The following is a 57,671-nucleotide window of genomic DNA, read 5'->3' as shown; positions in this document are numbered from 1 at the left end:
AATTTATCTGAGATGACAATATCCTCTTTTGAAAGAATACTTGAAAGTACACCTTGGTTTGTTGTAAAGCCTGATTGGAATACAAGTGCCGCCTCCGTTTTTTTAAAGGCTGCCAGCTTTTTCTCAAGCTCTTGATGCATTGTAAATGTACCGGCAATCGTTCTCACTGATCCGGTGCCTGCTCCAAATTGCTGAACGGCCTCCTGCGCGGCTTTGATGAGTCTTGGGTGTGAAGTAAATCCGAGGTAATTATTAGAAGAAAGCTGAATGACGTTTTTGTGATTCACTGTGACAGATGGGCCCTGCATTGATTCAAGCTGTTTTATCTCTTGCCATGTATGATTTTCTTTCATTTTATCAAGCTCTGTTTTTAAAAACTCAAATTCCTTCGTCATGTTTATCCCCCTTTTATGGTATTAAAATCACTTTACCGCACTGGCCGCTTCTCATCAGTTCGAATCCTTTCTCAAACTCCTCTAACGGAAACTGATGGGTAATAACAGGTGAAAGATCGAGCACGTTTGAGTTGAGCAATTGAGAAACCTGCCGCCATGTGGAAAACATTTTTCTTCCTGTAATTCCTTGAATCGTAAGTCCTTTAAATACTACTTTATTCGTCAAATCAATTGTTACCGGATGTTCCGGCAAGCTGAGAATATGGAACCTTCCGCCATTCGCAGCCATCGCAAGACCCTGGGCAATCGCTGAGGGATGGCCCGACATCTCACAAACGAGATCCACTCCTTCTCCATCCGTTAAAGCGCTTACAATTTTAAGCGGGTCTTCTTTTTCAATAGAAACAGTACGTGTAGCTCCCATTTGTTTGGCAAGCGCCAACCTGTATTCATTTTTATCAATTGCTATCACCTGAGAAGCACCTGCTGCTTTTGCAACCGCAACAGCCATAAGACCAATCGGTCCGCATCCGATGACTGCAGTCGTTCCTCCTGCAGGCTGGCTTTCGAGCACTGTATGAACCGCATTTCCTAAAGGCTCTTGAATGGAAGCAATCGCCGGGTCCATATCGGCGGGATTCTTCCAAACGTTATCAGCTGGAACTTTTACATACTCCGCAAAACAGCCTGCCGTGTCCACCCCGATAATAGCTGTATTGGTGCAAACATGAGATTTTCCGGTTACGCAAGGGACACATTCACCGCAGACAATATGCGTTTCCGCAGACACATAGTCCCCCACTTTTACATTGCCGGCATTCTCTCCTACAGCTTCAACAATGCCGCTGAACTCATGACCGAAAACATAGGGAGTTTTGATTCTCTGGCGTGCCCATTGATCCCAATTATAAATGTGCACATCTGTGCCGCATATGGATGCAGCTTTCACTTTTATGAGGACTTCATGTTTATCGATCTCAGGAATGGGAACTTCAGTCAGTACAGCACCGAACGTCCCGTCCTTTTTCATTAGAGCTTTCATCTTTCCACTCTGCATGTACAATCCTCCTTGAAAAATTCTTGTTATATTCGGATTGTACCATGATATGGAATAAGCGTAAATAGCACTGTCTTTCTGAGAAAGACAAAAGTATCCGTCTTGAAAAATGGGCGGAATTTTTTTCTGAAACGTTCCAAATCATTTTTGACTTTTGTATATCTGTCATTTATATGCTGAAAATACTATTGGAAGAAAATATCACAACAAATGAAAAACAACCTGTTTGCATGACGCAAACAGGTTGAGAATGCTTTATTTGTTTTTAGCGAGGCTCCACGATTAATTTAATCGCCGTTCTTTCTTCCCCATCGATCTGAATATCTGTAAAAGCCGGAATACAAATCAAATCAACGCCGCTTGGCGCCACAAATCCCCTGGCAATCGCCACGGCTTTTACAGCCTGGTTTAATGCACCCGCTCCAATCGCTTGAATCTCGGCGGCCCCTCGCTCTCTTAACACGCCAGCGAGCGCACCTGCCACTGAATTTGGACTCGATTTTGCTGAAACTTTTAAGATTTCCATTTCTGCTCCCCCTTAGTTTTACAATGGATAAGTGAGTGTTCATTAGAACAATCATTATTAGATGTTGCTATCCAAAAAGCCATCCCCACAATGCTTTTCAAAAATAGCGGGCTACCTTCCATTTTTACTATATTCACTAAGAAGTTGCTATATTCCTGCTTTTCTTTTTAATATTTTTATAAAATAACCCTAAGTTCAATTATTCAAAGAACATGTGATCATCATTGATTACAATACGTTCGATTTTAACGGCTTTTTTCGTTTGATCGTCGATGTCGATGACGACACCGCTCAGCGTTGTTTTCCCTTCAGCGACAGTAAAACGGACTGGAAGATTCGTTTTGAATCGCTTAATAATCGTCTCTCTGTCCATCCCCAGTATACCGTCATATGGGCCAGTCATTCCTACATCAGTAATATATGCCGTCCCCTTCGGCAAAATGCGGTTATCCGCTGTTTGCACGTGTGTATGAGTTCCGACGACAGCTGATGCCCGACCGTCCGTGTACCAGCCGAGTGCAAGCTTTTCACTTGTCGCTTCGGCATGGAAGTCAATAAAAATGTACGGTGTTCTTTTCGAAGCTTCGGCAATCAGTTCATCCGCTTTTAAAAACGGATCATCAAGCGGCGGTAAAAACGTACGTCCTTGCAAATTAATGACGGCAAGCTCTTTTCCGTTTGCCTTCACATACGTGATCCCTTTTCCCGGTGTTCCTTCAGGAAAGTTTGCGGGGCGAACCAAGTTCGGAACGTCATCTATAAAATCGAAAATTTCTTTTTTATCCCATGTGTGGTTCCCCATCGTGATAGCATCTGCGCCGGACTGGATTAAGCTGTGATAAATTTTTTCCGTCAGGCCTTTTCCATGTGCGGCATTTTCACCATTAATAATAGTAAAGTGAGGCTTATATTTTGTTTTTAGCTTTGGTACATATTCTTTTACCATGTCACGGCCCGGTGAACCGACAACATCTCCGATAAATAAAATTCTCATTTTGTAAATCCCTTCTTCTTAAAAATTCCTTGACCGTCAAAAAAATAAAGTGATGCTTAGCGCATCACTTTATTTTGCATACTCTACGGCTCGAGTTTCTCTGATTACTGTCACTTTAATATGACCTGGATAATCGAGCTCGTCCTCAATTCGCTTACGGATATCTCGCGCCAGTCGATGAGCTTCAAGATCATTAATTGAATCCGGCTTCACCATAATACGCACTTCGCGTCCAGCCTGAATAGCAAATGACTTTTCAACACCTTCGTAGGACTCAGAAATTTCCTCGAGCTTTTCAAGTCTTCGAATATAATTCTCGAGCGTCTCACTTCGCGCGCCAGGTCTTGCAGCGGAAAGTGCATCTGCTGCAGCTACCAGCACAGCGATAATGGAAGTCGGCTCTTCATCCCCGTGGTGTGATGCAATACTGTTAATCACGACTGGGTGCTCTTTATATTTGGTCGCAAGCTCTACCCCGATTTCAACGTGGCTTCCTTCTACTTCATGGTCAATTGCTTTCCCGATGTCGTGAAGAAGACCCGCACGTTTAGCAAGCTTTGCGTCTTCTCCAAGCTCCGATGCCATTAGACCGGCCAAAAATGCGACTTCCATGGAATGCTTAAGCACATTTTGACCGTAGCTTGTACGGAACTTTAAGCGGCCGAGGATCTTGATGAGATCTGGGTGGAGGCCGTGAACGCCAACCTCAAATGTCGTTTGCTCACCCATCTCACGAATATAGTCATCGACCTCGCGGCGAGATTTTTCAACCATTTCTTCAATCCGTGCCGGATGAATACGGCCATCCTGAACGAGTTTATCAAGAGCAATCCTTGCTGTCTCACGTCTGATCGGATCAAATCCGGAAAGAATGACAGCTTCAGGCGTATCATCAATAATCAGGTCAATTCCTGTCAGCGTTTCAAGCGTACGAATGTTACGCCCTTCCCGTCCGATGATACGTCCTTTCATCTCATCATTTGGAAGATTGACAACTGATACCGTTGTTTCGGCAACGTGGTCCGCTGCGCAGCGCTGTAAGGCGAGTGAAAGAATGTTTTTCGCTTTCTTATCCGCCTCTTCTTTCGCGCGGTTTTCAGTTTCTTTTGTCATGATGGCGATGTCATGTGAAAGCTCGTTTTCAACCCGCTCAAGAATGATTTGTTTTGCTTCATCACGAGTCAGACTCGAAATTCGTTCCAACTCTGACTGCTGCATACGAATCATCTCATCCACTTTGCTTTCCATCTCTTCAATATGTTGTTGTCGTTCATTCAGAGAATGATCTTTCTTCTCCAACATCGCTTCCCGTTTATCAATTCCCTCATGTTTGCGATCAAGGTTTTCCTCCTTTTGGAGTAAACGGTTTTCTTGTTTTTGAAGCTCATTTCGTCTTTCACGAACTTCCTGTTCAGCATCTATTCGAAGTTTGTGGATTTCATCCTTTGCTTCAAGCAGAGCTTCTTTTTTCAGTGCTTCAGCATCACGCTTTGCATCTTCAAGAATTTGCTCGGCTGCACCGCGTGCGCCCGCAATTTTCGCTTCGGCAATGGTTTTACGAACAAAGTAGCCAACAACTAAACCGAGTAGAATCAGCAAAATGGAGATGAGAACCATCATAATTGGGGTCATACTTTCACCTCCTCTTGCTATGAACTTGGTTGTTGCTTAAATAAGTGTCGGCATGTACATTGTCTAGTTTTCTCAACATACAGAACCTTCACAGGGAATGAGTATTTTCATCGCCCTTGTCAAGTTTAAAATGGTTTAACAATCATGTTAAAAAAACAAATGTTACAACTTCATTGTAAATGTGTCGGAAATACTTGTCAAGCTTGCCATCTTAACGTTTGCCGACCTGCCGTCTTTTAACGTGCCGAACGCAATCCTTCTAAAGAAGATCATCAATCATTCTTGATTCAGAAGCTGGTATATTTTATTGTTCACTTGGCCCAGTTTAGCGTTATTTTGAATGTTTGATAACAAAACAACAATGGTTTGGCCAGATTTGCTAAAGCTATTCAAGATGTTGAAGCCAGGCATGACACCATGGTTTGAATAGCTTCCGGGGGCAACATAAAATCCCATACCGTATGTGGAGCTGCTCCCTGGCGTAAACATCTTTTCGTAGCTTTTTTGCGAATACAGTTTGCCGTCTATCAGCGCTTGGTCAAATTTGTACATATCTATAGCGCTCATGTAAATATCACCGGCTCCATACAGCTGGGATAAATCAGGCATATAAGGTGTAATCGCTCTGCTGCCCTTCAGCTTATACCCGACAGCAGGATAAGGTTCTTTATTATAGGTTTTATAAAAGCCCGCATGCGTCATTCCCGCCGGTTTAAAAATATGATTCGTTATGTATTGTTCATAGGATTCACCGCTTACTTCAGCAACAATATAAGCGAGAACAGAATAATTAGAATCTTTATAGTCCCATACGCCCGGCTGACGTTTGATCCCCTGACGTTCTATGTCTTTTATTAAATCGTCCGGAGTGATTGCTCCGTTTCCTTCAATATGTCCGTTTATTCCCGATGTATGTGTAAGCAGATTCTTTAAAGTAATCGTTTGACCGTTAGGGAAATGAGGTAAATATGTACTTACCGGATCACTTGTCTGAAGTTTGCCCTTTTCCTCAAGCTGTAAAATAGCAGTTGCAATCAACGCTTTTTGTGAGGAACCGACATAAAAAGATGTCAATGGATTATTTTGAATGTGATGTTTACGGTCTGCATAACCAAAACCTTTACTTGTTACGATTTCTCCATTTCTGACAATCATGGCTGTTCCGCTGAAACCGATCTCTTTTAAATAATTGCTGATTTTTTGATTACGATCGACTGTTTTGATTTGTTCCTCTGTTTTTTTGGCGGTTTTCTTTTTGACTTCTTTTTTCTTGCTGGTGTCTGAAACTGCGGCTTCTTGAGATGGCTCGTTCTCTTCACTATTTTGTTGAAGCGCATTCCACATCGTAAAGCAAATCATCACTGCTAATAGACCAAGCAAAAGTTTGCCTCTTTTATTTAGTTTTCTCCGTCTGCGTTTCGCAGTTCTTCTGCGGGTTGGGCTTGTCATTCATTTTTTCCTCCCAAAATAAATTCCATTTTGCACACGTTTTGTTAGACGAATAAAGCACTGAAAAAGTTGTCAAAAAAAGCAATATTTTTATCATTTTTTACGAAAATACAAAAGGGCTGAGTTGTTCACTCAGCCTTTTGTATCATTTCATACTTATTTTATTTTTATTCTTCAAATTCGAGTTCTTCTTGTGCCTCTCCAGCTTGCTGCTGAACTGCTCCGTGATTATCCAAGCCGTAATGTTCACGAATTTGCTCCTGGATCATCAGCATGATATCTTTATTTTCTTTTAAGAATTGTTTTGCATTTTCACGGCCTTGGCCAAGACGCTCTTCTTCATAAGAGTACCATGAACCGCTTTTTTGCACGATATCAAGTTCAGTTCCAAGGTCAATGATTTCGCCTTCTTTTGAGATGCCTTCTCCGTACATAATGTCAACCTCGGCTGTACGGAACGGCGGAGCCACCTTGTTTTTCACGACTTTGATTTTCGTTTTGTTCCCCATTACGTCGTTGCCTTGTTTCAGCTGTTCAGCACGACGCACTTCGAGACGCACGGAAGAGTAGAATTTCAGCGCACGGCCGCCAGGAGTTGTTTCCGGGTTTCCGAACATAACGCCGACTTTTTCACGAATTTGGTTAATGAAAATCGCGATTGTCTTCGATTTGTTAATGGCCCCTGAAAGCTTACGAAGCGCTTGAGACATTAAGCGTGCTTGTAAACCGACATGCGAATCTCCCATGTCTCCTTCAATTTCTGCTTTCGGAACGAGAGCTGCCACAGAATCGACAACAACAATGTCAACTGCACCGCTTCGAACCAGCGCTTCCGCAATTTCAAGCGCCTGCTCGCCTGTGTCAGGCTGAGACAGTAAAAGCTCTTCGATATTGACTCCGAGCTTTTGCGCGTATACCGGATCTAGCGCATGCTCCGCATCGATAAACGCGGCTTGTCCGCCCTGCTGCTGAACCTCAGCAATCGCATGAAGCGCCACAGTTGTTTTACCTGAGCTTTCAGGGCCATATACTTCAATAATCCGTCCGCGCGGATATCCGCCAATTCCTAGTGCTGTATCAAGAGCGAGGGAGCCGCTTGGGACAGTAGAAATTCTTGTATCTGTCTTTTCTCCCAGTTTCATAATGGAACCTTTACCGAACTGTTTTTCTATTTGTTTAAGAGCCATATCTAAGGCTGCCTGACGATCACTCATTCTATTTTTTCCTCCTTTATGTTACCACTACATATACTATACCCTGTTTGAAGGGATTTGCCAAGAAAAAAGCGAACGCATATTCGGATTTTTTCTTGGCGTGATTTCTATCAAAATATCATAATGTATCAGAGAAATCATGTTTTCTAAGGAGGATAATGTGCTGAAAATATTATTTTTGCTCTAAAAGCTTCAAGATTAAATGGCAGCCGTATTTAGCACCGCGTTTTCTGATTCCCGTTCTGGAGCCCGCAAAGTGAAACTCGTGAACCTCTTCTTTTCCATTTGCTGAAATGCCGATAAACACATGTCCAGGCTCATGCCCTTCTTGAGTATCAGGCCCTGCTACACCGGTAAAGCTGATGCCGATGTCGCTGCCAGTGAGCTTTTGAACACCCTTTGCCAGCTCTGATGCGCACTCCTTGCTGACCGCGCCAAATTGATCTAATGTTTCCTTCTTGACATCAAGCACATTCTGCTTTACGTCGTTTGTATAGCAAACGATGCCGCCGGCAAATAGTTTTGAAGCACCGCTAAGATCCGTCAGCCATTCAGAAAACAGCCCGCCGGTAAAGCTTTCCGCCGCGGAAATCGTAATGCCTTTTTCCCTACATGCTTTAGAAAGCTCCTTTACAAGGGAAGTATCATCGTAGCCATAGAAAAATTCACCGACACGTTCTAAGATAACAGCCTCTGTTTCTTTTAACAGACGCTCAGTTTCCTTTTCGTCAGCATGCTTGGCTGTCAGACGCAGCGTCACCTCTCCATCAGCCGCCAAAGGAGCGATTGTCGGGTTTGTTTGTGCATCAATAATATCTTCCAAATCGGCTTCAAGCTGAGACTCTCCGATACCGAAAAAGCGAAGAACGGTTGACACAATTTTTTCATTTGAACCCATCTTTTTCAGCAGAAGAGGCTTTGCCTCGTTTTCAAACATGGGACGCAATTCGCTTGGCGGCCCAGGAAGAAGCATATAAAAGCGCGATTCATGCTCTGTAAGCATTCCCGGTGCCATTCCAAAGTGATTTGCCAGTACGTCGGATCCTTCAATCACAAGCGCCTGTTTTCGGTTATTAGGTGACATCGTGCGTTTTGTTCGTTTGAAATAGTCCTCAATGGATTGGAACGCCTCATCATTTAACACAAGCGGACGTCCTAGCGCATTTGCAATCGTTTCTTTCGTCAGATCATCTTTTGTCGGTCCGAGACCTCCTGAAAAAATAATGAAGTCGGAGCGTTCTTCGGCAATGCGGATGACCTGCTTCAGCCGCTCCGGGTTATCTCCGACTGCTGTATGATAAAATACGTTCACTCCGATTTCAGCGAGCTGTTTGCTGATAAATTGAGCATTTGTATTGGCGATCTGGCCAAGCAACAACTCTGAACCGACTGCAATAATTTCTGCTTTTTTTGGAAATTCCATGACGAAGTCCTTCTTTCTTAGTTAGATGTTTTTAACGCTTCCCAGTTTTTAGCGAAATATTCCCAGCCTGAGACGACAGTAAAGAAGACAGCTACCCACAGCGCTAAGTCAGCGAACGGGAATGACACAAGTTCAAACGGAAGATTATGAAGAAGCAATGCGGAAACCGCAATGATTTGTGCCCAGGTTTTAATTTTACCAAGCATGTTAGCCGCTACGACTTCTCCAGTTCCGGCAAGGACAAGCCTTAAACCTGTCACGGCAAACTCCCGGCTGATAATCACAATGACCATCCAGGCTGGAGCAAGATCAAATTGAACAAGGATAATTAACGCTGCGGATACAAGCAGTTTGTCAGCAAGCGGATCAAGAAATTTTCCGAAGTTTGTTACGAGATTCAGTTTTCGGGCATAATATCCGTCTACCCAGTCTGTTGTGGATGCAATAATAAATAGGATAGCTCCCGCCAAGTGTGCGACCGGGATCGATTCGTCTCCAAATTCGAGCCTGCCCCAGTCAAACGGCGCCAGCATGATAATCATGAAGATCGGGATTAATGCGATTCTAGCTAGTGTGATTTTATTTGGTAAGTTAAACATAAAGCCCCTCCAATTTCATACTCGGACGTGAAGAAAAGTCATCTGGTAATTAAGATGACTTTTCTTCCTTTTTATTTACAATCTTTATGGTTTGTGCCATCACTTTTTTCGGATCAAGTTCATATGAAAGAACCTTACCGTTGATTTTTATTTTCAGATTAGGTGCATATCCGGTGCGGATTTCAACTTGTTTCTGCTCAGTTATGTCTTTTTTATAGGTTTCGTCTTTTTTCAGCGTTCCCTCTTTTAACGAGCTGCTGTTTTCATCGCGCACTCGAATCCAAGAGCTGTCTGATGCTTTTAGTTCAAGCTCGATTTTATCAGCGCCGGACACTTCATAAGTCGTTAATGATCCCTCAGTGCCAGTTGCTTTAATCTCCAGTTTATCACTGTCGCTTTCTTCTTTTTTATCTTCTTTTTCTTTCGTTTCTTTTTTAGTGTCCGTCTCTTTTTGAGAGCTGTTATTTTGATTCTCTTTTAGCGTTGAATCTTTAGGGATTTCGTACTTGCTTTCACTTTGCGTAATTGATTTTTCAGATGCGGCATTGTTATCATCGCTGTTTTTATGATTCGCAAATTGAATGATCGCGTACACAATCGCAATCACGACAATCACGCCGAGTATGACAAGTATCGTTGGCAGCAGCTCCAGCGCCTTAGATGCTGTCTTTGGCATTTCCTTTTGAAGATTCATGCCGGAGATCTTTTCAGACACATCGTCATGATACGTATTCGGGATATCTTTTTTATGTTCCTCAAACAGCTGATCCGCATCAAGCCCGACAGCTTCCGCGTATTGCTTAATGAATGCCCGGACATAAAACTTTCCCGGAATAATGTCATAGTTCCCTTCCTCCAAGGCGGTTAAGTACCTTTTTTGAATCTTTGTTGCCGCTTGGAGATCATCCAATGACATTGCTTTTTCCTCTCTGGCTTCTTTGAGCCGGATTCCTAGTTCAGTCACAACAAACACCTTCCAATTTTAAAAATCAAAGCTTGAAAACCCGGATTGATCAAACATTTGGGGTTCCTCGGCATGTTCATATGTAATAACCTCATCAGGGTCATTTCTCAGTTCAATAATATAATCAAAGTCATCTAGTGTATACTCTGTATTTTGAACGAATATGTCCGGATGCTCCACCACTTTTGTTGCAGGCAGCCTCATGATTTCTCTGACCAGCTGGAGATGGCGTTCCGACCCTCTTCGTGTTGACACAATTCCGTCAACGATAAAGACATTTTCAGTACTGTATTCATCGGCAATCAGCTGGCTTCGTATCGTCTGCTTCAGCAAAGTTGATGACACAAAAAGCCACCTTTTGCTTGCACACACGCTGGAGGCTACAATTGATTCTGTTTTCCCGACACGAGGCATACCACGAATTCCGATTAATTTATGGCCTTCTTTTTTGAACAGTTCGGCCATAAAATCGACTAATAAGCCTAGCTCGTCCCGTTCAAAGCGGAACGTTTTCTTGTCATCGGCATCCCTTTGAATATACCGGCCGTGACGTACGGCAAGACGGTCGCGAAGCCTCGGTTCTCTCAGCTTCGTTACTTTAATTGTTTCCATTGTTTTTAAGATTGATTCTAATCGTTTAATTTGATCTATATGGCGGCACCTGAGGAGCATTCCCCTTCTGGAAAGATCGACGCCGTTTATCGTTACGATGTTAATAGAAAGCATCCCAAGAAGAGATGAAATATCCCCGAGCAGTCCGGGGCGGTTCACTTGAATTTCATATTCAAAATACCATTCGAGCTTTGCCAAATGATATACCCCCTTCATTGTGGCAAAATTTTACCTTCCTTTATCATAAAGCATTTTTCTCTAATTAGAAAGAAGAATGTTGCTGTGATGAGGAAAACATAAAAAAAGAGAGGAAAAATCTCCTCTCTTCCTAGTGAGTGCTGTTATTTTCAACAAGCTTAACCATCATATTGGCAATAGCATGCTGTTCATCTTTTGATGCTACGCTCCAAAGATCTGCCAGCACTTTTTCCTGCTCGTTCTTAGATTCCACTTCATTAGCCAAGTAACTGCCGATTTCTGTCGCAAGATCTGTAATAGTATCCTGGCTCATACCTTTATCTTGCGCATAGTTCAGACGGTCGCCAAGGAAGTTTTTCCAGCTATCCCAGTTTTCTAATACTGACATATTTGTTTCCTCCATTTCATGTGAAGTTACAAGATTATTGTGTCCTTCGCATAAGAAACTATACACAGAATATTTTCTGATCAGCAGTGCCAGCCGCCATTCACCGACAGAATTTGGCCGGTGATATATGAAGCTTTTTCAGACAGAAGAAAAGCTGTTGCATCGGCAATTTCTTGCGGCCGGGCCAGCCGGCCGATCGGGATCTCATCAGCGATCTCTTCTTTTTCAGACGGTGTGAATTGATTCATCATATTTGTATCAACAGCGCCCGGCGCTACAGCGTTTACTCTGATTCCGCTTGGCGCAAGCTCCTTAGCCAGTCCTTTTACAAACGAGTGCTGAGCTCCCTTCGCCATGCTGTACAGCACTTCACAAGATGCCCCAGTCTCTCCCCAAATAGAGCTGACAGCTACAATCACTCCTGATTTATTCCGAATCATGCCTGGAAGAAGGTTTCTCGTCAGCATATACGGACTCGCCACATGGAGCTGAACCATTTCCTGAACAGTTGTATTATCCACATCCGTAATCAGCCCAAAATGGCTTCTTCCGCTGTTTAAAACAATTGCATCAATCGGCTGAACAATTGAACTTGTCAGCTTATCTGCTCCTTCCGGCGTGGATAGATCAGCTTGCAATATCTCAGCGTGAATACCAAACGTCTCTCTTAACTTTTCAGCCAGCTCCGCTGCCGCTTTTTGATTTGTATGATAATGCAGCAGCAGATTGTAACCCTCTCCCGCAAGGGTTTCGCTTATGCTTTTGCCAATGCCGCCGCTTGCTCCGGTGATTAGTGCTGTTTTGATCATCCTCTTTCCTTCTTTCCGCAGAAAAACACCCCTCACACTGGAGGGATGTTTTGTTTATGATTTAGGAACAATCTTGCAGACAGTTAGTCTGTCTGCAGCAATTTCCTCCTGTATAACTTTCTGGACATCCTCGAGAGTAATTTGCTCAAGTACAGATACGACGTCAAATAGGCTCATATCCAAGAAAGCATAACGGGTAAATTGATTGGCAATGTATTCGGGTGAATTCAGCGCTTTTAAGAATGTACCGATCTTTTTCTTTCTGGCAAGTTCAATCTTTTCAGCAGTAATCAGTTCACCGGCGCGCAGAAGCATGCTTGAAATGTCTTCAGCCAATTGATCAGGCTCCGGCGTATCACCGCCGATCGCCGCAAAACCAAACCCATATTCAGCAGTAAAATCAAAGCTGAACGTTTCGTCAATATACCCTTTTTCATAAAGTGACTCGTACTGGGCAGAGCTTTTGCCGAAAAGAGATTCAAGCAATAAGTTCATTGAAAGTTCATGCTTTAACAGCTCTTTGCCTAATTTAAACGGATTCTTTGATTTCAGCCCGACAAGGCATTTCGGTCCCTGTACATTCATTTTAATCTCTTTTTCTTTGCGGAAAACCGCTTCTTGCTCTTTTACTTCTTCCCGTTTGATCTCCGGCTGGTCTGTATACGGCTTTCTCTCCTGATTTTCTCTTACCTGAGAAATGATCGCTTCAGGATCTACAGGACCGACAATAAAGAGGAGCATGTTGCTCGGGTGATAAAACGTTTCATAGCATTCATAAAGATTGTCTTTTGTAATATGTGAGATGCTTTCCACTGTTCCCGCTATGTCAATTTTGACAGGATGTTCTTTGTACATGTTTTCAATGACCCCGAAGTAAAGCCTCCAATCGGGGTTGTCATCATACATGTTAATCTCCTGCCCGATAATCCCTTTTTCTTTTTCAACCGTTTTTTCAGTAAAATACGGGTCCTGTACGAAATCGATGAGCGTCTCTAAATTGCGTTCAACATTTGATGTGCTTGAGAAAAGATAAGCCGTTCTTGTAAATGACGTAAACGCATTGGCAGAAGCACCCTGTTTGCTGAAATCTTGAAAAACGTCTCCGTCCGCTTTTTCAAACAGCTTGTGCTCAAGAAAATGGGCGATGCCATCCGGCACGTGAACCATCTCATTTTCACCTAAAGGGACAAAACGGTTATCTATAGAGCCGTACTTTGTTGTAAAGACCGCATATGTCTTGTTGAAGCCTTTTTTCGGCAAAACGTAAACGTCAAGGCCGTTTGACATTTTTTCATGGTACAGCGTCTCCTGGAGCTGTTCGTATTCGATTGGTTTGATCAAGATGCACCCTCCGTCCCTTTTAAGAAATAAGTCGTATCAAGCTGAATCTTTTCGCCGGCTTTCACGATATCCTCTTTTGTGACCTGCTCAATATTCGCGAGAAAGTCTTCGATAGGAATATCGACTTGGGCAGCGGCCTGCTGATATAAAAATTCAGATAAACCATACGCAGTATCAATGGTTTCCAGCACTTGATTTCGAATAACAGCCTTTGTCTGAGCAATGTCCTGCTCACTAAAGTCGCCGTTTTTCATTGCCTGAAATTGCTCAGCAATAATGGAAACAGCCTGTTCGTAATTTTTCACTTCAATGCCCGACATCACCATTAACAAGCCTTTAAAACTTTCTATACGCGAAGCGGCGTAGTATGCAAGACTGGCTTTTTCCCGAACATTGATGAAAAGTTTGGAATGAGAGAATCCACCGAAAAGCCCGTTAAACACTTGCAAAGCAGGATAATCCTGATCCGTATAAGTGATGCTGGTGCGGTAGCCGATATTCAGCTTTCCTTGTTTGACATCTTCTTCATCAATTACTTCTTTTGGCTGGGCTTTGTGCTCATCGTGATTGTTTTCAATCGTGCCGAGGGTACGCTCTTTTGTTTGGAAATACTTATCAATTGCCGCTTGCACTTGGTTACTGTCCACATCGCCAACAACATAAAGATCGAGCTGGTCTTTTTGGATAGCGCTTTGATATGTTTCATATAACTGATCGGCCGTAATGGCATCGACATCGTCGATTTCTCCATTGACATGGAGAGCATAAGGCTCATTTTTGCACATTTCCTGTATCAGCCTTAAATTCGAGTAGCGCATTTTATCGTCATAGACGGCTTGGATTCTTTGCTTGAGCGTCCGTTTTTCCTGAGCCACATATTGTGATTGAAAAGCGCCTCCCTCTAAAGCAGGTGAAAAGACGATTTCTGCGAGAAGCTGCAATCCTTTTTCAAGAAGCGGTGTTTGATCTTTTAAATATTTTTCATTCGGGATTTCAAGCCTGAACGTAATGACATGCCGCTCTCCCTTTTTCGAAAGATCCGCCGAAACGGACGTGCCGTACAGTTCATCCAAATAAGAACGCAATTCCGAGGTTTTCGGATGGCTTTTTGTTCCGCGAAGAAGCACATGCGGAAGCAGAGCTCTTTTCGTGACTTGGTCCTTTGTCAAAGGCGCAAGCATTTTAAAAATAAGCGAGACGGTTTTAAATTTTTCTGTTTTTACAATGTGTGCGGTTAAACCGCCGTGCTTTGTTTTGATTTCATTTACATATGACATATGGAACCTCCTTCGTTCATTTCTTATTAGTATGTATTATGACCAATTTTCAGCATCCGCAGAAACACTCTTTCATGTAATTATAGCAACTGTAGGATTTATAAGGAAACAATAACCTCCACCCAACACAACGGAGGCTATATAGTAATCCATTTTTAATCTGAAAGACCGCTGTTTGTGCCTGTCAGAACGACAGTTATAAACTGGCTAAATTACAGCAAAAAAGACGGTTGGCTAGACCGTCCCTAGGTTTTTTTCTTCCTCTTCACTTTTTTTAGCATCGACAGTAAAGATCACTAGGAATAAAGAAACGATGCTGCAAAACGCCGACAGAATGAAAATCAGCCAGTTTGCATTAGACATTAATGCCGCAAACACAGGTGGACCGAGAGCTACTCCTATAAAGCGCATGCTATTGTAAAAGGAGGAAATGGTTCCGCATTGCTCACTTTCAATTCCTTCGGTTATCAGTGCATCTAAAGCCGGAAGCGCCATTCCAATCCCAATTCCGCCAAAGCTTAAAAAGATAAATAAAAAATAAAAACTGTGGTTCCACCACAAGGCAATATAAGACAGGGTTAACAGGATCATTCCCGTAACAACGCAAAATTTCATTCGAACTTTATCTTTGCCGATCTTTTTGCCAGCTATAAATGAACTGGTTGACAAAAATAAAAGTGGGATTGCAAGTAACCCGCCTTTAGCCACTCCATCAATGGCATACTTGTTCTCCAGCGTATCTGACAAATAAAATAATACGCCAAATAACAAAAACATAATCACACACCCGATAATAAAGACCGTATAAAGCCAGCGTCCATCCTGTTTAAAGATTTTCCGCACACTCTTGATAAATTCAGATACAGCTGGCGCATCCTCATCTTCTTCAGGCTTAGCCACCAGAAACAATACGAGCAAAAAGCTGATCAAACAGAAAAACGGAATAAACCAAAACGGGACAAACCAGTACCAGGTAGCCAATAAGGCGCCAAGTATGGGACTCAGTACCTTCCCTGACGTGTTGGCGGTTTCAATATCACCAAGGCCGGCGCTGACCTTTTCATCGTCTCCTTGAAACAAATCGCCGATAAACGGCATAACGATGGGAGCCGCCCCTGCAGAGCCGACACCTTGAAGGACCCGACCCGCCAAAATCATAGCATAAGGATTTTTCATATAGGTTGAGGCAAAAGCAGCCACCAACCCACCTAATCCTGCAATGAGGAGGCATGGAAGCAATATTTTTTTTCTCCCGAATCGATCCGACAAATATCCGGCAATCGGAATGCAAATAATCGCTACTACTGAATATACAGTAATGATTAAAGACACTTGAAATGAAGTCACTGACAGCTTTTTCTCCATCATCGGAAGAACAGGAATCAGCATGGAGTTCCCTAGTGTCATCACAAGCGGTACGGAAGACAATGCAATAATATTTTTCATTCCATTTTTCTTTCTCAACATCTTCACCCATTCACTTTCTTGTCATCCCTTATATGTTGCGTTAACCGAAGTGAAAGTATGTACAAAGAAACATGAATCAGTGCAAATAAAAAAACAGACACATCACAGCGCCCGTTTTAGAATCGTTTACGCAAAACATGAAATCTGAATTTGTCCGCTCTAAAATAATTTAATGAGTAAAGCACTGGTTTCTCGTGCTGATCGTAATGGGTTTGTTTTAACAGCAAAAGAGCTGTTTCCGGATCGCATTCCAGCACTGGAGAAATGGTATCATGATAGCCGATCGGTTCAATATCAGTCACGGCATAGCTGATCACGGAGCCTGAATTTTTCTCAAGCAGGTCAAACATTGATTCCTGCTGATGAGAGAAAGAATTCGGCAAAATATCCATTGGAATTTTGTCTATACAATACACAATCGGCTGTCCATTAGCTGTCCTGACTCGTTCGAGGTAAAAAAGTTCTTGCCCATCTGCCAAATGAAATCTCTTAATATCATCTTCAGACGGCATAAGCACTTGGGATGATAGAAAAATCGTGCCAGGCGCCATATTTGCCTGTTCTATCATCTTCGTTACACTGTTCAGCTGTTCAATGCCCGAAAGAAATAACGGCTTAGAATGGACAAAAGTGCCTACACCATGCCTTCTGATAATGACATGCTCTTCTTCCAGTATCCGCAAGGCTTCTCTAAGCGTCGCTCTGCTGACACCAAGCTTTTTGGAAAGCTCAAATTCAGAAGGCAGCTTTTCCTTCTCAGTGTAGATGCCATTTTTAATATCCTCTTTAATTCGTTCAATTACTTTCAAATACAAGTGCCGATTATCAGCTTTTGTAGACATGTTTCCCCTCCGTAAACCACTTTCGATAAAAATTATTGAACAATTGGGACAACTATATCATGTTTTGTCGAAAAAATAAATAGAAAGGTTATTAGTTTACATAATGTTATTATTGATAACTGGAGAAAACTGAACTCCCTTCTTTAAGAAGAGAGTTCATCATATTTCTCTTTTGATAATAAGACTTCCCTAGGTTTGCTTCCTTCATACGGCCCGACAACGCCTCGTTCCTCCATGGCGTCAATCAGGCGCGCAGCTCTCGTATAACCGATTCTGAATCTTCTTTGCAGCATTGAAACAGATGCCGTTTGCATGCCGACGATTAATTCAACAGCTTCATCATAAAGATCATCGGTAATCTCAGAATGAGATTCCGTTATCTCCTCAGGAATCATTTCTTCCTGATATTGCGCTTTCTGCTGCGTAATTACATGGTCGACGACCTTCTCCACTTCGTCATCCGACAAAAATGCTCCCTGCACACGGACAGGTTTATTAGCCCCGACAGGCAAAAACAGCATATCGCCGCGGCCAAGCAGCTTCTCAGCGCCACCCATGTCAAGAATCGTCCTTGAATCCGTCTGTGAAGATACACTGAACGCGATCCGAGACGGTATATTCGCTTTGATGACCCCTGTGATAACGTCAACCGACGGCCGCTGTGTCGCAATAATGAGATGGATGCCGGCAGCCCGCGCCATTTGGGACAATCTCGTAATCGAGTCTTCCACATCAGATGAAGCGACCATCATGAGGTCAGCAAGCTCGTCCACAATCACAACGATATATGGCAGCTCCGGCTGTTTCGCTCCTTCTTCATTGTTGGCGCGTTTTATATAATCATTGTATCCTTCAATATTTCTTGTACCCGTATGAGAAAATAATTCGTACCGCCGCTCCATTTCATTGACAACCTTTTTCAAAGCCTGTGACGCTTTTTTCGGATCAGTTACGACCGGAGCAAGTAAATGCGGAATCCCGTTGTAGACATTCAGCTCTACCATTTTAGGGTCGATCATCATCATTTTCACTTCATGCGGTTTCGCACGCATCAAAATACTTGTAATAATGCCGTTGACACAGACACTTTTCCCGCTTCCGGTTGCGCCTGCGACCAAAAGATGGGGCATCTTGTTTAACTCAGCCAACACAGCTTCACCTGAAATATTACGGCCGAGCCCAATTAGCAGCTTTGCGTCCGGTCTGTCATTTAATTTAGACTCGAGCACTTCCTTCAATGATACCATCGCCACTTCTGCGTTCGGAACCTCAATTCCGATTGCCGATTTTCCTGGTATTGGCGCTTCGATCCTGATATCCTTTGCAGCAAGCGCAAGCGCTAAATCATCGCTTAAATTGACAATTTTGCTAACCTTTACTCCGACATCAGGATACACTTCATATTTTGTTACGGCCGGCCCGAGATGAACCTGTGTGACTTTCGCCTTTACGCCAAAGCTTTGGAAGGTGCGTTCGAGCTTTCTCGCATTTTCATAAATATTCTTTTTATCTGCCTGCTGGCCTGTATGCTTCGGATCTGCCAGTAAATCCAGTGACGGCATCTCGTAATCCTTATTTTCAAGCTCCGTAAAGGTCATAGGTGGAGCAGAAACAGTTTCCTGATCACCTGTCTCAGTCTGTATGTCCTGAATCGGCTCTGATACAGGTTCAGCGCGCTTTTCTATCACTGGAGACTCTTCATCTTCATTACGATCTGAAAAGCTTGAGATAATCGGCTCTGAATGAATAAGAGGCGATACCGTTTCCAAATCCCCCTCTTCTTCATCAGGAGGCTCAGGTTCTATTTGCTGTTTTTTGCGGGCCGGTTTTTGCTTTTTGCTCGGCGCCTTCGTTTTTTTCGATGACTTCATATTGGTTTTGACGGATTTCATATCATCAATAAATGCAAACCATTGTTCTTTTATAAAGCGGCCAATCGGGCTCATCCACTTTTTCAGCGTTTCTTGAAGAGAACGCCCTGTGACTAAAATCATTCCGATCAAAATCATGACAATCGCCATAATCTGAGAACCAGTTGACGCAAATAAAAAGTGTGAAGCCGCAAACAGCAGCGCACCGATCATCCCTCCGCCTAAATCAGGTGAGGCGGAACTGCCATTCATGTCCATCAAAAACAATTCCCACGTGTTTCGCACCACGCTTGCGGACTCAATAGAACCTTTGCGCGTCAAATTTTTAAACAGCTGCACGTGAGAAAGCAGCAATATGCTTGCGATAATACAGTACACGCCGGCCTTTCGTCTTGTTAAAAGGCTTGGTGTTTTCTTCTTCCAAAACAGCGAGACTCCTAACACCAATAAACCGAACAAGCATAAAATAAACCACTCTCCAGCAAAAAAGCGGAACAAGTAGATAAAGGTTTGTCCGACTACCCCTAGCTGAAGAATCGCGATAATTGAAATGGCGATACACAGCAATCCGTTGAGTTCGTATTTTATATTGAGCTGCTTCGCCTGTTTTTTTCTTGATTTTCGTTTTTTCTTTGCCACACTCATCACCTTACTGCGTTAAAAAATGTCAGTTCATACATAATGAAGAAAGCAGCCGTTTACAGGCTGCGTTTTTTCTGTAGGATTCCCCTATTATAGCATATTTTGCCCTTTAAAAAGGGGTGGATCTTATACGTTTAATTTCAGCTTTTGTCCCGGAGAAATGTCCGGGTGGAGAAAATGCATTGGATTTGTGCTCATGATTTGAATGACTTCCGCTTCATTGCCTTTCATCTCGACAAGAAGCGGCACACCTCTATATTCAATTTGCTCATGTGCACTTGTCTGTTGGTTCTGTTCCGCAAAAACAATTTCCTGCGGCATCATGGTATACAGAATCATTGAATCATCCGTCCTTCTTCTGCTCTTGCTTCCTCAATCAGCTCATTCAGTTTACTGATCGCTTGTCCGACTCCTCCGACGTGATCGATTAATCCGTACTCGACAGCATCCTTACCGACGACATTTGTTCCGATATCGCGTGTTAAGTTTCCTTTTGAAAACATCAGCTCTTTGAACTTATCCTCGTTTACATTTGAGTGGCTTGTTACAAAGTTAACAACTCTTTCTTGCATCTTATCCAGGTATTCAAACGTTTGCGGCACACCAATTACCAGTCCCGTCAGCCGAACGGGATGAATCGTCATCGTTGCTGTTTCAGCAATATAGCTGTAATCACAAGATACCGCAATTGGAACGCCGATGGAATGCCCTCCACCAAGCACGATGGAAACTGTCGGTTTTGACAATGATGCCAGCATTTCCGCTATTGCGAGTCCCGCTTCAACATCTCCTCCGACAGTGTTTAATATAATCAGCAGGCCTTCAATTTTGGGATTCTGTTCAATTGCCACAATCTGCGGGATGACATGCTCATATTTTGTTGTTTTGTTTTGCGGAGGAAGCTGAACATGGCCTTCTATTTGTCCGATAATGGTCAAACAATGAATATTTGTATCTTGGGGCAGCTGCGGAAGCGTCGTTTCACCAAGCTGCTGTATTTTATTCATAATGCTGTCTTTCGCGTCATTTTTTTCAGGACGCTCTTCTTCTGTGTTTTCCATACGATGATCCATCTCGCTTTCACCCTTTCCGAATTTCTCTTTGTATTATGAACAAAGATACTCAATTCAATCCCGGCTTAAAAGGCAAAAAAATAAAGACCGGAGCAGCTCCGGTCTTTAGTCAGACATCATACTTCCATAATAATTGGGATGATCATCGGTTTACGTTTCGTTTTTTCATATAGGAATTGGTTCAACGCATCTCTCATCGCCTGCTTCAGCGTTGACCATTCAACATTCGATGTTTCAGTCGCTTCTGTCACGATGGAACGGACAAGCTCAGTAGCCTGTACGATAAGTCCCTCAGACTCTCTTACATAAACAAAACCGCGAGTGATAATTTCTGGTCCTGATACAAGATGTTTCTTTTGTTTATCAAGTGTAATCACAACGATTAAAATTCCGTCCTGTGAAAGCAAGCGGCGGTCTCTCAATACGATATTGCCGATATCACCAACACCCAAACCATCAATTAAAATATTGCCGTACGGAACTTTATCCCCGATTTTTACGTTTTGGCCACGGAATTCAACGACGTCTCCTTTTTCAATTAAGAAGATGTCACTGCGCTTCATGCCGGTTTCTTCAGCGATTTTCGAATGAGCTTTTTGCATTCTGTATTCGCCGTTTACAGGAATTAAATATTTTGGTTTAAGCAGATTAATCATAAGCTTTAACTCTTCTTGTGAGCCATGTCCAGATACATGGACACGCTTTTGGGCAAAGATGACTTGGGCACCGGCTCTCGCAAGAAGGTCTACTGTTTTAGAATAAATGAGTTCCTGCCCAGGAATTGGAGTTGACGCAATGACAACCGTATCCCCTTCTTCAATGTTCAGCTGTTTGTGGGCTTTGTTTGCCATTCTTGTCAGTGCAGCTAACGGTTCACCTTGGCTGCCGGCTGTAATAATAGCCACTTCGCGCTTCGGATATTTCTTGACATCCTGTACAGAAATAAATAATTCATCATCTGCTTCAATATATCCAAGCTTTCTTGCAAGCTGCAGCACAGATTGAAGATTTTTTCCGGCAACAGCAATCTTTCTGCCATTTTGAGCCGCTGCATGAATGACTTGCTGAATCCGGTTAATATTGGATGCGAAAACAGCAATAATCACCCGGTTCACTGAATTATATAGCGCGTCCGAAATTTCTCCGCTGACAGCAGCTTCCGAAGGTGTATAGCCCGGGCGCTCCGCATTTGCACTGTCGGAAAGCAGGGCGAGTACGCCGCTATTGCCGATCTTGGCAATCTCGCCAATGTCGCACGTTTGGTTAAGCGCAGGTGTTTGGTCAAATTTGAAGTCTCCCGTGCATACAATAGATCCAAGTGATGTTTTAAGACTCACACCTACAGAATCAGGGATGCTATGAATCGTTCTAAAGAACGATACTTTTGTCGATTCAAATGTAATGACAGATTTGGAGTGAATTTCTCTTAAATCAGTTTTTCGGTTATGTCCGTATTGTTTTAATTTTTCTCTTAATAGCGCAAGCGTCAGCTTTGTTCCGTATACTGGAACGGACAGCTTGTTTAATAAGTAAAAAACGCCGCCGATATTTTCATCGTGCCCATGCGTTAAAAAGATTGCCTTGACGCGGTCAGCCCGCTCAATCAAATATGATATGTCAGGAATTACCACATCAATACCGAGCATTTCGTTTTCAGGATGCATAAGGCCGGCATCAACAACAAATATGTCTGAGTCAATTTCGATGACATAAAGGTTCTTCCCAATTTCTCCGACACCGCCAAGGGCGATAATTCTAACGTTTTCTGTATTTTTCTTTTTCAAAATCTATATCCTCCTAGTCTCATACCCGTCCATCATCACTTGTTCCTATTATAACTGAAAGTAAATTTAGAAAACAAGATAAAGCAGAAGGTTTAGGGAAAACCAATATGTATAAGAAACGGCCAAACTCAGCTGAATGTGAGAATGACCGCGTTTGTTTCACTGTATGAAATTTTTCTTACAGTCCGCTGATCGTGCTGCTTAAGCTCAGACGTTCATCCTCGGTTAATGGGATAAGAGGAAGACGCACTGAACCGACATCAAGGCCTCTCAGCTGAAGCGCTGTTTTGACAGGAGCAGGATTAGGCGCTTTAAACAGTTCCTTCATAATCGGCAGCAATTTCTGATGAATCAGTGCAGCATTAGCTGTTTGCCCATTCGTATAATTTTTGATCATTTGCTGCATATCAGAGCCTGCAATATGGCTCGCCACTGACACAACTCCTCGTCCCCCGACTGAGAGAATAGGAAGCGTCAAGGCGTCATCCCCTGAATAGACAGAGAAGTCTTCTGGCGTTTCCGCAACAATTTTTGTAATCGCTTCGAGGTCTCCGCTCGCTTCTTTAATCGCAACAACATTCGGAATGTCTGCCGCCAAACGGATCGTCGTTTCAGGAGCTAGAGAAGCAACCGTGCGGCCCGGCACATTATAAAGCATAACTGGAAGAGATGTTTCTGCCGCAATTGCTTTAAAATGCTGGTACATGCCTTCTTGAGAAGGTTTATTGTAATACGGCGTAACGAGCATGACCGCGTCTACGCCCGCTTCTTCAGCTTTTTTTGTCAGCTTGATGGAATCTTTCGTGTTGTTGCTTCCAGTACCCGCAATAACGGGTACCCGACCGTTTACTTCTTTTACCGTATATTCAAAAAGCGCAATTTTTTCTTCAGTTGAAAGGGTCGGAGATTCTCCAGTTGTTCCCGCCACTACTAAAGAATCCGTTCCGTTTTTCAACAAGTAATCAATCAGTGTAGACAGTTTTTGAAAGTCTACGTTCCCTTTATTATCAAAGGGTGTAATCATCGCTGTAGACACATTTCCGAAATTCATTTTATTCACCTCATCATGATTCAATCACATTTACTTGGAAAGTTCAAACACTTCATGCAAAGCGTTTACAGCAGGAACCATATCCGCTTCATGGACGAGCACCCATATCGTCGTGTGGCTGTCAGCCGACTGAAGGATCGGAATTTCTTTTTCTGAAAGAGCCGAAACAATTTTGGACGTGACACCAGGAACACCCATAATGCCCGCTCCGACCGCCGATACCTTTGCGCAATTTCTCGTTACCATCGGATCATAGCCCATATCCATTAAAATACGCTGAGCTGTTTCTGTTTTATTTCCGGCCACCGTATATACGATTTCACTAGGTGTAATGTTAAAGAAATCGACACTGATTCCCGCATTCGCCATCGCCTTGAACACTTCAGTCTGAACGTTATACTGGCCAATTTTGGACGGCACTTTGAACTGCGTGACATCTTTGACATGAGCAATTCCCGTAATCAGCCTTTCAAAAACATCGCTTCCGACTTTGGAAGAATGATGCGATGTCACTAATGTGCCTTTATCTTTCGAATAAGTCGAACGGACACGGATCGGAACCTTGGCCTGCATTGCGATTTCCACAGCCCGCGGATGAATGACTTTCGCCCCTTGATACGCTAAGTTGCAAATTTCTGTATATGTCACGACAGGAAGCGGTTTCGCATTTTCCACCACTCTCGGGTCAGCAGTCATTACACCTTCTACATCGGTGAAAATATCGATGTAGTCCGCATCAACAGCTGCTCCGAGTGCGGCTGCGGACGTGTCGCTGCCCCCTCTGCCGATCGTTGTTATATCACCCTTTTCGGTTGCGCCCTGGAATCCTGCGACGACTACAGCGTCATGGTTCGCGAGCACACCGAATAAACGCTCCGGTCTCATTTCAATGATTTTCGCATTTGTATGCTGATCATTTGTTAAAAAGCCAGCCTGAGCCCCCGTCAGCGCAGCTGCTTTCACACCATTATCAAGCAGCATGCTTGTAAAGACGACAGAGGAAATGGTCTCTCCGCAAGATAAAAGCAAATCCTGCTCCCGCGGAGAAATCGCTGACTGATCGCCGTAAAGCAGCCCCAGCAAAGAATCTGTAGCGTACGGGTCTCCTTTCCGGCCCATCGCTGAAACGACAACGACAACCTTATATCCTTCACTGATTGCTTCTTTAATATGCCCTAAAGCCAGTTTGCGGCCATTATCATCTTTTACAGATGTTCCGCCGAACTTTTGAACAATTATCTTCACTGTTTTCACTCCAAATTATTCGGACGTAACAGAAGAGAGCAGGCTGATAGCGCCTTACTCTCTTCTATTCGTCTTTAGGAAATTCTCTCTATTATACGAGGTTTAGTTTTTTCAGGCTTTCTGCAATTTGAACAGAGTTCCATGCCGCGCCTTTTAATAGGTTATCAGAAACAACCCATAAATGAAAACCGTTTGCTCTGTCCAAGTCTTTGCGGATGCGTCCTACAAACACATCGTTTTTGCCGACGGCATCAGCAGGCATCGGATAAAGCTGCTGGCTTGGGTCATCCTGAAGTGTCACGCCCGGAGCTTCTTTTAATAGATTTTTAATATCTTCAACTGTAGCGTCATCACGGTCTACTTCGATGTAGACGGACTCTGAGTGCCCAGTTTGAATTGGCAGTCTCACACATGTAGCCGCTACTTGAAGGTCTGGCATGTGCATGATTTTTTTCGTTTCATTTATCATTTTCATTTCCTCAAACGTATAGCCGTTATCTTGGAATTTATCAATTTGCGGAATCGCGTTGAAGGCGATTTGATAGTGTTTTTTGTCGCCTTTTACAGGCATGATCGCAGGCTCAATTTCTTCTTGATTTAAAATCGCCTGTGTTTGGCTGTAAAGCTCTTTAACAGCTTCATTTCCCGCTCCTGATACCGCCTGGTACGTTGATACGATGACTTTATTTAAGCCGTATGCCTTGCGGATCGGTTCAAGAGCCGCAACCATTTGGATTGTAGAGCAGTTAGGATTGGCAATGATGCCGTTGTGTTCATGCAAGTCTGCCTCATTCACTTCAGGCACAACAAGCGGTGTATTTTCGTCCATACGGAATGCACTCGTATTATCTATAACAATAGCGCCGCGTTTTACAGCTTCTGGTGCCAATGCTTGTGATACGCTTCCGCCGGCGCTGAATAAAGCAATATTTACCCCTTCAAAGCTTTCAGGAGAAGCTTCCTGAACAGTCAGCTCTTCGCCTTTAAACGTGACTTTTGTTCCCGCAGAGCGTTTTGAAGATAGCAATGTAAGTGTGTCCATTTCAAAATTTCTGTCTTCAAGTGTTTTAAGCATTTGTTGTCCTACAGCTCCTGTCGCTCCGACAACAGCTACGTGTAAACCTCTTCCCATCTGTAAAACTCCTTCCGCCAATCAGCATCATTGAATTGATTTGACTATGATTTTACGTTTTATTTTACCATAGAATATGCGGGTGATGGCCGAATTTTTTAGTTTGGGAAAGATTTTCTGTAAATTTAGTCATTTCCCTGATAATTCTCAACCAGAACCGGCTGAAGCTGCTGATGCATTAGTGCCTTTTCAATGGTTTGCGGAAGCAGATCCATTTTGGCTACCATTGAATTCGGTTTTTTAAATGGATCGTCTTGGCCGAATGGAATAAAAAAGATATTTTTTGTTGACATGAGCCTCATTAAATTTGTTCCGTTCAAGCCGAGAGCATCGTTTGTCGAAATACCAAGCACGACCGGCCGGTTGTTTCGGATTGTCGCTTTTGCCGCCATCAGCACCGGACTGTCCGTCATGGCATTTGCCAGCTTGCTCATCGAATTGCCAGTTAAAGGAGCGATGACCATACAGTCAAGGGGCAGCTTCGGCCCAAGGGGCTCTGCCTTCACAATTGAATCTATGGCCTCATATCCAGTCAAGTCTTCAATTTTTTTAACCCATTCTGCTCCCTCTCCAAATCGAGTATTTGTGGATTTTACGTTAAACGTGACAACCGGACGCACTTCAGCTCCTTCGTTGACCAATGCCTCAATTTGCGGAAAGACCGCTTCATATGTGCAATGCGATCCGGTCAGTCCAAACCCGATTCTTTTTCCTTTTAATGACGACATCCTTATTTTCCCTCCTCAGCTTGTATTTCGGCCAAAAGCTTACTCAAGACGTTTGCGAGGATTTGCCCGGCTGTTTTAGGAGCGACGATCCCTGGAAGGCCTGGGGCAAGAAGTGCTTTAATCCCCTGTTTTTCGGCATATTTAAAATCCGTTCCCCCGGGACGTGAGGCCAGATCCAATATTAAGGTTTTTGGTGTCATGCTAGAAAGAACCGTTTGATTTAAAATCATACTCGGTATGGTATTAATACAAATATCTATATCTTTTACATGCTCTTTCAGCTCATCGGTGTGAAAAGGAACGAGCCCCATTTCAGTGATACGTGCCAGATGCGCTGAACTTCTTGCCCCCACTTTTACATTAGCCCCGAGCGCGGCAAATGTACGGGCAATCGTCATCCCGGTGCGTCCCAAACCGAGAACGGCCACCTGAGATCCGTGTATCGTATAATCCGTGTGCTGAATAGCCAGCATGATCGTTCCTTCTACTGTCGGAATAGAATTGTATATCGCAATGTCATCCCGCTCAAACAGCTTAACAAGTTTTCTGTTTGCTTGAGCTGCAATGTTTTCTAAATAGGCGTTAGAAATCCCTGAGAAAATGACACAGTGTGCAGGCGTTTTGTCGAGATGGTCTTGTTTTAACACAACCTCTTCATTCGAAAATACCGTCGATACGACACCTTCTCCTGTTGTCGCAGAGACAGGAAGAATGATGCTGTCTACTTGCTGAAAAGGAATTTCATCAATATTACATTTTACTGCTCCTGTAAAACCGTGATCCAATTGATCAAAACCGACAAGATAGATGTCAGCCTGCTGTTCAGTGAGCTTTCTTATAATTTCGAGCTGTCTTGCGTCACCGCCGATAACTGCAATTTTCAATCCGGTTAACATTCTAAACGTTCACCTTCTTTGTATATACTGGATCTCTAGTTGTTAAGCTCCCCTTCATCTTATGATCAAAAGGAAATACCGGTGAATTAAAACATGCGCTTTTTTCATATAAAAAAACATCGGCTTCGGCAGCCGATGTTCAGATGATTACTTTAGAGCCTTTATCACAGTCATTTTAGCCTTTTTTCATTTACTCTTGTCGAGGAGACATTTCCTCAGGTACGTCTAATATGATCATATCTGATCCGATCTTTTGAATATGATGCCAGGGGACCCGAATGTCATGACCTTGTTTTCTCAAACCAAACCACTTCACTGTTGGAATGAGGAGTGCTGTAATCTGGCCATCCTGTTCATTGATTTCTAAATCGGTCTGCCCAAGCACTCCCAGCCGTTCAGCTCTTTTGATGTCTACAATTTCCTTTCCTGATAATTCACTGAGCCGCATGTCTGTCACCCCCTTGTACTATGTATGATCAAAGGGATAAAAAAATGCCTGCTCCGTTATGGGGCAGGCTTTTCCTTTTTAAGACGGCATATTGCCGGAAGGGCTGATGAGTGCCAGTGCATAGTCATCAGTAAACAATTGTCTGGCAAGACCGTTGACACGCTCTAAGTTCACTGCGTTTAATTCATTGATGATCTCATCTAATGTTTTATGTTTGCCGAGCAGCAGTTCATTTTTCCCGTTTCGGCTCATTTTGCTGTTTGTGCTTTCTAAGCTTAGCATCAAGCTTCCCTTCATTTGCTCTTTGCTGTTTTCCAGCTCTTTCGAGGTAATGCCGTCGCGTTTTAATGTGGCAAGGGTTTCTTGAATTGTTTCTGACAGCTGCTGAAGCTGATTTGCACCCGTTCCTCCGTAAATGGTAAGCATTCCGCTGTCCTCATAAGAGCTGTGATAGCTGTAAACAGAATAAGCGAGGCCTTTATCTTCGCGGACATCTTGGAACAATCGGCTGCTCATGCTGCCTCCGAGCACATTGTTCAGGACAATTAAATCATAAATGCGTTCATGGCCAACCTGAAGGCCTTTAAATCCAAGGCACAAATGAGCCTGTTCTGTTTCTTTTTTTCTCGTCAGTTTTTCCGTGTAGAACTCCGGCTTCTCAAGGCCTGTCGCTTTGCCTTTCGCCTCGTATGACCCGAACCATTTTTCTACATCTTTAATAAAACTGTCAGATATATTGCCCGCTACCGAAATCACCACTCGGTCCGGCGTATAATAATCATGCATGTATTGTCTTAGAGAGTCACCGTTGAAGGAAGCTAGCGTTTCTTCCGTGCCTAGAATTGGGTAGCCTAAAGAATGATTGCCGTAAGTGGCTTTACTCAGTAAATCATGCACAATGTCGTCTGGCGCATCTTCGTACATTTTAATTTCTTCATATACTACATTTTTTTCTTTTTTCAGCTCGTTTTCATCAAAAGTTGAATGAAAGAACATATCTGCTAATACGTCCAGCGCGTAATTCGCATGCTCGTCAAGCACCTTTGCATAGTAGCAGGTATATTCCTTTGAAGTAAACGCATTGACCTGACCGCCAATACGATCAAAAGATTCTGCTATCTCGCGTGCAGATCTTGTGCTCGTCCCTTTAAAGAACATGTGCTCTAAAAAGTGAGAAATCCCGTTTATCTCCGGCAACTCGTGCCGCGAACCTGTGCCGATCCATACGCCGATCGCAACAGAGCGGACTGTCGGGTTATTTTCCAGCACAACTCTTACACCATTTTGACACGTATATCGTTTAATCAAATTTGTTCCTCCTATTCAAAGACAAGCTGCCTGCATCTGTTACTTCAACAGTCTTGTTTCATCCATTAGTTCAGTGACTGTTCCAAGCGCGTATCCTTTGTCTTTTATCTTTGTAATCAGCGCTTCAAGACTTTCCGCCGTAGGGTCAGTCGGATGCATTAAAATCATGGCACCATTATGTATCTTGCTTAACACTCTCGTTTGAAGTACAGACGGAGCCGGTTTTTGCCAATCGATCGTATCAACTGTCCACATTACTGTTCCCATCTGCTTCTCAGCTGCAATGTCGATAACCGCTTTTCGAAAACTTCCGCTCGGCGGAGCGAACCACTTTGGCTTAACGCCAATCGTTTGTTCTATTTGCTCATTCGTCTTGTCAAGCTGCTCGGAAATTCTTCCTGTAGTCAGTTTGCTCATATCCGGATGATTGTATGAATGATTTCCGATTTCATGTCCGTCTTCCGCAATCTTTTTAGCGAGCTGTTCATTGTTTCTCACCCAATTGCCTTCTAAAAAGAACGTAGCCTTCACTTGATGCTTTTGCAGAATAGGAAGCATTTTTTCCAAATACTCATTTCCCCATGCCACATTGATTAAAAGAGCCACCATCGGTTTATCAGGATTCCCTTTATAAATAGGCTCAGGCTGAAGAGACTTGAGATGAACTTTTGGTTTTACTTGGCTGTACACCAGATCGTTTTCTCGAAACTCGCCGTGTTTTTTCATTTTTTTATATGATTGTTCAATATTGACCTTCAGTCCATTGTAGCCGGGAATGCTTTTCCACACTTTATCGATTCTGGCATCCTGGGGCTTAACTTCGTACTCCGGCGCTTTTTGAAGCAATTCTTCATATAACGGGTCTTTGGACGCCGTGACAGTCACCGTATCTTTTTTCATTGCCCCTATATAATCAAGTGCGTGCGGATTTTTCATCATCTCAAATGAGACAAAAAAAAGAAATAGAAAAACGGCAAACGGTACAAATTTTTTGTACATGTTCTGTCCCCCCTCACCTCACATTATGAAGGAGAAGGACAAGGTAGAACCCGCCTGCTTTTTAAAAGCTTCAAAATAAAGAAGCCGGGTCTCCCAGGCTCCTTTTTATGTTTTCATTTAAGATTGTTGTTCTTCTTTTTCTTTCTCTTCACGGAGCACCGCTTTACGGGACAAATTGACTCGTCCTTGTTTATCAATTTCAGTGACCTTGACAAGAATCTCGTCTCCGATTTTCACAACATCTTCAACTTTCCCTACGCGTTCAAGCGCAAGCTCTGAAATGTGCACCAAACCGTCTTTTCCGCTGAAAATTTCAACGAAAGCCCCGAATTTTTCGATTCGTTTCACTTTACCTAGGTAAAGCTGGCCGACTTCAACCTCTCTGACAAGGTCTTCGATGATTTTTTTCGCTTTTTGGTTGCTGCTTTCAACTGTTGAAGAAATAAAGATTGTGCCGTCCTGCTCAATATCAATTTTAACACCGGTTTCTTCGATGATCTTATTGATTTGTTTTCCGCTTGGCCCGATGACATCGCGGATTTTATCAGGATTAATGGCCATTGTTAAAATCTTAGGCGCATATTGAGAAAGCTCTTTTCTTGATTCGCTCAATGTCGCAAGCATACTGTTGAGAATTTCCATTCTTCCTTTTTTCGCCTGCTGAAGCGCTTCTTCTAGAATCTCTCTGGAAAGGCCTTCGATTTTAATGTCCATTTGCAGCGCTGTTACGCCTTTTTCCGTTCCAGCTACTTTAAAGTCCATGTCTCCAAGCGCGTCTTCCATGCCTTGAATGTCAGTCAGAACAGTGTAATGTTCGCCTGATTTGACAAGACCCATCGCAATACCCGCAACCGGGGCTTTGATTGGTACACCGGCATCCATCATTGCAAGTGTGCTTGCGCAAATACTTGCTTGAGACGTTGAACCGTTTGATTCAAGCACTTCTGATACAAGACGGACAGTGTAAGGAAAGTCTTTTTCAGACGGAATAACTGGCTCAAGCGCACGCTCACCCAGTGCTCCGTGTCCGATTTCACGGCGTCCCGGCCCACGCATTGGTCCTGTTTCCCCAACGCTGAATTGCGGGAAGTTGTAGTGATGCATAAACCGTTTTGACTCTTCAACACCTAAGCCGTCAAGGATTTGCACATCTCCTAGAGCACCTAACGTACATACACTGAGGGCCTGTGTTTGTCCCCTTGTAAACAGGCCTGATCCGTGCGTTCTTGGCAGAAGGCCGACCTCAGAAGAAAGTGGGCGGATTTGATCGACACCGCGGCCGTCCGGTCTTACTTTCTCTTCGGTAATCAGGCGGCGCACTTCATTTTTCACCAGTTTGGATAAAATCTGCTTTACTTGCTTGATTGTGTCTTCATCATGCTCTTCATCCTCGAATTTTGCCACAACGCTGTTTTTCACTTCATTAATGGCATCTTCGCGGGCATGCTTTTCATGAACCTGGATGGCTTTCAGCAGATCTTCTTCTGCTAAAGCTTTTACTTTTTGACTAAGCTCTTCATCAATTTCATAGAGCGCAATTTCTGATTTCTCTTTGCCGACTGCTGCTACAATTTCTTCTTGGAATGCAATCAGGCGTTTAATCTCTTCATGGCCAAACATAATGGCTTCAAGCATGGTTTCCTCAGGAACCTCGTCCGCTCCCGCTTCTACCATGTTAATGGCATCTTTCGTGCCGGCAACCACAAGATTGATGTCGCTTTTCTCAAGCTGATCGACTGTCGGGTTAATGATAAATTGATCATCAATGCGTCCGACGGTAACCCCTGCAATCGGTCCTTCAAACGGAATATCCGATACAGAAAGAGCAAGAGATGAACCGAACATGGCAGCCATTTCAGAAGAGCAGTTTTGGTCAACACTCATGACAATGCTGATGACTTGAACTTCATTACGGAATCCATCTGCAAACAAAGGACGGATCGGACGGTCGATTAAACGGCTGGCAAGAACCGCTTTTTCACTTGGACGTCCTTCTCTTTTAATAAATCCGCCCGGAATTTTTCCTACCGCATATAATCTTTCCTCATAATTTACAGTAAGCGGGAAGAAATCAAGCGGTTTTGGTTCTTTTGAAGCGGTTGCTGTACTAAGTACTGCTGTATCACCGTAGCGGATCATCACAGCACCATTTGCTTGTTTGGCAAGCTGGCCGGTTTCGACGGTAAGCGTTCTTCCGGCCCAATCTATGGTAAAGACATGTTTTTCTTGTCCCATACGATTACGAACTCCTCTCTTCGTTGTGTGAAATAATCAATTACTCCTATTATGAACGAAATGAATTGAACATATCAATGTCAAAGTAGTATGTAAAAGGATTTCAATGATTTGTTATATGAAATTTCGCTTTAATACGATAAAAAAGCGGGAATCCTCCCGCTTTTTACGATTATCGACGTAAGCCTAGTTTGTTAATTAACTCACGGTAACGAGTTACGTCTTTATTACGTAGATACGTAAGAAGATTACGACGCTTACCTACCATTTTAAGAAGACCGCGACGTGAGTGGTGATCTTTCTTATGAGTACGTAAATGCTCGTTCAAGTTGTTAATTGAGTCAGTTAGGATAGCGATCTGAACTTCTGGAGATCCAGTATCAGATTCGTGTGTTTTGAACTCACTGATGAGTTGGTTTTTACGCTCTTGAGTAATTGCCATCCTGTTTCACCTCCAAATCATATTTAGCCCCAGTTACCTAGCAACCGTCGGTGACTTCGGATTGCCAAGCAATGGTTTTAAGACTACGAAAACTATCATACTAAAAATCGGGCCTATATGCAAATATTTTAGAATAAAATTTGTGTGCGTTGCATGTTATTTCCGCAGATTGCTGAAATAACGGATGGCTTCCTGCTTATCCCTCTCAATTTGTTCTGTTAATTCTTTGATGCCATTGAATTTCCGCTCGCTCCGAATCCGTTTGTACCATTCGATTTTTATAGCGGCTCCGTATACCTCCTGATCGAAATCAAACAAATTAACTTCAATTGAAGGCTGCTCCGGACGTTTTTCATAAAACGTCGGCTTATAGCCGATATTGCAAACGCCATTGTAGACTTCGCCGTTCACTTCCGCTTTTACGGCATATACACCCGTCGGCGGAACGATATAACTGTTATTTAAACCGACATTTGCTGTCGGAAACCCGATGGTCCGCCCTCTTTTATCACCGTGAATGACAATTCCTTTTATAAAATAAGGCTGTCCGAGCAAGGTATTCGCCAATTCAACGTCTCCGTTTTGAAGCGCGGTACGGATATACGAGGAGCTGATTTTTTTATCCTGCTCCGTTAATTTTTCTACCATTGTGCACTCTGCTTTTCCGTCTAAATCATGCGGCATGGTCTCCATTGTCCCCTTGCCGTATTTGCCATACGTAAAGTCAAAGCCCGCCACTGCGTGCTGTACATTAAGGCCGATAATATACTGATCTGCAAACTGCTTAGGAGAAAGAGAAGCAAATACTTCATTAAATTTAACGACATACAGAATCTCTGTTCCTAATTGTTCAATTTGGTTTATTTTATCTTCCAGAGGCGTAATCAGATCCTTTGGCTCCTGGTCCCTGCCCAATACATGAGAAGGATGAGGATGAAAGGTCATCACAGCTAATGCCAGGCCCTTTTCTTCAGCTATTTGCTTCGCTGTGCCGATTACCTTTTGATGTCCAAGATGAACGCCGTCAAAATACCCTAACGCCATCACAGACTTTGCCTGCTCCTCTTTGATTAAATGATGAGGATGTGTAATATGTATCGTCTTCACAGAACGGTCACCTTTTTTCTATTGTTCGCTTTTTTGCATCAATACTTTTGCCGGCTTTAACAGCCCTTTTTTTGCAGGATGGGGGAAATAAATCGCCAAACAGCTTCCAGCTTCAGTAAAGACAGCAATGCGGTCTTCGCTCGTCATTTCAGAAAACTGCTCGGGCGTCTCAAGCAAAGCCCCATTTTCTACTTTCTTAGCTAATGTATCACTTATGATCCATTTCGGCAAATGATTGAGCGCACGTTCAATAGGAACTGTATGCTCTCCCACGGTTCCGGACTGGACCTGTGCTTCCAGTTCTTCAAAGGTAAAGCATTCGTCTAGAGAAAAGTCTCCGGATGCCGTACGGATTAAATGAGACATATGAGCCGGATATCCGAGCTTTTCGCCGATCATGACCGCCAGCGTCCTTACATAAGTCCCTTTGGAGCATGTCACTGTAAACCTGAAACTTGCAGTTTCTCCGTTATGTTTAACCTCTGTCGTCAGGGCAATGTCTTCAATGGTAATCATTCGTTTCGGACGTTCTACTTCAATCCCTGCTCTTGCATATTCGTACAGTTTTTTGCCGTTCACTTTTACCGCGGAATACATGGGAGGAATTTGTTCTTGTTTACCCTTTAAACTGTTTAATACCTTTTCTACTTCCGCTTTATCAATGTCTTGGTTGACAGGCTTTGTTTCAACCGTTTCGCCCGTTTGATCCTCTGTTGTCGTTGAAAAACCCAGCGTTATTTCCGCATCATACGTTTTAGACTTTTCAGTTAAGTATTCGACAATTTTTGTCGCCCTTCCCACACAAATCGGAAGTACGCCTGACACTTCTGGATCGAGCGTTCCCGTATGTCCTACTTTTTTTGTTTTTAACAGTTTTCGGATCTTCATGACACAGTCGTGCGATGTCATACCAACTGGTTTATGTAAAAGGAGAACTCCGTTAACCATTTGTCTTTCACTCCTTCTTTTGAGCTTTTCTCTTTAAAACGCAGAAAAGAGGACAGACGATATACGCCTATCCTCTCCATTTTTATTCAGATGGTTTCTCTGAATGTATTTCGTGAATCAGTGTTTCGATACGATTTCCGTAGTCGATTGATTCATCGAACTCAAATTCAATTTCAGGCGTTTTTCGAAGTCTGATGCGGCTGCCGATTTCGGATCGGATAAATCCTTTTGCCTTTTCCAGCCCTTTCAGCGCTTCCTCCCGTTTTTTCTTGTCACCGAGAACCGAGATATACACCTTTGCAATTTGCAAATCACCTGATACACGTACATCCGTTACGGTCAGAAAACCAATTCTCGGATCTTTCAGCTTGCGGCTGATAATATCACCGAGTTCTTTTTTCATTTGCTCGCCGACACGGTTTGCTCTCATACTCAATTCAATCACCTCTAAGTTAAAACCATTCTGTCCTAGTGATCGTCCGTTCAATTTCAGGAAAAGAATCGATAAACGCTAGGACGCGCTGCAGCTCTTTTTCTGTTTGAACGCGAGAGGAAGAAACAGCGGCGATACCAAAGCTGGTTCTTTGCCATGTGTCCTGATAGCCAATCTCCGAAATCGAAACATTGAATTTGTTTTGAACCCTGGTTAAAATCCGCTTCAGAACCGCACGCTTTTCTTTTAGCGATCCTGCATCATAAATGATGCATTCACACTCCGCAAATCCGATCACGTTCTTTCAATTTCTTGCATGACAAACGCTTCAAGAATGTCACCTTCGCGAATGTCATTGTATTTCTTAATTGTAATACCACATTCATAGCCTTGTGAAACTTCTTTCACATCATCTTTAAAGCGTTTCAGAACGTCTACTTCGCCTTCGAAGATTACGACGCCGTCACGAATTAAACGGAGGCCGCTGTCGCGCGTAATGGTTCCCTCAGTAACATATCCGCCGGCAATTGTACCGATTTTAGATACTTTGAATGTTTGGCGTACTTCTACTTGACCAATGACTTTTTCTTCATATTCAGGATCAAGCATACCTTTCATGGCAGCTTCAATCTCGTCGATTACTTTGTAAATGATACGGTGAAGGCGAATATCTACATTTTCAGCCTCAGCCGTACTCTTAGCATTTCCGTCCGGTCTCACATTAAACCCGATAACAATTGCATTGGAAGCAGATGCCAAGATAATGTCAGATTCAGTAATCGCACCAACGCCTGTATGGATGATTTTTACTTTAACGCCTTCTACTTCAATTTTTTGAAGTGCGGCCGTTAAAGCTTCAGCAGATCCTTGAACGTCAGCTTTTACGATGATGTTGATGTCTTTTACATCACCTTGTTTAATTTGCTCGAATAAGTCATCAAGACTAAGCTTCGCTTTATCGCTGCGCTGCTCTTCAAGCTGTTTCGAAGCACGGGCTTCCCCGACAGAACGAGCTGTTTTTTCATCTTTAAAGACAAGGAATTGGTCTCCCGCTTGAGGGACATCATTTAAACCGGTAATCTCAACCGGAGTTGACGGGCCGGCAGTTTTTACACGGCGTCCAATGTCGTTAACCATTGCACGGACACGGCCAAATGTGTTGCCGACTACGATCGGATCACCGACATGCAGTGTTCCAGTCTGTACAAGCAATGTCGCAACTGATCCTCTGCCTTTATCAAGTTCTGCTTCAATAACCGTTCCTTTTGCCTGGCGGTTCGGATTCGCTTTCAGTTCCTCTACTTCACTGACAAGCAAAATCATTTCAACGAGTTCATCAATGCCTTTTCCAGTTAAAGCGGAAAGCGGAACAAAAATTGTTTCTCCGCCCCAAGCTTCAGGGACAAGTCCGTATTCCGTCAATTCTTGCATCACACGGTCAGGATTTGCAGATTCTTTATCAATTTTATTCACAGCAACGATAATTGGAACTTCAGCTGCTTTTGCATGGTTAATCGCTTCTACTGTTTGCGGCATTACACCGTCATCAGCAGCAACAACGAGAATTGTAATATCAGTTACTTCTGCACCGCGTGCACGCATCGTTGTAAATGCGGCGTGGCCCGGAGTATCCAAGAACGTAATTTTCTTGCCGTTCTCTTCAATTTGGTAAGCACCGATATGCTGAGTGATTCCGCCTGCTTCTCCTTCAACAACCTTCGTTTTACGGATGCTGTCAAGAAGCGTCGTTTTCCCGTGGTCAACGTGACCCATGATCGTAACGACAGGAGGACGAATTTCAAGATCCTCTTCATTATCGGGCTCTTCGTATTTTTCCAGCTCTGTTTCTTCAAGCACAATAACTTCTTCTGTTTCAACACCATATTCTGATGCAATGAGTTCAATTGTGTCTTTATCAAGCTCTTGGTTAATGGTTGCCATTACACCAAGAAGCATCAGCTTTTTAATGATTTCTGAAGGCTCTTTGCCAAGCTCTTCAGCCAGTGCGCCGACTGTTAAAGTGCCAGAGAATGTAATTTTCTCAGGAAGCTCTTTTTTCGGCTTTACAGGCTTTTGCTGATGTTGGTTTTTATTGTTGTGGTTGCGTTTGTTTTTTTTGTTGTTGTTGTTATTCTTCTTGTTTTTGTTAAATTGATTATTCTGCACGTCATTCTTCTTTCCGTCTCGAATTTTATTTGGTTGATTTCCAGCTGATTGCTGATTGACCCCTTGCGGCTGTTTGTTTTTGTTCGTTTCTGCTGGCTTTTGAGATTTAGCGGCTGAGCCGCCTTTTTTATATTTGGCATCAAGCTGTTTAATGGCCTTTTCTTCAAGCATGGCCATATGATTATTCACTTCTAAATCCATGTTTTTCAGTGCGGTCAAAATTTCCTTACTTGAAACATTTAACGCTTTTGCATATTCGTATACTCTCATTTTAGCCATTCGTTCACCCCCAAAAATATTAATCGAGCAAGCTGATCAGCTTATTCGCAAAACCTTGGTCAGTGACGGCGACAACGACACGGGCTTCTTTACCGATAGAACGTCCAAGAACCGCGCGACTCTCGACTTTTTTATAAGGGACTTTATAATAATTGCACTTGTCGGTTACTTTTTTCGCTGTGTTAGATGATGCATCCTCTGTAAGCAGGACAAGCTTTGCACGCGCATTCCTGATTTCTTTTATTACCAAGTCTTCGCCTGACACGACCTTACGAGCTCGATTGGCCAGACCTAGCAAGGGAAACCATTCCATTCCAGACATTTTATTTTTTCACCTTTTCTGCCAGTTCCAGCAATTCTTCGAAAATCTGGTCATCGATTTGTGATTGAAATTGATTTTGCAAAGTGTTTTTCTTTTTTGCTGCTAAGATGCACTCTTTATCCAGCGTTAAATAAGCACCCCGCCCGTTCTTTTTTCCAGTCGGGTCTACTGAGACCTCGCCTTCTTTCGAACGTACAACTCGGATCAGTTCCTTTTTAGGCTTCATTTCACCAGTCACTACACATTTGCGTAATGGGATCTTTTTGTGTTTATTCACCTAAGGTCACCTCTTATTCATCCGATTCAGAAGTTTCAGGCTCCGTAAAGAGCGGCTCATCGTCTTCTTCTTCAAGTTCTCTCGGATAGATTCCAAGTTCTCTTGCGTCCGTTTCGCTCTTAATATCAATCTTCCAGCCTGTCAGTTTAGCAGCTAAGCGTGCGTTTTGTCCTCTTTTGCCAATCGCCAGAGACAGCTGGTAATCAGGAACAATAACAGTTGTCGCTTTTTCTTCTTCATTAACGATGACATCCAGCACTTTCGAAGGGCTGAGCGCATTCGCGACAAATTCTACAGGATCACTGGACCAGTTGACAATGTCAATTTTTTCACCTTTTAATTCATTGACGATCGCCTGAACACGCTGGCCTTTAGGGCCTACGCATGAGCCGACAGGATCCACGTCAGGATCGTCTGTGCGAACAGAAATCTTTGAACGGTCGCCGGCTTCTCTGGCAACAGATTTCAGCTCGACAGTTCCATCATAAATTTCAGGCACTTCGATTTCAAACAAACGCTTTAACAGGCCTGGATGTGTTCTTGACACATAAATCTGCGGGCCCTTCGTCGTTTTTTCTACTTTTGTGATATATACCTTAATGCGGTCATGAGGCTTGTAGCTTTCATTCGGCATTTGCTCATTAACCGGCAGCAAGGCTTCAATTTTGCCTAAAGACACGTAAATAAACTTATTGTCCAGACGCTGGACAATACCTGTCATGATGTCTTCTTCACGGTCGATAAATTCAGAATAAATCACACCGCGCTCAGCTTCGCGTACACGCTGTGTGACGACCTGCTTCGCTGTTTGAGCAGCTATGCGCCCAAAATCCTTAGGCGTTACTTCGATTTCGACGACATCGCCGACCATATATTCCGGATGAATGCCCTGTGCCTCTTCAATAGAGATCTCCAGTCTTTGGTCGTATACTTCGTCAACGACATCTTTTCTTGCAAATACACGTATGGAGCCTGTTTCACGGTTTAAATCCACCCGTACATTTTGCGCTTGATTAAAATTCCGCTTATAAGCAGAAATTAAGGCAGCTTCGATTGCTTCAATGATAATTTCTTTACTGATGCCTTTTTCCTTTTCAAGAATCGTGAGAGCATCTAATAATTCACTGCTCATTTAACGGTCTCCCCCCTTAAAACATTTGTATTCATTAGAATGTAACAGCTAATCTTGCATTAGCTATCTTTTCATACGGAATATTGATTCGTTTCTTTCTTGTTTTGATCGTGATCTCAACTGTCACTGTTTGTCCATCAAATTCAGCCAGTTCACCTTCAAACACTTTTACGCCCTCAATAGGCTCATACGTCTTAATGTACACATTTTTTCCAAGTGATTTTTCGAAATCGGCTTTTTTCTTTAGCGGACGCTCAGCTCCTGGAGATGAGACTTCAAGAAAGTAATTTTGGCTAATTGGGTCTGCCTCATCAAGCTTTTCGCTTAAAGCTTCGCTTACTTTGGCACATTCCTCAATATCCACACCGTCATCGGAATCAATAAACACGCGAAGGAACCAGCTTTGGCCCTCTTTGACAAATTCAATGTCAACGAGTTCCAGCTGAAGGCTGTCTACGATTGGCTGAGCCATTTCTTGAACGGTGTCAGTCACTTTTTTGCTCATGTTCTTCCTCCTTGTGCTGTCGATATCATATTCGTCTCGTCACTCTGCATAAAAACCCTGCTTCAAAAGAGCAGGGGCTAAAAAGTAAACGATGAACATGTCGAGACAAAATTCTCTTGTTCAATACAAAAGAGCGGGTTTCCCCACTCTTTGCCTCGGTAATCGTTAGCATTTCCAATAAAACTATACCATAACCATATTTTTATTGCAAATGGATATACGCTTACCCTCATGCCTAAGCAAAGACTCTAATGTTACGATGGCATTTTTTGCGCTTATGTATGCATAGAAGCAGAATTTCCAGAGAAATTCTGCTTTCCATGTTAGAACAATGACAATTGGTTTTGATCAGGCAGTGATTCGAGACAGCCATGACGATCTAAATACTCTAGAATTGTTTTTGACACTTTTCCTCTCTTTTGCAAATCTTCTTTTGAGAGGAATTCGCCTTCTTCACGAGCCTTTACAATGTTCAGAGCGGCGTTCGTCCCTAATCCAGGAATGGAGTTAAACGGCGGGATAAGACTGTTGCCGTCAATAATAAACTCTGTAGCGCTTGAGCGGTATAAATCGACTTTTTGGAACGAATAGCCTCTCTCACACATTTCAAGGGCTAATTCCAAAACAGTGAGAAGGTTTTTTTCCTTCGGTGAAGCATCAAGTCCCTTAGAGTTAATATCCTCCATTACCGCCTTGATCGCTGTAGAGCCCTTGATCATTGTATCGATATCAAAGTCGTCTGCACGAACGGTAAAATAAGCCGCATAGTACAGAAGCGCGTGATGCACTTTAAAGTAAGCAATGCGGACTGCCATTAAAACGTAAGCTGCGGCGTGGGCTTTCGGGAACATGTATTTAATCTTTTTACAAGAATCAATATACCAGTCTGGGACATTGTTATTTTTCATTTCTTCTTCCCATTCAGGTGTTAATCCTTTTCCTTTACGCACAAATTCCATGATTTTAAAGGCAAGAGACGGCTCAAGGCCTTGATAGATTAAATAAACCATAATGTCGTCACGGCAGCCGATAACCTCACTCAGCTCACAAATATTATTGTGGATGAGCTCTTGCGCATTGCCGAGCCATACATCAGTTCCGTGAGACAAGCCTGATATCTGAACGAGCTCGGAAAAAGTTGTCGGCTTTGTATCTTCAAGCATCTGCCGGACAAATCTTGTTCCGAATTCAGGGATTCCAAGAGTTCCCGTTTTACAGCCGATCTGTTCTTGTGTAACACCGAGTGATTCGGTTCCCTGGAAGATCTTCATCACTTCAGGATCATCCGTTGGAATTGTTTTCGGATCAATTCCGCTTAAATCTTGTAGCATCCGAATGACGGTCGGGTCATCGTGTCCGAGAATATCCAGTTTTAACAGGTTGTCATGGATGGAGTGGAAATCAAAATGAGTGGTTTTCCACTCTGAACCTGTAGCATCTGCCGGAAACTGAATCGGTGAAAAATCATAAATATCCATATAATCCGGAACAACGATAATACCCCCAGGGTGCTGCCCAGTTGTACGTTTTACCCCTGTACATCCCTGTACGAGCCGGTCTATTTCGGCCCCGCGCATGTGGAGGTTATTGTCTCCGGCATAGCCTTTTACATAGCCGTAGGCTGTTTTTTCTGCAACTGTGCCTATTGTTCCCGCTCGATACACATTGTCTTCTCCGAACAATACTTTTGTGTAATTATGTGCTTGCGGCTGATATTCCCCTGAGAAGTTCAAATCGATATCAGGTACTTTGTCCCCTTTAAATCCTAAGAACGTTTCAAACGGAATATCATGGCCGTCTTTTTTCAAAGGCGTTCCGCAATGAGGACATATCTTGTCAGGCAGGTCAAAGCCGGAACCGACAGAACCGTCATTAAAGAACTCAGAATGCTGGCACTCAGAGCATACATAGTGCGGTGGCAGCGGATTGACCTCAGTAATCTCAGTAAGCGTCGCAACTAATGAAGATCCAACGGAACCACGGGAACCTACGAGATATCCGTCATCTAGTGAACGTTTTACAAGTTTGTGAGAGATCAAATAAATAACAGCGAAGCCGTGGCCAATGATGCTCTTTAATTCTTTTTCAATCCGCGCTTCCACAATTTCAGGCAGCTGTTCGCCGTAAATGCTTCTTGCACGCTGATAGCTCATTTCTCTGATCTCTTCATCGGCGCCTTCGATTTTCGGTGTATACAAATCATCTTTAATTGGCTTGATGTCATCAATTAAAGAAGCAACCTTTTGGGTATTGGTGACAACGATTTCCTTCGCTTTTTCTTCGCCTAAGAAAGAAAATGCTTCAAGCATTTCGTCTGTCGTTCTGAAATGCACTTTAGGCAGTTCATGCCTGTTAAGCGGATTGGCCCCGCCTTGAGAGGATATTAAAATCTTTCTATAAATTTTATCCTCATCATTCAAGTAATGAACATTTCCCGTAGCAACAACCGGTTTATTAAGCTTTTCACCCAGTTTCGTGATATTCGCAATAATTTCTTTCAGCGACTTTTCATCACGGACCAGCTCAAGCTCTAGCAAGTGACGGTACACTTCAGGCGGCTGAACCTCAAGATAATCATAGAATGACGCAACATCTTCAACCTCTTCAGGCGATTTTTGCATCATCCCTTCAAAAACCTCTCCCCTGTCACAGGCCGAACCGATCAGAAGCCCTTCCCTGTATTTCTCAAGCTGAGATCTCGGGATACGAGGCACTCTGTAAAAATAATGAATATGAGAAAGTGACACAAGCTTAAATAAATTTTTAAGCCCCGTGCTGTTCACAGCAAGTAATGTTGCATGATAAGGTCTAGATCTTTGATAAGCGTTGGACTGACCCATATTTTCATTCAGCTCATCATGGTACTGAATGCCTTTTTCAGCTGCGTCCTTCAGCATTTTCAGGAGCAAATAAGCAGTCGCCTCAGTATCGTAAATCGCACGGTGATGCTGTGTGAGTTCGATATCAAACTTTTTACAAAGTGTGTTCAAACGGTGGTTCTTAAATTCCGGATAAAGAAAACGGCCAAGCTCCAGCGTATCAATGACTGGGTTTTTAGCTTTTTCAACTTCAAGAAGCTTTTTATAAGCTACGTTTAAGAATCCCATATCAAAGCTCGCATTATGAGCGACTAGGATATCATCGCCGATCCATTCTCTGAAATCTCTTATCACATCTACGACATCCGGAGCGTCGCGAAGCATATCATCGGTGATGCCAGTCAGCTCTATGATTGTGGCTGAAAGCGGACGATGCGGGTTCGCAAACGCCTCAAATTTATCAATAATTTCTCCGCCTTTTACTTTTACTGCAGCCAGCTCAATAATGGTATCGTAAACAGCAGACAGTCCCGTCGTCTCGACGTCAAAAACAACATATGTTTCTTCCTCAAGCAGACGGTGTGCAGCGTTATAAGCAATCGGCACGCCATCATCAACGAGATTCGCTTCCATCCCGTAAATCATTTTAATTCCATGCTTCTTGGCCGCAGAATATGCATCAGGGAAGGATTGAACAACAGCATGGTCAGTCAATGCGATGGCCTCATGCCCCCATTTTTTCGCCTGTTCGACAAGCTTTCCAATACCCGTAACAGCATCCATTTGGCTCATTGGGGAATGCAGATGCAATTCCACTCTTTTTTCTCCTTCAGGAGCCGAATCTTCCCGGGTTTTTGCTTTTATTTCGTTTACGTCATTTGCGATCATGACGAGATCTCTGACAAAAGTGTCATTTTGAATGCTTCCGCGTGCTTTTACCCACATTCCTTTTTTCAGAGACTTCATCAGTGCCGCATCTTCTTTTTCACGTGCAAACATTTTGATTAAAATACTATTTGTGTAGTCTGTAATTTTGAAGATACACAGCGTGCGCCCGCTTTTCAGCTCGCGGGTTTCCACATCAAACACGTAACCCTGGACCGTAATTCTCCGCTCTTCGTCCATGATGCTGTCAAGCGTCCGGATTTCTTCGTTATCTTTAATTTGATAACCGATGACAAGAGGACCGGATGGCACTTGATCTTCATCACTTTCTTTATCTTTCTTCTCCATTTCAATCAGCGCCTGCATGGCCCGTTCTTGGTCTTCTGCAAGCTTTTGCTCCCGAAACTTTTGAACTTCTTGCTCGGATACAAATATTTCGGCATCAAGCTGAAGATCCGGAAAACCAAATTGACGGTAACCGGCTTGAATCATTGAACTGTACTTGTTCTTAAGAGCAGCCGCTTCTGTGTCTGTTTTTGTTTTGACAATCAGTTTATTGCCCTTCAGTTTCGGTTTTTGCTGGTTTAAGAGACTGATAATCGGTGGCGAAATGCCTTGCAATTCTTCAATGCAGCGTGACCAGTAGTCTTGCACAAGACTTTCGCTGATCTCGGTATCCTGCACTTCAATTGAAGATGTAACTTTCGCTATGTGGGCAAACGATTGCGTCAGCCTCATTGTTAATGTGTCATATATTTGAAAAGGCAGCAAAGATTTAAATTGAAAATGAAAATGCCAAGATTTTGACGCTTTGTGGATTGTCAGCTTTTTAATCTCACCATCTTCAAAATATGTCATGAAGGTATCATCTGTCATATTAATCTGCTGCAGAAGAATTTGAAACTGCCTTCTGTTTACTGATAACTGTTCCATTCAGACAGTATCCCTCCCTAAAAACATCATAAGTGAAGGTACCTCAGGCAATGAGGTACCTTCTATTATTTCTATTTTAACATGTTTTTTGATAAATCGTTATGGTGATTACTGCTTGCTGATAAATGCAGATAATTCGTCTACTGAAATCTCCGTTGACTCACCCGTTTGACGGATTTTCACTTCGACAATTCCTTCGTCAGCACGTTTTCCGACAGTAATGCGGATTGGAAGGCCGATTAGATCTGAATCAGCGAATTTTACGCCGGCGCGCTCAGCACGATCGTCATAGAGCACTTCATAGCCTTCCGCTTTTAAATCGGCATACAGCTTTTCAGCAAGCTCTCTTTGCGAATCGTTTTTCATGTTCAAAGCAAGAATATGAAGATCGTACGGCGCAACGCTTTTTGGCCATATTAACCCTTTTTCGTCGTGATGCTGTTCAGCAATAGCAGAAAGCGTTCTTGACACACCGACTCCGTAACAGCCCATCAGCATCGGCTGCGCGCGTCCGTTTTCGTCTAAGTAGGTCGCATTCATTGCTTCTGAATAACGTGTCCCAAGCTTAAAGACTTGTCCGACTTCGATTCCTTCTGCAAAACGGATCGTGCCTTTACCATCTGGTGAGGGATCACCTTCTTTAATAAAACGAAGATCAGCAAATTCTTTAATTTGCGCGTCACGGTTTACGTTGACATTTTTATAATGATGATCTCCTTCATTCGCACCGGCAACAGCATTGACTATTGCTTTCACAGCATGATCAGCATATACTTCAACATCTTGATTGACACCGACAGGGCCGACAAAACCCGGCTCTGTTCCGAGCTGCTGAATGACCTCTTCTTGTGTAGCAAGCTCCACAACTTCTGCATGAAGCAAATTTTTCACTTTAATATCGTTGACTTCATGGTCGCCTCTTACAAGCACTAAGACAAAACGGTCATCTGCTTTAAACAAAACCGACTTAATGCAGGCTTCAGCGGAAATCTGTAAAAACGCAGTCAGTTCTTCAATTGTTTTCACGTTAGGTGTGTGGACTTTCTCTAAAGCTTTAGGCTCTTCATTAGAAGGGACTTCTTGATAAAGAACTTCAGCCATTTCGATATTAGCCGCATACTGTGATTCATCAGAATACGCAATTGTATCCTCTCCGATTGCAGAAAGTGCCATAAACTCGTGCGTATCCTTTCCTCCCATTGCGCCTGAATCAGCGATGACAGGTCTTACATTAATGCCGCAGCGGGCAAAAATATTAGAATAGGCCTCGTACATTTTTTGATACGTTTCATCCAGGCTCTCTTCAGATGCATGGAAAGAATACGCATCCTTCATAATAAATTCGCGGCCTCTTAACAAACCGAAGCGAGGACGTTTTTCATCTCTGAACTTAGACTGAATTTGATACAGAGTCAGAGGGAGACGCTTATAAGATTTAACCTCATCGCGAACAAGTGAAGTGATAACTTCTTCATGCGTTGCCCCTAAAGCAAATTCACGGCCATGACGGTCTTTTAGTCTCATCAGTTCAGGACCATACGTATACCATCTGCCTGATTCCTGCCATGTCTCAGCCTGCTGCAGTGCGGGCATAAGCATTTCTACGGCATCAATTTTCTCCATTTCTTCACGAACAATCTGCTGAATGTTTTGAATCACCTTATACGCAAGAGGCATATAGCTGTATACCCCGCTCGTATTCTGTCTGATAAATCCTGCTCTCAGAAGAAGCTGATGACTTTTTGCTTCGGCATCAGCTGGAACTTCACGGAGCGTAGGAATAAGCGTCAAACTTTGTCTCATTTCTTCGCACCTCTGATTGATTTACTTTTCATTTACAAGAACAGCCGCTGGATATCGTTCCATGTGACGACCAGCATAAGAAGCATTAAGAAAGCTACCCCGATAAATACAACAAATGCTTCTTTTTCCCTGTTAATCGGTTTGCCCCGAATCGCTTCAATAAATAGAAATAACAGTCTTCCTCCGTCAAGTGCAGGAATCGGAAGCAAGTTGACAATCCCAAGGTTAATACTTAAAAACGCAGCAAACTGGAATAAGTTCACTAACCCTGTTTTCGCCACTTGGTCTGTCATGTCATATATGCCGACAGGACCTGACAGCATATCAAGTTTAAATTGGCCTGTTACTAACTTGCTTAAGTTGGTTAAAATGGCTTTGGTGACGTCAACTGTTGATGTCGCACCGTAAGCAACTGCTGAGAGAACACCTTTTTCAGTCGGCGCATAGGAACCGAAACGTCCGATTGTTTTTTTGTTCTCATCTTTAACAGCTTCCGGAGTCACTGAAATATGAAGCGTTTTGTTATCTCTTTTTACGGCAACATCTATTTCTTTATCCGGGTTTTCTTTTACAGCGGAGACAATGTCAGTCCAAGATCTCATTTTCTCTCCGTTAATGCTTTGGATGTAATCTCCTTCTTTTAGCCCTGCTTCCGCCGCCCGTCCATTGTCAGTCAGCTGCCCGAGCATAGGCTCATTTGACGGCACGCCTTGAACCAACCCAAGCATCACTAAAATCACGTAAGCTAAAATAAAGTTCATAATCGGCCCTGCAGCAATTGCTTTAATCCGCTGCCACACAGGTTTGGAACCAAATTGGCGATTATACGGCGCAATTTGCACTTCTTCTCCGTCTACAATGAAAAAGGATGTTTCGCTGACAGTAAAGCTGGAAAGCTCATCCTCTTTCCCTTGTTCATAGCCAGTGATCTTCATATCATGCTCTAAATCTGCTGTTTCCACTTCGATGACTAAAGCATCCGGGTATTTTTCCTTTTGATTGATAATAACTTTCTCAACTTGATCTTCTTTATTAAACAGAAGACCAACCGTGTAACCGGGTTTCACCTCAATCATTTCCGGATCTTCGCCGGCCATACGGACAAATCCGCCGACTGGAAGGAGCCTGATCGTATAAACTGTTTCATTTTTTTTGAAAGAAAAAATCTTTGGACCGAAGCCGATCGCAAATTCACGGCAGAGAATTCCCGCTCTTTGGGCTAGCAATAAATGACCCAGTTCATGGAAGAAAACGAGCGTTCCGAAAATAATGATAAACGCTATAACTGTATTCACGAACATACCACCTTATGTGAGTATTGAATTGACGTATCCCCGGGTATCTTTGTCCACTTCTTGAATGTCCGCCAGGCTCGGTTTTTTAATTAACTGATGGCGGGATAGTGCCTTTTCGATACAGTCTTCAATAGCCAAAAACGGTATCTTGCCGGCTAAAAAGGCAGCAACAGCTACTTCATTTGCAGCATTTAGCACTGTCGGCATTGTTCCTCCTATTTTACCTGATTCAAAAGCAAATTGTAAGCATCGGAACCTGTCAAAATCAGCTTTCTCAAAATGGAGGCTGCCGATTTCCCATAATTCAAGCCTTTTCGCATCTGGTAATGGCAAGCGGTCAGGGTAAGTGAGTGCATACTGGATTGGAACCCTCATATCCGGAGTTCCGAGCTGTGCGATCACACTTTTGTCATGAAACTCAACCATTGAATGGATGATGCTCTCCTTATGTAAAACCACATCAATTTGTTCATATGGGATATCGAAAAGCCAATGTGCCTCGATCACCTCTAATCCCTTATTCATCATTGTAGCCGAATCAATCGTAATTTTTGCACCCATTGACCAATTCGGGTGTTTTAATGCGTCCTCAGCTGTTACTGATTCGAGCTCATCCCGCGTCTTGTCCCGAAAGCTTCCGCCGGATGCCGTAATGATGAGGCGTTCAATGTTTTTAGCCTGTTCGCCTTGTAGCGCTTGAAAAATGGCCGAATGCTCACTGTCAACAGGCAGCAGCGGAACATCATATTTCTTAGCATGTTCTTTTACTATATGCCCTGCAGTGACAAGAGTTTCCTTATTTGCAAGCGCAATTGTTTTTTTCTGTTCAATTGCCTTTAACGTCGGGATGAGACCGACGCTTCCGAGTAAGGCGTTGACAACTATGTCAACCTCCTCCATCACTGCTGCTTCTATCAGTCCTTCTTCTCCCAGCCCGATTTGGCATTCAAAAGAAAAAGACATTTGTTTTAGTTTATGATATGTATCCAGATCACCGGCAGAGACAAACTTCGGCTGAAAGGCCTCTATCATTGGAACGGCCTTATCAATATTTCTGCCAAACGACATAGATATCAGCTGAAATTGATCTTGATGTGTACGCAGTACGTCAAGAGTCTGTTCGCCGATTGATCCTGTTGCTCCTAAAAGACAAATATTTTTCAAAGTTGCCACTACTCCTATTCTTTGTGCTGCATGATCAGTCTCATATTCATATTAGACTTTTTTATGAAAAAAGGGCAAGCAGAAAGTACAAGAAAGGCATGACAAACAAGAAACTGTCAAAACGGTCTAATATCCCGCCATGCCCGGGAAGAATCTTTCCAGAATCCTTTACATCGTAATGTCTTTTCAAGGCGGATTCCACTAAATCTCCAAGTTGTCCGAAAACAGACAAAAACAGCGTGATCAACAGCATATAGATATACGGGATCGGAAGATGTGCAACAAGCTGAAAAATCGTCGCCAATACAAGCGCGATAACGATTCCGCCTGCAAATCCTTCCACTGTTTTATTCGGACTGATTTCTGGCCACAGTTTCCGCTTACCAAGCGATTTCCCGACAAAATACGCACCGGAATCCGTGGACCAAATCACAACACACGCGTAAAAAATGTATGTTAACCCGTATTGGTCAAGATTTCTGATTTCTATAAAATAATGAAAACACATTCCAATGTAAATTGCTGCAAGCGTAATAAAACCGACTTCATCAAAAGTAAAGGTGTTTTTCACCAACACTGTGTAAGTCAGCAAAAGCAGTACCGCAAACAAAGCGATTTCCATTTTTGAAATACCGTCTGCTTCAAAAAACGAATACTGGCTTGGCAATAAGAACATCCACAATAATAAAAGACCGATCAAACCCGGCAGTGAAACCAGCTTCAGCTTTTTCATCCGTAAAAGTTCAAAAAGCGCCACACTGCCCATAGCATAAATTAATATGGTGAACGGCAATTTCCCGACAATAACCAAAAATAAAAATACAATTGCTGCCAGAACACCTGTCAAAATTCTTTGTTTCATGTCCACCATCCTCTAAATTCCGCCAAACCTCCGGCCTCTCTGCTGATATTCTCCTAACGCCTGTAAGAAGTGATCTTCTTTAAAATCAGGCCACAAGACGTCAGTAAAGACAAATTCACTGTAGGCAACCTGCCATAGCATAAAATTACTCAGTCTTATCTCGCCGCTCGTTCGAATTAAAAGTTCAGGGTCCTGCAAAGATTCAGTCATTAAATAATTAGAAAAAAGCGATTCATCAATGTCTTCAATATTCAAAGAGCCATCCTTCACTTTTTCCGCGAGTGTTTTTGCAGCAGTGACAATTTCAGTACGACCTCCATAATTGAGAGCAAAATTAAGAATCATTCCGTCGTTTTGCGCCGTATCCTGTACTGCCTTTTCAATCGCGCGTAATGTGTGTGCCGGCAGAGCCGTTTCATCTCCAATGATCCGAACCTGTACATTCTCCTCAATAAGCTCTGGAAGATACGTATTCAAAAATTCTTCCGGAAGCTTCATTAAAAAATCGACTTCCATTTTCGGCCTCTTCCAGTTTTCTGTTGAAAATGCATACAATGTCAGTACTTTTACACCTAATTCGTTTGCAAGCTTCGTTGTCCTTTTTACCACCTTCATCCCTTCATGGTGGCCTGCAATTCGGGGAAGAGAGCGTTTTTTAGCCCAACGGCCATTTCCATCCATGATAATGGCGATGTGTTCGGGAATTTCTCCCTTAAGTATGTCTTCTTTTGTATAACGTTCTAAGTTGGAAGCCGCAGTTTGCTGGTTCTTCCAATTTTTGAGTATGTTGAGCATGAGATTCCTCCGTCACCCAAAAAGGTTGCATTCCCTGCTGATAATCAATGTAATCAACAGTATTAACAAAAAAACCCCCTGTAAACATGAGAGGGTCTTTTCACTATTATCTATTGTACATAGTTTTTCATTAAACTTCCATGATTTCTTTTTCTTTGTCTTTTGTGACACTGTCAATTTTTGACACATATTCATCTGTCAGTTTTTGAACGTCTTCAGTTGAAGCACGCAGTTCATCCTCAGTAATGTCTCCGTTTTTCTCAAGTTTTTTGAGATCATCGTTAGCATCACGGCGAACGTTACGGACAGCTACTTTCGCGTCTTCAGCATATTTTTTTACAACTTTCACTAATTCTTTCCGTCTTTCTTCCGTTAATGCCGGAATCGCAATTCGAATCATATTGCCGTCACTTGTTGGCGTAAGACCTAAATCAGCTTTTAAAATCGCTTTTTCGATATCACCGATTGCTGTTTTGTCGTATGGCGTTATCACGAGCATACGAGCTTCAGGCACATTAATAGAAGACAACTGATTTAAAGGTGTCTGTGCTCCGTAATATTCAACCGTTACTTTATCTAATAAAGATGGATTTGCACGGCCTGCGCGTACAGTAGCCAATTCACGTTGATAAGCAGCAATTGCTTTTTCCATTTTTTTCTTTGTTTGAGTTAATACTTCTTTTGACACGTTATTTCCCCCTCACGATCGTTCCGATTGATTCACCGATAACGGCACGTTTGATGTTTCCTTCTTCCATAATAGAAAAGACGATAAGCGGAATGTCATTATCCATGCATAAAGATGATGCTGTTGAATCCATAACTTCCAGGCCGTCTTTAAGAACGTCAAGATAAGAAAGTGATTCATACTTAACAGCTGATTCATCTTTTCTAGGATCAGCATTATACACACCGTCAACATTATTTTTAGCCATTAAAATAACGTCTGCTTCAATTTCAGCAGCCCGCAGTGCAGCTGTCGTATCAGTTGAGAAATATGGGTTTCCTGTGCCCGCAGCGAAAATAACGACACGTTTTTTCTCTAAGTGGCGTATCGCTTTTCTTCTTATGTACGGTTCAGCAACTTGTCTCATTTCAATGGATGTTTGCACTCTGGACTGGATTCCGAGTGTTTCCAAGCTGTCTTGAAGAGCAAGCGAATTCATAACTGTCGCCAGCATTCCCATATAGTCAGCAGTTGCACGGTCCATGCCCAGGTCACTTCCTGTTTTTCCGCGCCATAAGTTGCCGCCGCCTACTACAACAGCCACTTCGACTTCAAGCTCAGCGATTTCTTTCACTTGCTTTGCAATGGATTGAATGACAGTTGGGTTAATTCCATTTCCCTGTTCTCCTGCCAATGCTTCCCCGCTAAGCTTTAATACGATACGTTTGTATTTTGGTTTTTCCATGATAACCTCCAAGTGTAAACATTGCCGTTTTCTATTATGCAAGAGAAAAAAAGGTTTGTAAATATAGTTTTAAAAATAGGGAACACAAAGTGTGTCCCCTATACTGCCTGAAAAGACGCGACTTGGCCGCGAAATCTTTTCACCATTATTTTTTCACTTGGTTCATTACTTCTTCAGCAAAGTTTTCTTGACGTTTTTCGATGCCTTCTCCAACTTCATAGCGTACATAAGTTTGAACAGTTGCGTTTTTCGCTGCAACGACTTGTTTCACTTTTTCATCTGGGTTTTTAACGAACGCTTGGTCTAAAAGACAAATTTCTTCGAAGAATTTGTTCAGACGGCCTTCAACCATTTTCGCTACGATGTTTTCAGGTTTACCTTCTTGAAGGGCTTGCTGAGTTAAGATTTGACGCTCATGATTTCTTTCTTCTTCGGATACTTGATCACGAGAAATGTAACGAGGGTTAACCGCAGCAACGTGCATTGCGATATCTTTCGCAGTTTCTTCGTCAGTTGTACCGTTCAGAACAGTTAATACGCCGATGCGGCCGCCCATGTGAAGGTAAGCACCGAATGCAGAGCTGTCGTCTTTTGTAAGAACTGTAAAGCGGCGAAGTGTGATTTTCTCACCGATTTTAGCAACTGCGCTTGTGATGTACTCTTCAACAGTAGAGCCGTTTTCCATTTTTTGACCCATTGCTTCTTCAACATCTGCTGGAGTATTTGCAAGAAGGTGGTCAGCTAAAGTGTTAAGAAGCTCTTTGAAGCCTTCGTTTTTCGCAACGAAGTCAGTTTCAGAGTTTACTTCTAAGATAACGCCTTTGTTGCCGTCAGTTTTAATAAGAGTAGAACCTTCTGCTGCGATACGGTCAGCTTTTTTCGCTGCTTTTGCAATTCCTTTTTCTCTTAAAAGGTCAATTGCTTTGTCCATATCTCCGTCAGTTTCAGTTAACGCTTTTTTACAATCCATCATGCCCGCGCCAGTTTTTTCACGCAGTTCTTTTACTTGCTGTGCAGTAATTGCCATTTGTATTCCTCCTTATATGTTTAAACAAGAGTATGTATAATACACATTTTTCTTGAAAAAAGGTGATAAAAGGCAGTCCCTCTTATCACCTTTTGAATAGGTTACGCAGTTGTTGTTTCTGTTTCTGGTGCAGTTTCTTCAGCAGCTTCCGCTTCTTCTTCGCCTTGCTTCGCTTCTAAGATTGCATCTGCCATTTTAGAAGTTAGAAGTTTAACAGCGCGAATAGCGTCATCGTTCGCTGGGATTACAACATCGATTTCATCTGGATCACAGTTAGTATCTACGATACCGATGATAGGGATGTTTAATTTGCGAGCTTCCGCAACAGCGATGCGCTCTTTGCGAGGATCGATGATGAATAATGCATCAGGAAGACCCTTCATATCTTTAATTCCGCCTAGGAATTTTTCAAGACGCTCTAATTCTTTTTTCAATTGAACGACTTCTTTTTTAGGAAGGACATCAAACGTACCGTTTTCTTGCATTTTTTCAATGTCTTTAAGACGTTTAATACGTTTTTGGATTGTTTCAAAGTTTGTTAATGTACCGCCCAACCAACGTTGGTTGACATAGTACATGCCAGAGCGCTGAGCTTCTTCTTTGACAGAATCTTGAGCTTGTTTTTTTGTTCCGACGAAAAGGATTTTTCCGCCTTCAGCAGCAAGATTTTTAGTGAAGTTGTAAGCTTCCTCTACTTTTTTGACTGTTTTTTGAAGGTCAATGATATAGATTCCGTTACGCTCCGTGAAAATGTAACGCTTCATTTTTGGGTTCCAACGGCGTGTTTGGTGACCGAAGTGAACACCAGCTTCAAGCAATTGCTTCATAGAAATGACTGACATGTTATTTCCTCCTAGTATAATGGTTTTTTTCCTCCGCTTAGGTCATTTTTGTGCAGAACTGCCGCCTGCAGCACCCTCTGCATAAATCGTTAAGCGTGTGTATTTAACACCAAGACATAATATAACACAGCTTTATCCGACAATCAAGAATCCTTTACACCTTTGGAGCGAAATTTTAAAAATAGCTCGATTTCTGTCTTTCCGCTCTTCAGTTTCTGAGCAATTTGACTGGCCGAATACCCCTGCTCATATAATTCTATGACCTGGTCTTCAAATGATTGGGCATTGCTGTTAACGCTCTCTTCCTGACGTTCAACCTCAGTAATCAGACCTTCAATATGCTCAAGAAGATTCTCTTCTTCTTGAGCTGCATCCCGCTCTGAATCTTTTTTGGAGCGCCGAAGGTCTGGCTTTTGGGTTTCTTCTTCCGCGTGACTTGAAGGTGAACCGGTATTTTCTATCAGTTTCTCATTTTCTTCTTTTAATTCAAGAAGAAATGCCGCCAAGGTGTTTTCCGTCTCTTCAAGTATCTTCTTTTGCTGTTTTTCAGTTTCTTTCACAGCCGCGAGCCTCGTATACAAGATAATGACAGCGTACAGAAGAACACCGTGGAGCGTAAAGCTTAAAAGCCATAATAGTGTTGACATGTTTTTCACTCGCTAACCATGAAATTCATTATTGAATTACTTTTTCAAGCAGATTCTTTAATTTAAATAGTGCCTTTGAATGGATCTGTGATATGCGGGACGTAGAAAGATTCAATACTTGTCCGATTTCTGTCAATGTCAGCTCCTCTTTGTAGAACAAACTGACAACAAGCTGTTCTTTTTCAGAGAGTTCGTGAATTTTTTCAGCAAGCTGTGCAATCAGTTCATCCTTCATAATCTTTTCTTCAGGCGGAACATTCTTGTCATCTCTGATCATGACCTGAATGTTTTCACCGTCATCTTGATCGTGGAGCTTTTCATCAATTGACAGCAGATTTGCAAAAAAACCTTCATTCATTGTTGACACTACATCCTGTACCGTCATTCCGAGTTCCTCTGCAATTTCTGCGGGCGATACGTTCCGAAGATAGCGCTGTTCAAGCTTTTCAATTGCTGCTTCAACCTTCTTTGTTTTTTCACGGGAGGTTCTGGGCAGCCAATCTTCTTTACGAAGCCCGTCTATGATTGCACCGCGAATTCTAAACGAGGCATAGGTATCAAATTTTAAGTCCCGGCTGGGGTCAAATTTTTCAAGGGCATCATATAAACCAAGCATACCAAGGCTCATAAGATCGTCTTTATGCACTGATTTCGGCAGTCCGACAGAAATTCTGCCTACATGATATGTGACAAGCGGCATGTAACGGCGCATTAAATCGTCACCGGCTTTAGGATCTTTCCACTCTTTCCAGCGCGTCCAAAGCACCTGATCTTCATAATTCAAGGATTGCATTGTTATCCCCCTAATACCTTAATTAAATCGTTTTTTCACCTTGTTTAACAGTTCGAATATGCAGCATGCAGGACTTCGGTTCAAATTCTATCGTCCGGCCGCTTGAGCCGCCCGTATCTTCACTAATGATAGGAATATTATATAAAGACAACTGTTCCTTTATTGCTAATACATTTCTCGGTCCTATCTTCATCAAATCATTTGTCGATTTAAATTTAAACATCTCTGATCCGCCGGCCAGCTTTGCTTTTAATGCAAATTTCCGGCATCCTGCTTCTATCAGCATATCAATCGTGGTCTTTACGGCTGTGTCAGCATACTTAGCTCGATTGAGTTCGGCAGTTTTCGATAACGTCGAATCCGGAAGCATGACATGGACAAGCCCCGCCGTTTGCTTTTCTTTATCATAAAGCACCAGCCCCACACATGATCCCAACCCAGAGGTCCTGATGGTGTCCGGGAAGCGGGCGACCTTCACGTCAGCAATTCCAACCTTTACAACAACAGCCTCAGTTGTACTCATAATGATGCACCCAAGGCGACAAAGAGCTTTTCAAATGAATCATAGTCCGGCAGCATAAACATATGCGCTTTCAGCTCCTGCTGATGGCTTTGGTCAAAAATTGACGTGTCTACAACAATGGCGTGTTCTCCAACCTGACTGAGCTCCATCAGCCCTTCGCTGATCACAGCGCCGAACATGTCCAATGAAACTTCAGGAACACTTGGATAAAGCTGGAGTTTCGTCAAATCCGCTAAGGCCGTTAAATATGATCCTGCTAAAATATTGCCCAGTTCATGCAAAGCGGATGAGCTCATATGATCTTCACCTAAGTCCTCTATATCAAAATCGGGGTTGCCAATCAGCTCTCTGATAAACTGCTCCGCCTGATAAAAAGGCATTATAAAGAACATTGAACCCGTTAAGTCGCCTTCCATTCTTAAAAAAATGCTGGCAACCGGGATATCGGCGCCGCCGAAAAAATCGACAAGCTCATCGAAAGACAGCAGCTTTGCAAACGGGACTTCCATATCTATCTTTCTATTTAACAGCTGGGCCATTGCAGAGGCGGAGTGGCCGGCGCCTATATTGCCGACTTCCCGCAAAATGTCCATCTGCTCTTCTTTGATTCCATTAAAAATACTCATGTCATAACCCCTTTAAGATTAAGCTTGATCGGGCACAGCGGACTGAGATGATTCTTTATCCAACACCGCGTTCGCGTCAATAATATTTAAGAGTCTGTTCTCTTGTTTCACAATCTGTTCGATCGACACATCCGTATCTTTCTGGATGCCTTCTGGAGCGGATTCTATTTCACTTTCGTGTACGGTAATCACATCATTAGCTTCATCCACAATCCAGCCGATTTCAGTATCACGATAAGCAATAATGATAATTCGTGTTTCATCGGTAATTTCATACTCTGGCAAATTCAGGCGCTTTCTTAAATCAATAACCGGAGTCACCACTCCGCGCAAATTGATTACCCCGCAAATATATGGTTCGACGCCAGGCACTCTCGTTGGCTTTTGCCATTTTTCAATTGATTTCACCTGAGTGACGGAAATGGCATATTCTTTACCATTTACCATAAAGACAATCATTTTTTCGCCTGTTTTAATTTCTGCAGTCATGTGAGACACCTCCTCGAATGGTTAAATAATCAGTGCATTACAATCAATAATGAGCGCTACTTCTCCGTCTCCTAAAATAGTAGCTCCGGAAATTGCAAAAACGTTTGTTAAATAATCTCCGAGTGATTTCAGCACGACTTCCTGCTGGCCAATAAAGGAGTCCACCACAAATGCAGTAGGTTTGTCGCCTTTTTTCACGATAATGATATGGAGCTGTTCCGCATCTGGTCTTGTATCTTCTATTTTAAACTCTTCTTTTAAATAAACGACAGGGACAATATGCCCTCTAAAGTCAATCACTTCACGGTCATGCGTTTGCAAAATGTCTTTTCTGTCAATAACTGCCGTTTCAATGATTGAAGAAATCGGAATGGCAAATGTCTCTTCTTCCAATTTGATCAGCAGAACTGAAATAATAGACAAGGTAAGCGGAAGCTGGATGCTGAATAGAGAGCCTTGACCTTCTGCAGATTTCACACTGACTGAACCGCCCAGAGACTCCAGTTTATTTTTTACAACATCAAGTCCAACACCGCGGCCGGAAAT

Annotated in this window: 56 protein-coding genes (2 of these 56 only partly in view); all 56 read right to left on the bottom strand. The window is 42.9% G+C overall.

Annotated elements, in window-relative coordinates; translation table 11 throughout:
• Positions 1-395, bottom strand: the 5' end (the start) of a protein-coding gene (locus tag M0696_RS09175; protein ID WP_222142851.1) for a glycine C-acetyltransferase. Its footprint begins 784 nt before the window's first position; only the first 395 of its 1,179 coding nucleotides appear in the window; the start codon lies at positions 393-395; its stop codon lies off the left edge, out of view.
• A gap of 13 nt (positions 396-408) precedes the next feature.
• Positions 409-1,452, bottom strand: coding sequence for an L-threonine 3-dehydrogenase (gene tdh / locus M0696_RS09170; RefSeq protein WP_222142850.1), 1,044 nt, complete (start codon positions 1,450-1,452; stop codon positions 409-411).
• A 265-nt stretch (positions 1,453-1,717) separates the two neighbouring features.
• Positions 1,718-1,978, bottom strand: coding sequence for a stage V sporulation protein SpoVS (spoVS, locus tag M0696_RS09165; RefSeq protein ID WP_003154135.1), 261 nt, complete (start codon positions 1,976-1,978; stop codon positions 1,718-1,720).
• 199 nt (positions 1,979-2,177) lie between these two features.
• Positions 2,178-2,972, bottom strand: coding sequence for a 2',3'-cyclic-nucleotide 2'-phosphodiesterase (gene ymdB, locus M0696_RS09160; protein ID WP_166852838.1), 795 nt, complete (start codon positions 2,970-2,972; stop codon positions 2,178-2,180).
• A gap of 69 nt (positions 2,973-3,041) precedes the next feature.
• Entirely contained in the window at positions 3,042-4,604 is a 1,563-nt protein-coding gene (gene rny, locus M0696_RS09155; RefSeq protein ID WP_003221010.1) for a ribonuclease Y, read from the bottom strand.
• Between the two features lie 276 nt (positions 4,605-4,880).
• Positions 4,881-6,053 carry a serine hydrolase domain-containing protein gene (locus M0696_RS09150; protein ID WP_166852840.1) on the bottom strand — a complete coding sequence of 391 codons (1,173 nt, stop codon included), beginning with the start codon at positions 6,051-6,053 and terminating at the stop codon, positions 4,881-4,883.
• Between the two features lie 167 nt (positions 6,054-6,220).
• On the bottom strand, positions 6,221-7,267 hold the full coding sequence (gene recA / locus M0696_RS09145) for a recombinase RecA (protein ID WP_014113838.1): 1,047 nt from the start codon (positions 7,265-7,267) through the stop codon (positions 6,221-6,223).
• 172 nt (positions 7,268-7,439) lie between these two features.
• Positions 7,440-8,690, bottom strand: coding sequence for a competence/damage-inducible protein A (locus tag M0696_RS09140; RefSeq protein ID WP_166852844.1), 1,251 nt, complete (start codon positions 8,688-8,690; stop codon positions 7,440-7,442).
• 17 nt (positions 8,691-8,707) lie between these two features.
• On the bottom strand, positions 8,708-9,289 hold the full coding sequence (gene pgsA / locus M0696_RS09135; RefSeq protein WP_166852847.1) for a CDP-diacylglycerol--glycerol-3-phosphate 3-phosphatidyltransferase: 582 nt from the start codon (positions 9,287-9,289) through the stop codon (positions 8,708-8,710).
• A gap of 49 nt (positions 9,290-9,338) precedes the next feature.
• The gene (gene rodZ, locus M0696_RS09130; RefSeq protein ID WP_166852850.1) at positions 9,339-10,253 is read right to left on the bottom strand and encodes a cell shape determination protein RodZ; all 915 of its coding nucleotides are present in this window, start codon (positions 10,251-10,253) and stop codon (positions 9,339-9,341) included.
• Between the two features lie 18 nt (positions 10,254-10,271).
• A complete protein-coding gene (locus M0696_RS09125) occupies positions 10,272-11,063 on the bottom strand; it encodes a DUF3388 domain-containing protein (RefSeq protein ID WP_003220998.1) in 792 nt (263 codons plus the stop codon).
• A 130-nt stretch (positions 11,064-11,193) separates the two neighbouring features.
• Positions 11,194-11,451 carry a DUF3243 domain-containing protein gene (locus M0696_RS09120; protein WP_003245199.1) on the bottom strand — a complete coding sequence of 86 codons (258 nt, stop codon included), beginning with the start codon at positions 11,449-11,451 and terminating at the stop codon, positions 11,194-11,196.
• 80 nt (positions 11,452-11,531) lie between these two features.
• Positions 11,532-12,260, bottom strand: a complete 729-nt coding sequence (gene ymfI / locus M0696_RS09115; protein ID WP_222142849.1) for an elongation factor P 5-aminopentanone reductase — start codon at positions 12,258-12,260, stop codon at positions 11,532-11,534.
• Positions 12,261-12,314: 54 nt separating this feature from the next.
• The gene (yfmH, locus tag M0696_RS09110; RefSeq protein WP_222142848.1) at positions 12,315-13,601 is read right to left on the bottom strand and encodes an EF-P 5-aminopentanol modification-associated protein YfmH; all 1,287 of its coding nucleotides are present in this window, start codon (positions 13,599-13,601) and stop codon (positions 12,315-12,317) included.
• A complete protein-coding gene (yfmF, locus tag M0696_RS09105) occupies positions 13,598-14,878 on the bottom strand; it encodes an EF-P 5-aminopentanol modification-associated protein YfmF (RefSeq protein ID WP_222142847.1) in 1,281 nt (426 codons plus the stop codon). The genes yfmH and yfmF overlap by 4 nt, the downstream gene beginning before the upstream one ends.
• Before the next feature lie 234 nt (positions 14,879-15,112).
• Entirely contained in the window at positions 15,113-16,324 is a 1,212-nt protein-coding gene (gene bcbE, locus M0696_RS09100) for a bacillibactin exporter BcbE (protein ID WP_222142846.1), read from the bottom strand.
• Between the two features lie 137 nt (positions 16,325-16,461).
• A complete protein-coding gene (locus tag M0696_RS09095; RefSeq protein ID WP_166852862.1) occupies positions 16,462-17,187 on the bottom strand; it encodes a GntR family transcriptional regulator in 726 nt (241 codons plus the stop codon).
• A gap of 143 nt (positions 17,188-17,330) precedes the next feature.
• Positions 17,331-19,697, bottom strand: coding sequence for a DNA translocase SpoIIIE (gene spoIIIE / locus M0696_RS09090; RefSeq protein ID WP_222142845.1), 2,367 nt, complete (start codon positions 19,695-19,697; stop codon positions 17,331-17,333).
• Positions 19,698-19,826: 129 nt separating this feature from the next.
• Positions 19,827-20,039 carry a YlzJ-like family protein gene (locus M0696_RS09085; RefSeq protein WP_041520957.1) on the bottom strand — a complete coding sequence of 71 codons (213 nt, stop codon included), beginning with the start codon at positions 20,037-20,039 and terminating at the stop codon, positions 19,827-19,829.
• Positions 20,036-20,773 carry a translocation-enhancing protein TepA gene (gene tepA, locus M0696_RS09080; protein WP_166852868.1) on the bottom strand — a complete coding sequence of 246 codons (738 nt, stop codon included), beginning with the start codon at positions 20,771-20,773 and terminating at the stop codon, positions 20,036-20,038. Before tepA ends, M0696_RS09085 begins: the two co-directional genes overlap by 4 nt.
• 116 nt (positions 20,774-20,889) lie before the next feature.
• Complete coding sequence (rnjB, locus tag M0696_RS09075) at positions 20,890-22,557, bottom strand: ribonuclease J2 (protein ID WP_166852871.1); 1,668 nt, start codon at positions 22,555-22,557, stop codon at positions 20,890-20,892.
• A gap of 178 nt (positions 22,558-22,735) precedes the next feature.
• Positions 22,736-23,608: a 4-hydroxy-tetrahydrodipicolinate synthase gene (gene dapA, locus M0696_RS09070; RefSeq protein WP_166852874.1), complete on the bottom strand. Its 873-nt coding sequence runs from the start codon at positions 23,606-23,608 to the stop codon at positions 22,736-22,738.
• 30 nt (positions 23,609-23,638) lie between these two features.
• Positions 23,639-24,853 (bottom strand): aspartate kinase, encoded by a 1,215-nt coding sequence (gene dapG, locus M0696_RS09065; RefSeq protein WP_166852877.1) that lies wholly within the window; start codon positions 24,851-24,853, stop codon positions 23,639-23,641.
• A gap of 91 nt (positions 24,854-24,944) precedes the next feature.
• The gene (asd, locus tag M0696_RS09060; RefSeq protein WP_003220972.1) at positions 24,945-25,985 is read right to left on the bottom strand and encodes an aspartate-semialdehyde dehydrogenase; all 1,041 of its coding nucleotides are present in this window, start codon (positions 25,983-25,985) and stop codon (positions 24,945-24,947) included.
• A 125-nt stretch (positions 25,986-26,110) separates the two neighbouring features.
• Positions 26,111-26,713: a dipicolinate synthase subunit B gene (dpaB, locus tag M0696_RS09055; protein WP_003220970.1), complete on the bottom strand. Its 603-nt coding sequence runs from the start codon at positions 26,711-26,713 to the stop codon at positions 26,111-26,113.
• Between the two features lie 2 nt (positions 26,714-26,715).
• The gene (dpaA, locus tag M0696_RS09050) at positions 26,716-27,609 is read right to left on the bottom strand and encodes a dipicolinic acid synthetase subunit A (protein ID WP_222142844.1); all 894 of its coding nucleotides are present in this window, start codon (positions 27,607-27,609) and stop codon (positions 26,716-26,718) included.
• Between the two features lie 190 nt (positions 27,610-27,799).
• Positions 27,800-28,057 (bottom strand): YlmC/YmxH family sporulation protein, encoded by a 258-nt coding sequence (locus M0696_RS09045; protein ID WP_014664003.1) that lies wholly within the window; start codon positions 28,055-28,057, stop codon positions 27,800-27,802.
• 78 nt (positions 28,058-28,135) lie between these two features.
• Positions 28,136-29,365 carry a M16 family metallopeptidase gene (locus M0696_RS09040; protein WP_222142843.1) on the bottom strand — a complete coding sequence of 410 codons (1,230 nt, stop codon included), beginning with the start codon at positions 29,363-29,365 and terminating at the stop codon, positions 28,136-28,138.
• 39 nt (positions 29,366-29,404) lie between these two features.
• Positions 29,405-30,364 (bottom strand): polysaccharide deacetylase family protein, encoded by a 960-nt coding sequence (locus tag M0696_RS09035; protein WP_166852891.1) that lies wholly within the window; start codon positions 30,362-30,364, stop codon positions 29,405-29,407.
• Between the two features lie 117 nt (positions 30,365-30,481).
• On the bottom strand, positions 30,482-32,599 hold the full coding sequence (pnp, locus tag M0696_RS09030) for a polyribonucleotide nucleotidyltransferase (protein ID WP_166852894.1): 2,118 nt from the start codon (positions 32,597-32,599) through the stop codon (positions 30,482-30,484).
• Positions 32,600-32,771: 172 nt separating this feature from the next.
• Positions 32,772-33,041 (bottom strand): 30S ribosomal protein S15, encoded by a 270-nt coding sequence (gene rpsO / locus M0696_RS09025; RefSeq protein ID WP_003154182.1) that lies wholly within the window; start codon positions 33,039-33,041, stop codon positions 32,772-32,774.
• Between the two features lie 156 nt (positions 33,042-33,197).
• On the bottom strand, positions 33,198-34,148 hold the full coding sequence (gene ribF / locus M0696_RS09020; RefSeq protein WP_222142842.1) for a bifunctional riboflavin kinase/FAD synthetase: 951 nt from the start codon (positions 34,146-34,148) through the stop codon (positions 33,198-33,200).
• A gap of 18 nt (positions 34,149-34,166) precedes the next feature.
• A complete protein-coding gene (gene truB / locus M0696_RS09015; protein WP_222142841.1) occupies positions 34,167-35,096 on the bottom strand; it encodes a tRNA pseudouridine(55) synthase TruB in 930 nt (309 codons plus the stop codon).
• 82 nt (positions 35,097-35,178) lie between these two features.
• Entirely contained in the window at positions 35,179-35,532 is a 354-nt protein-coding gene (gene rbfA / locus M0696_RS09010; RefSeq protein ID WP_222142840.1) for a 30S ribosome-binding factor RbfA, read from the bottom strand.
• A 16-nt stretch (positions 35,533-35,548) separates the two neighbouring features.
• Positions 35,549-35,827 carry a DUF503 domain-containing protein gene (locus M0696_RS09005; protein ID WP_003220950.1) on the bottom strand — a complete coding sequence of 93 codons (279 nt, stop codon included), beginning with the start codon at positions 35,825-35,827 and terminating at the stop codon, positions 35,549-35,551.
• Entirely contained in the window at positions 35,824-37,974 is a 2,151-nt protein-coding gene (gene infB / locus M0696_RS09000; protein WP_166852899.1) for a translation initiation factor IF-2, read from the bottom strand. The genes M0696_RS09005 and infB overlap by 4 nt, the downstream gene beginning before the upstream one ends.
• 19 nt (positions 37,975-37,993) lie before the next feature.
• Positions 37,994-38,296, bottom strand: a complete 303-nt coding sequence (locus tag M0696_RS08995) for a YlxQ family RNA-binding protein (RefSeq protein ID WP_003220946.1) — start codon at positions 38,294-38,296, stop codon at positions 37,994-37,996.
• Between the two features lies 1 nt (position 38,297).
• Positions 38,298-38,573, bottom strand: a complete 276-nt coding sequence (gene rulR, locus M0696_RS08990; protein ID WP_064813803.1) for a glucose-induced regulator RulR — start codon at positions 38,571-38,573, stop codon at positions 38,298-38,300.
• A 13-nt stretch (positions 38,574-38,586) separates the two neighbouring features.
• Positions 38,587-39,705 carry a transcription termination factor NusA gene (nusA, locus tag M0696_RS08985; protein WP_166852901.1) on the bottom strand — a complete coding sequence of 373 codons (1,119 nt, stop codon included), beginning with the start codon at positions 39,703-39,705 and terminating at the stop codon, positions 38,587-38,589.
• Between the two features lie 34 nt (positions 39,706-39,739).
• Positions 39,740-40,210, bottom strand: coding sequence for a ribosome maturation factor RimP (gene rimP / locus M0696_RS08980; protein WP_003220940.1), 471 nt, complete (start codon positions 40,208-40,210; stop codon positions 39,740-39,742).
• A gap of 323 nt (positions 40,211-40,533) precedes the next feature.
• A complete protein-coding gene (locus tag M0696_RS08975; protein ID WP_166852906.1) occupies positions 40,534-44,847 on the bottom strand; it encodes a PolC-type DNA polymerase III in 4,314 nt (1,437 codons plus the stop codon).
• 108 nt (positions 44,848-44,955) lie between these two features.
• Positions 44,956-46,650: a proline--tRNA ligase gene (gene proS, locus M0696_RS08970; protein ID WP_248602703.1), complete on the bottom strand. Its 1,695-nt coding sequence runs from the start codon at positions 46,648-46,650 to the stop codon at positions 44,956-44,958.
• Between the two features lie 32 nt (positions 46,651-46,682).
• Positions 46,683-47,951, bottom strand: a complete 1,269-nt coding sequence (gene rseP, locus M0696_RS08965; protein ID WP_248602702.1) for an RIP metalloprotease RseP — start codon at positions 47,949-47,951, stop codon at positions 46,683-46,685.
• Positions 47,952-47,957: 6 nt separating this feature from the next.
• Positions 47,958-49,109 carry a 1-deoxy-D-xylulose-5-phosphate reductoisomerase gene (gene dxr / locus M0696_RS08960; RefSeq protein WP_248602701.1) on the bottom strand — a complete coding sequence of 384 codons (1,152 nt, stop codon included), beginning with the start codon at positions 49,107-49,109 and terminating at the stop codon, positions 47,958-47,960.
• A gap of 61 nt (positions 49,110-49,170) precedes the next feature.
• The gene (gene cdsA / locus M0696_RS08955; protein ID WP_166852916.1) at positions 49,171-49,980 is read right to left on the bottom strand and encodes a phosphatidate cytidylyltransferase; all 810 of its coding nucleotides are present in this window, start codon (positions 49,978-49,980) and stop codon (positions 49,171-49,173) included.
• Between the two features lie 3 nt (positions 49,981-49,983).
• Positions 49,984-50,766 carry an undecaprenyl pyrophosphate synthase gene (gene uppS / locus M0696_RS08950; RefSeq protein ID WP_166852919.1) on the bottom strand — a complete coding sequence of 261 codons (783 nt, stop codon included), beginning with the start codon at positions 50,764-50,766 and terminating at the stop codon, positions 49,984-49,986.
• 130 nt (positions 50,767-50,896) lie between these two features.
• On the bottom strand, positions 50,897-51,454 hold the full coding sequence (gene frr / locus M0696_RS08945; protein ID WP_248602700.1) for a ribosome recycling factor: 558 nt from the start codon (positions 51,452-51,454) through the stop codon (positions 50,897-50,899).
• A 1-nt stretch (position 51,455) separates the two neighbouring features.
• Positions 51,456-52,178, bottom strand: a complete 723-nt coding sequence (pyrH, locus tag M0696_RS08940) for a UMP kinase (RefSeq protein ID WP_003220923.1) — start codon at positions 52,176-52,178, stop codon at positions 51,456-51,458.
• Positions 52,179-52,323: 145 nt separating this feature from the next.
• Complete coding sequence (gene tsf / locus M0696_RS08935) at positions 52,324-53,205, bottom strand: translation elongation factor Ts (protein ID WP_222142835.1); 882 nt, start codon at positions 53,203-53,205, stop codon at positions 52,324-52,326.
• Between the two features lie 101 nt (positions 53,206-53,306).
• Complete coding sequence (gene rpsB, locus M0696_RS08930) at positions 53,307-54,047, bottom strand: 30S ribosomal protein S2 (protein WP_222142834.1); 741 nt, start codon at positions 54,045-54,047, stop codon at positions 53,307-53,309.
• A gap of 143 nt (positions 54,048-54,190) precedes the next feature.
• Positions 54,191-54,694, bottom strand: coding sequence for a Swarming motility protein SwrB (locus M0696_RS08925; protein WP_166852926.1), 504 nt, complete (start codon positions 54,692-54,694; stop codon positions 54,191-54,193).
• Positions 54,695-54,722: 28 nt separating this feature from the next.
• Positions 54,723-55,487 (bottom strand): RNA polymerase sigma-28 factor SigD, encoded by a 765-nt coding sequence (sigD, locus tag M0696_RS08920; protein ID WP_003220911.1) that lies wholly within the window; start codon positions 55,485-55,487, stop codon positions 54,723-54,725.
• A gap of 22 nt (positions 55,488-55,509) precedes the next feature.
• On the bottom strand, positions 55,510-56,010 hold the full coding sequence (gene cheD, locus M0696_RS08915; RefSeq protein WP_166852928.1) for a chemoreceptor glutamine deamidase CheD: 501 nt from the start codon (positions 56,008-56,010) through the stop codon (positions 55,510-55,512).
• Positions 56,007-56,636 (bottom strand): CheY-P phosphatase CheC, encoded by a 630-nt coding sequence (gene cheC / locus M0696_RS08910; protein WP_003220907.1) that lies wholly within the window; start codon positions 56,634-56,636, stop codon positions 56,007-56,009. Before cheC ends, cheD begins: the two co-directional genes overlap by 4 nt.
• A gap of 18 nt (positions 56,637-56,654) precedes the next feature.
• The gene (gene cheW, locus M0696_RS08905) at positions 56,655-57,125 is read right to left on the bottom strand and encodes a chemotaxis protein CheW (protein ID WP_166852930.1); all 471 of its coding nucleotides are present in this window, start codon (positions 57,123-57,125) and stop codon (positions 56,655-56,657) included.
• A 21-nt stretch (positions 57,126-57,146) separates the two neighbouring features.
• Positions 57,147-57,671: the end of a chemotaxis protein CheA gene (cheA, locus tag M0696_RS08900; RefSeq protein WP_248602699.1), read on the bottom strand. The gene runs 1,491 nt beyond the window's last position; 525 of the gene's 2,016 nt are visible here — the last part of the coding sequence; its start codon lies beyond the right edge, outside the window — the gene reads right to left on this strand; its stop codon occupies positions 57,147-57,149.

Origin of the sequence: Bacillus rugosus, assembly GCF_023238245.1 — a bacterium.
GTDB classification, from domain to species: Bacteria; Bacillota; Bacilli; order Bacillales; family Bacillaceae; genus Bacillus; species Bacillus rugosus.
The sequence above is the reverse complement of the archived record's forward strand: the minus strand, read 5'-3'. Positions and strand labels throughout refer to the sequence as shown.

Excerpts from the sequence above, each read along its gene's own strand:
- tdh (WP_222142850.1), bottom strand. The coding sequence starts at position 1,452 with ATGCAGAGTGGAAAGATGAAAGCTCTAATGAAAAAGGACGGGACGTTC.
- spoVS (WP_003154135.1), bottom strand. The coding sequence starts at position 1,978 with ATGGAAATCTTAAAAGTTTCAGCAAAATCGAGTCCAAATTCAGTGGCA.
- ymdB (WP_166852838.1), bottom strand. The coding sequence starts at position 2,972 with ATGAGAATTTTATTTATCGGAGATGTTGTCGGTTCACCGGGCCGTGAC.
- rny (WP_003221010.1), bottom strand. The coding sequence starts at position 4,604 with ATGACCCCAATTATGATGGTTCTCATCTCCATTTTGCTGATTCTACTC.
- M0696_RS09150 (WP_166852840.1), bottom strand. The coding sequence starts at position 6,053 with ATGACAAGCCCAACCCGCAGAAGAACTGCGAAACGCAGACGGAGAAAA.
- recA (WP_014113838.1), bottom strand. The coding sequence starts at position 7,267 with ATGAGTGATCGTCAGGCAGCCTTAGATATGGCTCTTAAACAAATAGAA.
- M0696_RS09140 (WP_166852844.1), bottom strand. The coding sequence starts at position 8,690 with ATGGAATTTCCAAAAAAAGCAGAAATTATTGCAGTCGGTTCAGAGTTG.
- pgsA (WP_166852847.1), bottom strand. The coding sequence starts at position 9,289 with ATGTTTAACTTACCAAATAAAATCACACTAGCTAGAATCGCATTAATC.
- M0696_RS09120 (WP_003245199.1), bottom strand. The coding sequence starts at position 11,451 with ATGTCAGTATTAGAAAACTGGGATAGCTGGAAAAACTTCCTTGGCGAC.
- ymfI (WP_222142849.1), bottom strand. The coding sequence starts at position 12,260 with ATGATCAAAACAGCACTAATCACCGGAGCAAGCGGCGGCATTGGCAAA.
- yfmF (WP_222142847.1), bottom strand. The coding sequence starts at position 14,878 with ATGTCATATGTAAATGAAATCAAAACAAAGCACGGCGGTTTAACCGCA.
- bcbE (WP_222142846.1), bottom strand. The coding sequence starts at position 16,324 with ATGAAAAATATTATTGCATTGTCTTCCGTACCGCTTGTGATGACACTA.
- M0696_RS09095 (WP_166852862.1), bottom strand. The coding sequence starts at position 17,187 with ATGTCTACAAAAGCTGATAATCGGCACTTGTATTTGAAAGTAATTGAA.
- M0696_RS09085 (WP_041520957.1), bottom strand. The coding sequence starts at position 20,039 with ATGATTCTGTATACCATGATGCCGCAGGAAATTGTTTTTGCGGAACAG.
- tepA (WP_166852868.1), bottom strand. The coding sequence starts at position 20,773 with ATGGATCATCGTATGGAAAACACAGAAGAAGAGCGTCCTGAAAAAAAT.
- dapA (WP_166852874.1), bottom strand. The coding sequence starts at position 23,608 with ATGAATTTCGGAAATGTGTCTACAGCGATGATTACACCCTTTGATAAT.
- asd (WP_003220972.1), bottom strand. The coding sequence starts at position 25,985 with ATGGGAAGAGGTTTACACGTAGCTGTTGTCGGAGCGACAGGAGCTGTA.
- dpaB (WP_003220970.1), bottom strand. The coding sequence starts at position 26,713 with ATGTCGTCATTAAAAGGAAAAAGAATCGGGTTTGGACTGACCGGATCG.
- dpaA (WP_222142844.1), bottom strand. The coding sequence starts at position 27,609 with ATGTTAACCGGATTGAAAATTGCAGTTATCGGCGGTGACGCAAGACAG.
- M0696_RS09045 (WP_014664003.1), bottom strand. The coding sequence starts at position 28,057 with ATGCGGCTCAGTGAATTATCAGGAAAGGAAATTGTAGACATCAAAAGA.
- M0696_RS09035 (WP_166852891.1), bottom strand. The coding sequence starts at position 30,364 with ATGTACAAAAAATTTGTACCGTTTGCCGTTTTTCTATTTCTTTTTTTT.
- pnp (WP_166852894.1), bottom strand. The coding sequence starts at position 32,599 with ATGGGACAAGAAAAACATGTCTTTACCATAGATTGGGCCGGAAGAACG.
- rpsO (WP_003154182.1), bottom strand. The coding sequence starts at position 33,041 with ATGGCAATTACTCAAGAGCGTAAAAACCAACTCATCAGTGAGTTCAAA.
- truB (WP_222142841.1), bottom strand. The coding sequence starts at position 35,096 with ATGGTTAACGGAGTTCTCCTTTTACATAAACCAGTTGGTATGACATCG.
- infB (WP_166852899.1), bottom strand. The coding sequence starts at position 37,974 with ATGGCTAAAATGAGAGTATACGAATATGCAAAAGCGTTAAATGTTTCA.
- M0696_RS08995 (WP_003220946.1), bottom strand. The coding sequence starts at position 38,296 with ATGTCTGGAATGGAATGGTTTCCCTTGCTAGGTCTGGCCAATCGAGCT.
- nusA (WP_166852901.1), bottom strand. The coding sequence starts at position 39,705 with ATGAGCAGTGAATTATTAGATGCTCTCACGATTCTTGAAAAGGAAAAA.
- rimP (WP_003220940.1), bottom strand. The coding sequence starts at position 40,210 with ATGAGCAAAAAAGTGACTGACACCGTTCAAGAAATGGCTCAGCCAATC.
- M0696_RS08975 (WP_166852906.1), bottom strand. The coding sequence starts at position 44,847 with ATGGAACAGTTATCAGTAAACAGAAGGCAGTTTCAAATTCTTCTGCAG.
- proS (WP_248602703.1), bottom strand. The coding sequence starts at position 46,650 with ATGAGACAAAGTTTGACGCTTATTCCTACGCTCCGTGAAGTTCCAGCT.
- rseP (WP_248602702.1), bottom strand. The coding sequence starts at position 47,951 with ATGTTCGTGAATACAGTTATAGCGTTTATCATTATTTTCGGAACGCTC.
- cdsA (WP_166852916.1), bottom strand. The coding sequence starts at position 49,980 with ATGGTGGACATGAAACAAAGAATTTTGACAGGTGTTCTGGCAGCAATT.
- uppS (WP_166852919.1), bottom strand. The coding sequence starts at position 50,766 with ATGCTCAACATACTCAAAAATTGGAAGAACCAGCAAACTGCGGCTTCC.
- pyrH (WP_003220923.1), bottom strand. The coding sequence starts at position 52,178 with ATGGAAAAACCAAAATACAAACGTATCGTATTAAAGCTTAGCGGGGAA.
- tsf (WP_222142835.1), bottom strand. The coding sequence starts at position 53,205 with ATGGCAATTACTGCACAGCAAGTAAAAGAACTGCGTGAAAAAACTGGC.
- rpsB (WP_222142834.1), bottom strand. The coding sequence starts at position 54,047 with ATGTCAGTCATTTCTATGAAGCAATTGCTTGAAGCTGGTGTTCACTTC.
- M0696_RS08925 (WP_166852926.1), bottom strand. The coding sequence starts at position 54,694 with ATGTCAACACTATTATGGCTTTTAAGCTTTACGCTCCACGGTGTTCTT.
- sigD (WP_003220911.1), bottom strand. The coding sequence starts at position 55,487 with ATGCAATCCTTGAATTATGAAGATCAGGTGCTTTGGACGCGCTGGAAA.
- cheD (WP_166852928.1), bottom strand. The coding sequence starts at position 56,010 with ATGAGTACAACTGAGGCTGTTGTTGTAAAGGTTGGAATTGCTGACGTG.
- cheC (WP_003220907.1), bottom strand. The coding sequence starts at position 56,636 with ATGAGTATTTTTAATGGAATCAAAGAAGAGCAGATGGACATTTTGCGG.
- cheW (WP_166852930.1), bottom strand. The coding sequence starts at position 57,125 with ATGACTGCAGAAATTAAAACAGGCGAAAAAATGATTGTCTTTATGGTA.